Below are 43,228 nucleotides of genomic sequence, written 5' to 3'. Positions count from 1 at the left end.
CGGAGCCGAGCACGGGCACGATCAGCGCGCCCCGGGGAATGACTCGTCCGCCGAGCTCGAGTGACTCGCTGGCGAAGCGCTGGGAGCGCTGCGTCGGCGGGTCGAAGCGCAGCGCCTCTTCGACCGCCGAGGGCAGGAGCTCCGGGCGCGCGCGCAGCGCTGCCCATGCGCCGGGAGTCCGGGCCAGCGCAGAGACGGAATGCGAACACTTGGAGAAAGTTGCCGTGACTGTGATGCTCGCACGTTGACCCGGCTGCTCCGGCAGACGTAGCGTGGAGCCAACAGGAGGGAGTCCCATGCGCGTGTTCCTCGCCGCCTTCGCCGTGGCTTCGCTGCTCGCCGCCGCCGGCGCTTCGGCCAAGACCTTCACCGTCCACTCCGGTGACTCGATCCAGGCCGCCGTCGACCAGGCCAACCCGGGGGACACGATCAAGGTCTTCCCCGGCACCTACCACGAAGCCGGCGCGCCCTGTCCCGGCGACCCGAGTCACATGTGCGCCGTGTCCGTGACCAAGCCGGGCATCTCGCTGGTGGGCATGAGCAAGCCCAAGCGCTTCGACCCGCAGGACGACCCGGGCGACGACAACGACCCGGGCGATGACGGACCCGGCAAGGGCAAGCACAAGGGCAAGGCCAAGGGTCACCACGGCAAGCCGGACTCCGGCGCGGTGATCCTCGAGAACGCGGGCGGCCAGGAGCGCGGCATCAGCTTCGGCGCCGTCGACGCCGATCCGACCACCTGCGCGAACTCCGATGGCGTGCGCCTGGCCGGCGCTTCGGTCACCGGCTTCACCGTGAACGGCTTCGACGGCCAGGGCATCTTCCTGCTCTGCGTCGACGACTTCAGCGTGCGCTTCAACCAGACCAACGACAACGGCGAGTACGGAATCTTCCCGAGTCACTCGAGCAACGGCGTGGTGCAGTTCAACCTGGCCACCGGCTCGAACGACACGGGCGTCTACATCGGGCAGTCGCAGAACGTGCAGGTCGACCACAACCTGGCGCGCGGCAACGTGAGTGGCTTCGAGATCGAGAACTGTCACGACGTGCGCCTCGACCACAACGTCTCGACCGGCAACACCGGCGGCATCCTGAGCTTCACCCTGCCCTTCCTCGACGTGAAGCAGAACGCGGGCAACCGCATCGACCACAACTGGGTGCAGGCCAACAACAAGGCCAACACCTGCATCGATCCCGAGGACGCGGTGTGCGGCGTTCCGCCGGGCACGGGCATCCTCGTGCTGGCCGCCGACGACAACCGGGTCGACCACAACCTGGTGCTGAACAACGACTCGTACGGCATCGCGGTGGCGAACTTCTGCGTGGCGCAGCAGCTGCCCGACGACGCCTGCTCGGCGCTCGACATCGAGCCCAATTCCGACGACGCCCAGGTCGATCACAACGCCGTGTTCGGCAACGGCGCCAACCCGTCGCCGCTGATCCAGCCGGTGTTCGCCGTGGACCTGGCCTGGGACGGCACGGGCACGGGCAACTGCTGGTCGAAGAACGCGCACAAGACGCAGTTCCCCGACCAGCTCCCGTCGTGTCAGTGACTCACTGATTCAGCCGTCGTAGAAGAAGGGCGAGTGCAGGCCGAGCAGCGTGCGCTCGCGCGGCGAGCCGATGCGCTCGATCGCCTCGGGCGAGAGCTGGTTCACGTCGGCGGTCGTGCGGATGCGCTGCGCCAGGTCGCGGCGAGCGTAGTGCACCTGCAGGAACAGGCGGCCGGTGCCGCCGGGGCGCGCCGGCATGCCGCGGTGCCAGGCATCGGACACGAACAGCGCCACGTCGCCGGCGCGCGCGACCAGCGCCACGGGCTTGCGGCCCTCGTACTCGAGGTTCTCGTCGCTCATGCGGTCGAACGGCGGCAGGCGGCCCGAGCGGTGACTCCCGGGAATCACCGCGGTGGGGCCGCACTCGAGCGGACAATCGCGCAGATACAGGTGCGCGCCGATCGCGAACACGGGATAGGGAATGCGCTCGTCCCAGGGCACGCCCTCGGGCCGCGGCACGTGCGGGCCGGCGTCGCAGTGCCAGGGCCCGCCGCCGAACTCCGGCGGGTTCCACCAGGCGGTGTTGGCGATCACGTGGCAGTCCTCGCCGAGCAACGGCTCGATCACTGCCAGGATGCCCGGATGCCCGACCGCTGCCTGACAGACCGCCGAGCGGTTGAGCATCTCGTAGCGGAACTCGGAGCGGTCGCCGCGCCCGCGCTCGGCCGGGTAGGTCGCGAACACCGAGCCGATCTCCTCGGCAAGACGCGCCACGAGCTCGGGCTCGAGCACGCTCTGCACGACCGCGTAGCCGTCGCGCTCGAGCTGCGCGCTCTCCGCGGGCGCCTCGCCCCTGCGCACGGTCAGGTTGCCGCCGACTCGCTTGATCATGCGCCGATGCCACCAGAGCCGGGGCGCGAAATCAAGTGGCTCCCGAGAACGTGAGCGAGCCCATCAGCTCGTTCATGCGCTCGCGCGCGTACTCGCCCTGGCGCGCCTTCGGCACGTCGGGCGGCATGCGCACGATCAGCGCGATCTCGATCAGCACGTCGCCGCGCGCCAGATAGCGACTCACGCCGACCGTCGACGCGGGGGCGTCGGGCGGCAGCACGCGGTAATCCGAGGTGGGGAAACAGGGCGTGCCCTCGCGGTTCGCGACCAGCACCTCGATCAGCGGGCCCCAGGGGCCGTCGAGGTCGCGCACCACCATCTGGCCGGGCGGCACGGCGCCGGAGAGCGCGTCGATCTGGCGCAGCACCGCGTCGCGCACGAGCTCGGGGCGACCCTGCAGGGTCTTGGGCAGCTCACTGCGGACCACCGCCGCGAACACGGGGCGGAGCGGCCCGTCGGAGAAGCTGAGATAGTCGTCGCGTACGCCGCGCGCGGTGTCGCCGAGCTGCACCCGCACGTCGAGCTTGGCGATCGACGGCAGCTCCGGAAAGGCCACGCGCAGATCGCCGCTCGGGAACGCGTACGCGCGCGCCTTGCGCACTGAGTCGGCGTCGGGGTAGGGCAAGAAGCTGTCCGCCGCCAGGCCGTCGCGGCAGTGAGTCGCGCTGGTCCAGATGGAGCCGACTTCCTTCGCGGGCCGCCGGGGGCCGATCGCGTACGAGCTCCCGAGCTTCTCGAGCGGCCCTCCGGGCACGGGCGGCGCCTTGCCGAAACCACGCGCGCGGTAGTCGCGGATCCGGCCCATGAGGAAGTCCGAGCGCATGCCGAGCTCGTAGGCGCGCTGGAAGTCGGCGTACGCCTCGGCCTGCTTGCCCTGGCGCTCGTACTCGATCCCGCGCTCGAGATGGGCCTGATCGTAGTCGGGGTGCACGTCGAGCGCGCGCTGGTAATCGGCCAGCGCCTTGTCCGAGTCACCCGCGTCGGACCAGGTGTTCGCGCGGTTCACGTAGTCCTCCCACGGCTTTTGCGGCGAGTGCGCGAGCGCCTGGTCGAACGCGTCGATCGCCTTCGGCCAGTCGTTCATGTGCCGGTAGGTGATGCCGATGTTGCGCCAGGTCTGCGCGAGCGCCGGCTCACCGAGGTGACCCTCCGCGATGCAGCGCTGGAAGAGTGCGAGCGCGCGCGGGTTGTCGCCCGCCTCGGTCGCCTGCCAGCCCGCGCGGCAGAACGTCAGGTCCTCCGTCGCGGGCCGGGGCGGCTGCGAGACACAGGCGACGAGGCACGCGAGCGAGAGCAAGACGGAGAACCGTACGCGCATGGAAGGCCCGATCGTACAGGACACGCGGCGTTCGGATAGGATTTTCCGCGTCGGGGAAACAGCGGAGGACCGGCGATGAAGATCGAAGGCGGATGTTACTGCGGGGCGCTGCGCTACAAGGCGGAGGGCGACCCGATGTTCAAGGGTCAGTGTCACTGCCGCGAGTGCCAGTATTTCTCGGGCGGCCACCCGAACGTGATCGTGGCCATGCCGGCGTCGGGCTTCAGCTACACCAAGGGCTCGGCCAAGGGCTTCGCGCGCAAGGACCTCGCCAAGGCGGTCACGCGCGAGTTCTGCCCCGACTGCGGCACGCACATCCTGACGCGCGCCCCCACGGTGCCGGGCGGCGTGATCCTGAAGGTCGGCACGTTCGACGACCCGAACCTGTTCGGCGGGCCGCAGATGGCCATCTTCACCAAGGACAAGCAGTCCTTCCACACGATCCCGTCGGGCATCCCGGCCTTCGAGCGCGTGCCCGGCGGTTGAGTCACTCGCTGGTCGGGCGCCCGTCGCGGTACTGGAACAGCGCCGCGATCAGCGCGCCCACGAGCGCGAGACCCATGTCCTTCTGGGCGTCCCACTCGTCGCCCTGCGTGCCCAGGTACGCGGTGCCGGCGGACGGGTCCACGAGCGCGGCGACGAGCCACTCGAGGATCTCGTACCCCATGCTCCACAGGCCGATTCCGGCCACGCTGAAGTAGAGCTTCGCGAAGCGCCCCAGGTGCGGCGCGTTGCGGAAGCCGAGCTCGCGCATGGGCCGCATGAGCAGGAGACCGAAGGAGAAGTGGACCACCCGGTCGAAGTGATTGCGCGACAGCCCGAGCCCGTCCCGGAGCCAGTCGCCGAGCGGGACCTTGGCGTACGTGTAGTGCCCGCCGACCGCGTGCAGGACCATGAAGATGGCCATCTGCACGTAAGCGCGGTCCGAGAAGCGGAAGGAGCGGAACGTCGCGAGCAGCGTCCCCACGAAGGCGAACGTGAGCAGGTTCTCGAGCAACCAGTCACTGCGGTCGAGCGGCGTGACGGCGCACGCGGCCCAGACCGCGAGCCACACGAGGAAGCAGGCCGCTGGAACGGTCATGTCTTCCTCCCCCGGTCATTCTAGTCCGGCGTCCGCGGGAGTATGCTGACTGGGTTGAGCCAAGAACCCTACGCCCCGCCCGGCGCCGCGCTCGAGTCGGAGGATGCGCGTCGTGTGCCGCTCTACACCGTGAATCAGATCTTCGCCGGGGCCATCCTCGGCTCGCCCTTCGCGGGCAGCCTGTTCATGGCCCGGAACTACCGCGCCACGGGGCGCCCGGATGCGGCCCGCAGCGCGCTGCTGCTCGGCTCGATCGCGACCGCTGCGCTGCTCAGCGTGGGCTACGTGCTGCCGCGCGTCGGCTCACTCCGCTCGTTGCCGCTCCTGGCGAGCGTGGTCACGCGGGTGATCGCCCAGAGCGAGCAGGGGCAGCAGATCGAGCAGCAGCTGGCCGAGGGCCGGAGACAGCGGTCCTGGTGGCAGGCGCTCGGGCTCTCGCTGGGCATCGCGCTCGCGCTGATCCTGGCCCTGTTCGGCCTGGCGCTGCTGACGCCCGACCGATGACACAATTGGCACTACGTGTGCCATAATATTCACGCGGGCCGATGCCCGCATCGGAGGGGCCATGGCGCGCGTCCTGGGTTGGCTGGCGGGCTTGGTGGCTGCGCTCGCGCTCGCGTTCGCGATCGCCGAGCGCATTCCCGCGGTGCAGGATGCCGTGATGCGCGCGGCGATCGGGCACTTGGTGGCTTCCGACAACGACTCACTCTACGGCGATGACGGCTTGCGCGTGCTCGTGTGCGGCACGGCCTCGCCCCTGCCCCATCCGTCGCGCGCGAAGGCGTGCGTGGCGGTGTTCGCGGGCGGCCGCTACTGGGTGGTCGACACGGGCCCCGGCTCCGCGAACCGGCTGGGGCTCCTGCGGGTCGACCCGACGCGGATCGCGGGCGTGCTCCTGACTCACTTCCACTCCGACCACATCGGCGACCTGGGCGAGCTCAACCTGAACACCTGGGCCGGGGGCCGGCCCGAGGCGCTGCGCGTGTACGGCCCGCCCGGCGTGGAACGGGTGACTGCCGGCTTCAACGAGGCCTACGCGCTCGACACCAGCTACCGGGTGCTGCACCACGGCGCCGATTTCATGATCCCCGAACGCGAAGCGCTGGTGCCGCAGCCGATCCCCGGCCCGGCCGAGACCGGCGCGCCCGTGGTGGTGCTCGAGGAGAACGGGCTGCGGATCACCGCCTTCCGCGTGAAGCACGACCCCGTGAAGCCCGCCTACGGCTATCGCTTCGACTACAAGGGCCGCTCGGTGGTGGTGAGTGGAGACACCGCAAAGAGCGACTCACTCATCGCCGCGGCCAAGGGCGCCGACGTGCTGCTGCACGAGGCCCAGGCCAATCACCTGGTGGCGATGATCGGCGAGGCGGCCGCGGCCCACGGCCGGCCGCGCGTCGCGAAGATCATGCACGACATCCCCTCGTACCACACCTCGCCCGTCGAAGCCGCGGAGAGCGCGAACGAGGCAGGGGTGAAGCTGCTCGTGCTCTACCACCTGACGCCCTCCCCGCGCTTCGGCGTGATGGAGCGGGTGTTCGTGCGCGGCGTGGCCGACGTGCGCAAGGGCGACTGGACGCTGGCCGACGACGGCCTCTTGATCGAGCTGCCGGCAGGCTCCGCCGAGGTGCGGACGAGTCAGCTGGAGTGAGCGAACAGCGTTTCGAGGCCCGTCCCGGCGAGTGACTCGTCGGCGGCGCGCCGGTCCGCGGGCGAGAGCGCCGCGCGCTCCTCGCGCAGCCAGCCGAGACACTTGCCCTGGTACGGGAACGGCCGCTGCACCCAGGGCCGGCCGTCGATCTCGCACTCGACCCGCTCGGCGCCGCGCGCCAGCGCCGCCGCGTTGGCGAGCAGGAACGGCGCGTAGACGCGGCCCGCCTCGGCCAGCAGCGCGCGAAACGAGGCCGGCACGGCGTCGCGCCGGATCCAGCCGTCGTCGCGCGGCTCGACGCCCGACAGGTCTTCCACGAAATCGACCCAGGCGACCACGCGCGGCGCCTCGGCGAGCGCGATCGCCGCGGGCGTGGGGTCGAAGCCGACGAGCTGCGTGAGCTGGCCGTAGATCGCGAAGTCACTCGCGCCGGGGCGCGCGCCCATCACGAAGCGCGACTCGCCGAGCCGCGCGTCGAGCAGCGCCAACAGCCGGTGATAGCTGGCCTCGATCAGCGCGCCGGTGCTCTCGTTCGAGCCCACGACCCAGAGCCGGTCGATCTGGCGCTTGGCGAACACGTCGCCGAGCTCGCGGGCCTGTGACTCGGGCTGGGCGGTCTGGCCCCAGCGCGGCAGGATGGCCGAGGCGCGGGCGATGTCGGCCGGATAGGCCCAGCGGTAGTGGAACATGGCCTTGGTGAGCCACTCGTCGGCGTAGTCCTCGAGCAGCGAGTCGAGGAAGGCGACGACGGGATCGGGCGGCACGAGCGAGCGGCCGGGGTACTCGCGCTCGAGCGCGCGCAGGAGCGGCGTCGAGTCGGTGCGCGCCTCGAGCGCGCCGCCCGGGCCCGTGGGACCGACCAGCTGCGGCAGGAGCTGCACCTTGGGCTGCGGCAGTCCGCGGCCTTCGAGCGAGCGCTGCAGCAGCCACAGATGGGGGATGCGCCGGTAGCGCAACGCCGCGCGCAGCTTGCGGCTGTAGGGCGAGCCCGGCATGCCGACGATGCGCAGCGGCTCGGCGCTCACTTCGGGCGCCTGCGCCGGCGAGTCACTTCCAGATCCGCCAGCAGCGCGAGCGCCACGGCCCGGAACGCCTCGGTCGCGCGCTCGCGCGACAGGCGCTGGTCGCGGCGCATGCGCTCCCAGACTTCGAACGAGAGCACGGCCTCGAGCGCGTCGAGCAGCGCGTCGGGCGCAGCGGCGAGCTCAGGCAGACCGCGCAGCAGCCGCTCGCGCAGCTCGCGCACCACGGCCGCGTGCTGGCGCTGCAGGAACACCGATCGGTGTCGCACGATCTCGCCCGCGCGCTTGTACGGCGACAGCGCCTCGAAGAAGGCGCTGCGGTGGCGCACGATCGCGAGCGCGCGCTCCTCGAGCGCGCCGGTCGCGGGCGGGTCCCGCAGCAGCGGCAGCGCGGCCGCCTGCACGCGGTCGTTCAGCTCCGCGTAGAGCGACTCCATGTCCTCGAAGTGGCGGAACACGCTGCGCAGCCCCACGCCCGCTTGCGCCGCGACCTGCTGGGCGGTGGGCTGCGGGTTGCCCGCCCCGATCAGCTCGAAGAAGGCGGTCACGATCGCGTGACGGCTGCGCTCGCTGCGCAGCGCGCGGCCGTCGATGGTCGCGCTGACACGCGCGGAGATACGCACGGGCATGCCCGATTCTGACATGGCCGGCGCCGGGGGAGCAAGACGCTTTCGCTTCAATTCTGACATTACAAATGTCACAATTTGGCCATGACGACGCTGGCGATCTGGCTCGGGGCGGCTCTGCTCTACGGCGCGTTCTGGACCTGGTACGTCGGCTTCCGGCCGCGACTCACTCCGGCGGAGGTCGAGCGCTACATGGCGAGGCTCCCGGCCGAGACGGCCGAGCCCGAGCGGCGCGAGCGCATGCGCGGCTTCCTCGCGGCCGACGACGGGCGCGAGTTCTTCATGGTGAACCTGATCCGGCTGCAGCCCGAGCCGGTGAGGCCGCCGGGCGGCGGCGAGCCGGCGTCCGCTGCCGAGGTGCTCGCGGGCTACACCGGCCCCTTCCTGCGCGCGCTGTTCCGGCGCGGCGGCCATCCGGCGCTGGGCGGGCGCGCCGCGGCCGGGTATCTCGAGGAGTGGGGTGTCGAGAAGAACCCCGGCTGGACCATGTCGGGCATCATCCGCTACCGCAGCCGGCGCGACCTGATCGAGCTCGCGAGCGCCCCCCAGTTCGCGCCGATCCACGTGTTCAAACGGGCGGGCATCGCCAACACGTTGGCGTTTCCGATTGCGCCGGCGCGGCTGTTCTTCTCGCCGCGCGTGGTGGCCGCGCTCGCGCTCGCGCTCGCGGCCTCGCTCCTGACCCTCGCCGTGAGAGGCTGACTCATGCGCCGCTTTCTCGCGGGCGCAGCGCTCGTGTTGCTGGGGCTCGGCGCCGCCGCCTGGGCGTCCCGCGAGTATCTCATTTTGCACGGTCCGGGCTGGCTCGCGCGGCTGCGCGACCCGGTCGGCCCGTTCCACCCGGTGACCTGGGCCGCCGGGCCGTCCGCGCCCGCGCCCGGCGCGCGCCCGCCGAACATCGTGGTGATCGTGGCCGACGACCTCGGCTACAACGACCTCACTTTCGCGGGCGGCGGCGTGGCCGGCGGCGCCGTGCCCACGCCGCACATCGACTCACTCGCCAGGGACGGCGTGGAGTTCACGCGCGGCTACGCGGGCAACGCCACCTGCGCGCCCTCGCGCGCGGCGCTCATGACCGGCCGTTTCGCGACCCGCTTCGGCTTCGAGTTTACGCCCGCGCCCAAGGCATTCATGCGGCTCGTGGCTCACTTCAACGACAAGTCACCGCGCCCGTTCCACTACTACGACGAGCGCGAGAAAGACGTGCCGCCGCTCGCCGACGAAGGCATCCCCCCGGGCGAGATCACGCTCGCGGAGCTCCTGCACGGCCATGGCTACCACACCATGGGCCTGGGCAAGTGGCACCTGGGCGAAGCGCCCGCCATGCGTCCCGAGAAGCGCGGCTTCGACGAGTATCTCGGCTTCCTGGCGGGCGCCTCGATGTTCCTCGACCCCGACGACCCGAACGGCGTCGGCTCACAGCAGGACTTCGATCCGATCGACAAGTTCCTGTGGGCCAACCTGCGCTTCGGCGTGCGCTGGAACGGCAGCCCGCAGTTCGCGCCCGACCTGTACATGACCGACTACCTGTCGCGCGAGGCCTCGCGCGCGATCGAGGCCAACAAGAACCGTCCGTTCTTCCTGTATCTGGCCTACAACGCGCCGCACACGCCGCTCCAGGCCACGCGCGCCGACTACGACGCCCTGCCGCCGATCCAGCCGCACCGGCTGCGTGTGTACGCCGCCATGATCCGCGCGCTCGACCGCGGCGTGGGCCAGGTGCTCGACGCGCTGCGCGCCAACGGCCTGGAAGAGAACACGCTGGTGCTGTTCGTGAGTGACAACGGCGGCGCGAACTACATCGGCCTGCCCGACATCAACAAGCCCTACCGCGGCTGGAAGCTCACGTTCTTCGAGGGCGGCGTACACACGCCGTTCTTCGCCCGCTGGCCCGCGCGCCTGCCGCGCGGGGTGAAGTACGACGAGCCCGCGGCGCACGTCGACGTGTTCGCCACCGCGGCGGCCGCCGCCGGCGCGCCGCTGCCGGCGGATCGCGTGATCGACGGCGTGGACCTGGTGAAGCGCGTGCGCGGCGAGCCCGACTCACGCCAGCGCGACGCCATCTACTGGCGTTCGGGTCACTACCGCTCGATCCTGTCGCACGGCTGGAAGCTGCAGAGCTCCGAGCGGCCCGAGAAGATCTGGCTGTTCGACCTCTCGAACGATCCGACCGAGCAGAAGAACCTGGCCGACGCGCAGCCCGAGAAGGTCGCCGAGCTCATGGCCAAGCTGGGCGAGCTCGACTCACAGATGGCGAAGCCCATCTGGCCGGCGCTGATCGAGGGCCCGACCGCCATCGACCACAGCCTGGCCGAGCCGTGGCAGGACGACGACGAGTACGTGAACTGGGCAAACTAGGGCCATGATCGGCGCAGGCGAGACCTTCGACGGCACCTGGCCCTTCCGCCCGCACTTCTACGACGGCGCGGGCTTCCGCATGCACTACGTCGACGAGGGCGCGGGCGACCCGATCGTGTGTCTCCACGGCGAGCCGACCTGGGGCTACCTGTACCGGCGCTTCATCCCGCGGCTGGCGAAGCTCGGGCGCGTGATCGTCCCGGACCACATGGGCTTCGGCAAGAGCGCGACGCCGCAGGAGCGCGAGTACTCGATCCGCGCGCACATCGACAATCTCGACTCACTCCTGGGTCACCTGAAGCTCGAACGGATCACGCTCGTGGGTCAGGACTGGGGCGGCCCGATCATGAGCGGCTGGGCGCTGCGCCATCCCGAGCGCGTGCAGCGGCTCTGCTACATGAACACCGGCGTGCCCGGCCGCGCGCCCGCGGGCACGCGCCGCGTGCAAGACCTGCCGTGGTACCAGTGGGCGCACGGCCCGGCGAGTGAGCCGGTGCTGTCGAACCTGGGCTCGACGATCCTGTCCGTGATGAAGCGCATCGGCTTCGAGCGCGCCGATCACGTCGACGAGACCTGGGTGCGCGCGTACGCGTCGGCCTTCCCGACCCCCGCCGACTGCAAGGGCGCGCTCCAGTTCCCCAAGAACATCGGCACGCCCGAGACGGTGGCGGCGATCCTGGAGCACGTCGCGAACCTGCCGCAGCTCGCGGCGAAGCCCGCCATGTACGTGCACGGCGAAGCCGACCGCGCGATCCCCACCGAGCTGTCGGTCGGCGCCTTCCGCTCGATCTGGCCCAAGGGGCCGGTGGTCACGCTGCCGGGCGTGGGTCACTTCATCCAGGAAGACGCGCCCGAGACCGCCTGCGCGCTGATCGAGCAGTTCATCCAGATGACGGCGTGAGTCAGGGCTTCACGAAGCGCAGCATGAAGCGGTCGCTCGTGCCGCGCTTCTCGCCCGCCACACGCGGTGACGTGCTCCAGCTGTGGTCGTCGGCGGGATTGCGCAGGGCGGCCGAGGCGCCGGCGAGCTTGAAGCCGGCCTTCTCCACCTCGGCGATCAGGAAGTCCTCGTTGATGCGGTGGAGCTGCAGTGACTCGTCGCCGGCGCCCGGCTTGGCGGCGTGGTCCACGATGCCGTAGACGCCGCCGGGGCGCAGCGCGCGCAGCACGATGGCGTTGATCTTTTCGCGGTCGAGCTTCTGCAGCACCCAGTCGTGGTAGTTCATGTTGACCACGACCGCGTCGAGCGACCCGTCGGGCGCGAGCTGGAAGTCGGCGTCGCTGGTGTTCTGGTGCACCGGAATCACCACGTGCACGAGCGCGGGCGAGGCCACGCGCCGGGTCCAGGCGTCTTCGATCTGCTTCAGCTCGGGCGGAAAGATCGGCTCCTGCGAGTAGACCTTGCCGCCCGCGCCCACCACGCGGGCCAGGAGCTCCGTCGTGTAGCCGCCGCCGGCCCACAGGTCGGCGACCTTCATGTTCGGGCTGATGCCGAAGAAGGCGAGCATCTGCGCAGGCTGGCGCCCGGCGTCGAGCGCCTTGTCGGCGTCGGGCCGGTCGGAGGCGGCGACCGCGTCGCGGATCGGCCCGGGAATCTCGGCCGGCTTGAACGCGGCTGACTCGCTGATCGCCATCGCCGCGAGAAACACGGCCGCCAGGAAGCCCTTCATGCGCGCACCCTCTCCTTCAAGCCGTGCTGCCGGAGGCGCCAGACCAGGAGCTCGATTCGATCCTGGCCGAAGAAGGGCTCGCCCCGGAAGGCCATCGTGGGCACGCCCCAGTGACCCGCCGCCTGGAGCGCGTTCTGGTTCTCTGCGATCACGGCGTCGAGCCGCTCCGCCTCGCGCGCGGCCACGGGATCCATCTCGGCCAGGTCGCAGCCGGCGCGCTTGGCGGCCTCGGCCAGGTGACTGCCTTCGTTCCAGCCGGCGGTGCCGCCGAAGATCACGCGCGAGACCTCGCTGATGAACGGCAGGCCGCGCCCGCGCTCGGCCGCGAGCGCCCCCAGCCGCGTGAGCCGGTAGATGTAGGGCTGCTCGGCCGCCACCTTGCGCGAGGGGAACTCCTGAACGATCGGGTCGGGCCGCGGCCAGGCGTACGGCATGCCCAGTGACTCGGCGATGCGCACCGTGTCGCGCAGCAGGTACATCGGGAAGAGCGGGTTCACCCGGTCGAAGAAGCCCTCGACCCGCACCGCGAGCGGCAGCACCGGGCGCACGTGGATCGCGAGGTCGTAGGTCTTCTCGAGCTCCACCAGGCGCGGCGTGGCGAGGTACGAATAGGGGCTGCGGAACGACCAGAAGACGTCGAGCTCGAGCGTCATGGGACCCATGGTCTCAGACCCCGCGCGCAATGTCAGAATGCGGCGATGGAACCACGAAGCTTCGTCCTCGCCGTGGGCGCCGCCGCGGCGCTGTCTTGCAGCGCCATGCAGCCCAAGCCGTACGCGTCGGACTCCGAGTTCAAGAGCTACATCGCCGGGCTGGGATTGGCGGGAGTCACCGCGCAGGCAGCCACCGCGCGCCTCGAGGGCGAGGGCTTCGCGTGCAACACCTCCGACAAGGTGATCGCGGGCGCGCCGCAGGAGATCGTGTTCCTGTGCCGGCGGACGGCGTCGGAGGTCGGCTGCAGTCAGACCCAGACCGTGGTCATGCAGCTCGACTGGGTCGGCACGCCGCGCGTCGAGCTCGCACCGGGCATGCGCATCAAGAGCCTGGGCAACGTGCTCGACAAGACCTGCAAGTAGAGTGAGAGGCCCAGAGACCACCGCCCGGAGGAGGGTGAGTCCTCCGGGCGGTCTCGGTGCTAGTTGCCGTCGAAGAGCGCGAAGAACGGGCGAGCCGGGACGACTTCCCAGGTGTAGTTGTCGCCGTGCTGCTGCGTGTAGAACACGCGCCAGCCCGCGACGAACGGGATCGGGAGCTTCGCGCCCAGGATGCCGTTCACGCCGGGGTCGCCGTCCGAGACGTGGAAGCCCGTGATCTCGTTGTCGTCCTCGTTCTGGAAGCCGTGGCCCGCGTCGGCGAGCGAGGCGTCCAGCGTCGACGAGGCGTCGCGGCCCTGCGCCAGGATGCGCGTCGGCAGCGCGCCCTGCGAGAAGTCGGTGCGCACGTCGAACAGATAGGCGGAGTCGAGCCCGTTGCGCGCCTGGTGCACGCCGGCGCCCGCGTCCTCGACGAACACGATGCCGTTGGGAGTCAGGAAGTTGCAGTTGTCGAGGCCCGTGTGAGCCACGTCGCCGTTGTAGAAGATCGACAGCGTGCCCGTGTCGGCGTTGGGGCGGGTCAGCGAAAGCCGGAAGATCCCGCCGAAGCCGCCGAAGTCGGAGCCGGCCTCGGTCTGCACGTTCGTGTCACCGGTCTCCGAGAAGAAGAACTGCGTGAACTTCGAGCCCGGGCGGAAGACGCCGTTCTCGGGGCGCTTGAACGGAGTGCCGCCCGCCGCCTTGGCCAGATCGTTGGCGTTGAAGTCACCCGTGCCGTCGGTCGCGTTGTCGTGGATCGTGATGAACTTGGTGCGGAACACCTTCCCGTAGGTGTGTTCGTCCTTGACGTCCTGAGACAGGATGTCGGCGTCGGCCTGGCCCGGGTGGAACACGATCGGCTGGCCGGGGTTGGCGAGTGACTGCAGCTGCAGCACCTGCAGCTTGCCACCCTTGGTGAGGTCGCGCGGGTCCTTGGGCACGAAGCGGTACACGAAGCTGTTGGGCTGCTTGGCGTGCTTGTTCAGCGCGCCCGCGGCGCCGCTCTGGTCCTCGACGAGCCACACGTTTCCGTTCGCGTCGTTCTGGATGCCCTCGTAGCCCGCGTGACCGAAGGCGAAGGTCAGGTTCACCACGCTGGAGGGCACGCCGAGCGTGGCCTGGTAGACGCTGGGCGCGCCGGCGTCCTCGGTCGTGAACAGCAGCCGCTGCGCGAACGGGTTCCAGGTCGAGCCGTCGATGGTCGAGATGGGGTTGCCGTCGGTGTCGTGGTCGGCGAGCAGCGTGACCCGGTGCGCGCCGTCGGCGTCGAGATTGATGCGCGAGATGAAGCTCAGTGCGCGGTCGGCGCTGTCCGTGACCGAGAGCTCGTGACCCTGGAACAGGAAGTGGTGCCCGTAGTCGTAGTTCGGGTCCGCACCCTGCACGTGGTCCAGCACGAGATAGGTGTTCTTGTCGGGCTCGGTCTTGGTGGCCTCGACGTTGTGCGTGTCGGACTGCACGTCCCCGGCCAGCGGCAGCATGGGGCCGTCGCCGTCGTAGCCGTAGAACGGGTTGTTCGAGGTCGGGTTCTCGAGCGCATTCGAGCCCTGAGCCGCGATGGTCTCGGTCAGCTCGACGGACAGCACGTTCGGCCGCGCCTCACCGTTGACGCGCGTGTTTGCGCTGGGAACGGGAGTGAGTCCGTTCGCCGACGCGCCCAATGAGAGCGCGCTCACCGAGCCGACGACGAGCGCAGCTCGAACCCATGGATTCGTTCGCATGTGACATGTCTCCTTTGCGCCGTCCGGCATGGACGGCCCCGCTAGGACGACTCGGGCCATGTCGAATCGCGCACGCAGGCGTCGGAGTGCGCGGCGATTCGATGGTGAGATCGTGTCGGCCGGTGAGCGCGATCACTCACCGGCGCTGCGGGTCAGCGCGCGAGTCTCTTCCGCGCGCCGGCGAGCGCGGCCAGCCCGAGTCCGACCAGCCCCGCGAGCGCGGGCTCGGGAGCCAGTGACTGTACCTGGATCACGCTCGTGAGCTCTCCGGAGTCGGAGACCAGCCGGAACGCGATCTCGGGCGTGCTCCACGCGCCGAGCGCGAACGGCACGTCCGTGAGCGCGGGCGAGGAGAGCGCGCTGCGATTGCTGTCGGCGAGCACGAGGCCGAACCCCGCTTGCGGGTTCGCGCCTACCACGCCGGAGACTGCGTTCAGCACGGTCAGCGCCTGGAACACGTCGTTGTAGGGCGCGTCGGCGGGCGCCCAGTCGGCGGTGAGGATCTCGATACCCGCGAGTGACGAAAACGAGTAGCTGCCCGCGTCGATGTGCATGGCGGCGAGCGGCGCCGCGAGCTCCCAGGTCCCGAACTGCGCATCGAGCGAGCTGGGGGGCGCCGTGCGCTCGAAAGTCAGCGTGCCGGAGACCGCGGTCCCCGGGTGAACCGAGCCGTCGGAGATTCCGTCGGGGTCATCGGCCTCGAGCACCACCCCCGCGAAGCTCACGGTGACTGGCGCGGCGTGCGCCGGCGCGGCCCACGCGGCCGCCCACGCACCCAGGACCCCCGCGATTGCCCACCGGAGACGCATCTCGCGCGATGATCTCGCGGGCTGAGGGCAAAACACAACTTGGATTTTCGGGATAAGCTCTGCTCATGACGGTGCGCATCGTCGACGGCACCAAGGACCACGCGGCGTTCGTCGCCTGGGTCTGTCTCGCGGCCGCGCGCTCCCAGCTTCCGCGCGGCTTCTGGGACTTCTACTTGGACTATCCCGAGCGCAACTGCCTGCGCTATCTCGAGCTGCTCGCCGCGACGGCCCAGCCGCACATGTTCCACCATTCCTGCTTCGTGGTCGCCGAGGTCGACGGCAGGCCTGCGGCGGCGCTGTGCGGCTACTTCGAAGACGAGCTGACCTACGCGATCCTGGGCCAGGCCATGGCCGAGGTCGACGAGAGACTCGGCCGCACGCCCGAAGAGGGCCAGGCCGGAATGGCGCGCAACGCGACCTTCTTCACGGTCACCCCCGAGCACCCACCGCGCACGTGGATCGTGGAGAACGTGGCCACGCTACCCGAGTTCCGCCGCCGCGGCCTGGTCGACGAGCTGCTCGGAGTCATTCTCGAACGCGGGCGTGCGCGCGGCGCGGCGCTCACGGACATCGGCCTGTTCATCGGCAACGACCCCGCGCAGGCCGCCTACGAGAAGGTCGGCTTCCGCATGGTGAGCGAGAAGCGAAGCCCCGAGCTCGAGCGCACCTGGGGCTCACCGGGCCTGCGGCTCCTGCGCCGGGCGCTCTAGGCGGGCAGCGAGATACTGCTCAGACCAGCTTCGCCGCCGCCTCCGGCGCATCGAAGTCCAGCGCATGCCCCGCTCCGGCCACGATTTGCAGGTCGGTCGCGCTCGGGAGTCTCTGGGCCCAGCGTTTGGCGTAGCTCGCGGGCAGGAGCCGGTCTTCGGCGCCCCACACCAGCTTCACCGGACAGGTGACCCGGTGCAGCCGCTTGGACAGGCCGAGCTGGCCCAAGGGCCAGAGCAGGCGCGCGGCGGCTTCGACCGCGCGGGTCTGTACGATCGTCCACTCGATCTGGTCTTCGGACGACAGGCCGGCGGGCGGAGTGAGTCGCGCCTTCGCGTACTCGGCGGGCTTGGCCGAGAGCAGGGGCGCGATCTCGGGCGCGCGGCGCGCCCAGGGGTCGGCCGGCGGCTCGGTCTCGTCGTAGAGGCCGAAGGGCGCGATCAGCACCAGGCTCTTCACGCTCTGGCGCGAGAATGCGGCCAGCTCGGCGGCCAGCATGCCGCCGATCGAGTGAGCCACGAGGTCCTTGCCCTCGAGGCCCGAGGCCTCGAGCAGGTCGAGCATGCAGATCACCCAGTCGGGGAGTGTGTCGAGCTGCTTGTGCAAAAGGCCGCCGCCCGGGAAGCCGGGCAGCGAGGGCACGATCACGCGCCGGCGCTCGGCCAGGCCGTCGAGGAACGGGCTCCACTCGACCAGCCCGCCCAGGCCGGCGAGATAGCCCAAAGGCTCGCCCTTGCCCTTCTCCCAGATCCGGATCGACTCACCGCCGAGCTTGATCGTGCGCTCGATGACTCCACCGGTGGTCATCGCACCACCACGGCGCGCGGATCGGAGCGGTCCTCGCGCGCCAGGGGCTTGGGCCACCAGTGGTCTTCCCACTGGTCCTCGAACAGGCCCCGAAGCTGCGGCGCGACGCGCTTGGCGAAGAGCTCGGTGTTGTAGAACGCCAGGTCCTTCTTCATGTTGCCGTACTGCAAGAGCAGCATGAGCTGGCCGACGTTCATGTTGACCGCCACTTCGCGCAGCTTCTCCGCGACCTCGTCGGGGCTGCCGATGATCACGTAGCCCTTCTCGACGATCTCCTCGAACGAGGGCTGTCCGAAGGCTTGTGCGTCGGTGGCCTTGTTCGCCGCGGCCACGACCTGTGACTGCACGCGCGCGCGGATCGTGGCCTCGCTCGAGTAACCCGCGGGGTTCGCGTAGCGCGCGTCGACGTGCAGGCAGCGGTTGAAGAAGTACTCGGCGGACTCGCGGTACAGCTCGAGCGCCTCCTTGTGCGTCTCGGCCACGCCCACGAACTGCAGGAAGCCGGCGCGGAAGGGGTTCTTGTCCTTGCCGAGCCGCGCCATCTCGTCCCAGAAGCCCTGCATGGTGGCCAGGCCGAGCTTGTACCCGAAGTAACTCAGGTAGGCGTACACGTAGTCCATCTCGGCGCACCAGCGCCAGGTCTCGATCGAGCCGCCGCCCGGGATCCAGACCGGAGGGTGCGGCTTCTGCACCGGCTTGGGCCAGGTGTTCACGTAGCGCAGCTGCTGGTAGCGGCCGTTCCAGGCGAACGTGCCGGGATCGGTCCAGGCCTTGATCACCAGGTCGTGCGCCTCGAGATACTTCTCGCGTAGCTGACTCGGGTTCTGGCCGTAGGCGTAGCAGGTGTCCATGGGCGTGCCGACCGGGAATCCGGCCACGAGCCGGCCGCCCGAGATGCAGTCGAGCATCGCGAACTCCTCCGCGACGCGAGTGGGCGGGTTGTAGAGCGCCAGTGAGTTGCCCATGACCACGATCGCGGCGTCGCGCGTGCGGCGCGCGAGGGAGGCGGCGATGAGGTTGGGCGAGGGCATGAGCCCGTAGGCGTTCTGGTGGTGCTCGTTCACGCACACGCCGTCGAAGCCGATCTCGGCCGCGAACTCGAGCTCGTCCATGAAGTCGTTGTACATGCCGTGCGCCTTGGCCGGGTCGAACAGCTTCGAGTCGATGTCGACCCACACCGACGCGTGCTTCTTGGTGAAGTCGTCGGGCAGATCGGTGTAAGGCATGAGATGAAACCAGAGCAGCTTCATGGGAGTGCCTTTCCGGGGACCGCACGTCCCGCCAGGGTGTAGAGTGACTCGCGCAGGAGCGCCCGCGCGCGCGGCAAGCCGAGACGCTCGTCGAAGAACGACGAGGTCGAGAGCCCGACGATCATCGCGTAGGCCGACTCCGCGGCGTCCTCGGGCGTCGCGCCCGCGCGGCAGCCGCAGGCCGCGAACAGGTGCGCGAGCCAGCCCTTCACGATCCGGTCGAACTGCGCCTTGGTGGCGTGCAGATCCTTGTCGTGCACGGCCAGGCCGAAGAACTCGAGCGTGATGCCCAGGTCGTTCTTCTCCAGGAGCTTCCCGCCGAAGAAGTAGTGGGCCACGCCGTCGAGCCGGTCCGGGGGCGGCAGCCGGTCCAGCCCGGCCAGGCCCTCCATGATCTGCGCGGTCACGGTCTCGAAGCAGGCGTTGAGCACCTCTTCCTTGTCCTTGAAGTAGTAGAGCAAGTGACTCGGGGTCATGTGCGCCGCGCGCGCAACTTCGGCCAGGCTGGTCGCCGCGAAGCCGCGCGCGAGCATGCGTTCGCACAGCGCCGCGACGATGCGCTCGCGCCGGCTCTTCTGAGTCACTTGCCTTTCCAATTGGGCTTCCTCTTCTCCGCGAACGCCTTCGGCCCCTCGACGAAGTCGTCGCTGTAGGTCATCTCGTGGATCGCCTCGTACTGCGAGTTGTCCATCGCGTGTCGGAGGTCCGCGATGTCGAGGCTCTGCATGACCGTCTCCTTGCTGGCGCGCACCGACAGCGGCGAGCACTCCAGGATCTGGTCCGCCCAGGCGCGCGCGCGCTTCATGAGCTCGTCGTGCGGCGAGACGTCGGTCACGAAGCCGAGCTCCTTGCCTTCCTGCGCGCTCACGCGCCGGCCGGTGAGAATCATGCCCATGGCCTGCTTCAGCGGCACCATGCGCGGCAGCCGCTGCAAGCCGCCCGCCAGCGCCGCCAGACCCACGCGCGGCTCGGGCAGCGCGAACACCGCCTTGTCCGACGCGATGATCAGGTCGCACGCCAGCGCGATCTCGAAGCCGCCGCCCATCGCCACGCCGTTCACCGCCGCGATGATCGGCTTGTTCAGCGTGTAGCGCGCAGTGAGTCCGCCGAAGCCCGTGCGCGGCTGGTGCCCCATGTCTCCGCCGCCCGCCTGGTACTTCAGGTCGTTACCCGCCGAGAACGCGCGGTCGCCGGCGCCGGTCATGATGCCGATCCAGAGCTTCGGGTCGTGCTCGAACTCGTCCCACGCCGCCGCCAGCTCGCGGTTCGCCGGCGGGTGGAGCGCGTTCATCACGTCGGGCCGGTTCATCGTGACGATGAAGATGTGTCCGTCGCGCTCGGTCTTGCAGAATTCCGGCATCCCTTCCTCCAGGTTTTCGCAGCGGATTTGAAGGGCATTCTACATCCGCGTTCGGGTAGGATGCCGGGCCCCAGGGAGACGCGAATGAAGCTCGACGAGCTGTTTTCGGTGAAAGGCAAGGTCGCCCTCGTGACGGGCGGCACGCGCGGAATCGGCCGGATGATCGCGCGCGGCTTCGTCGAGAACGGCGCGCGCACCTACGTGTGCTCGCGCAAGAAGGACGCATGTGAGGAGGCCGAGCGCGAGCTCGGAAAGCTCGGCGAGTGCAAGGCGTTCGCGGTCGACCTCGCCACAACGGAAGGCATTGCGCAGATCGTGCGCGAGCTCTCGGCGCGCGAGAGCGCGCTGCACGTCCTGGTGAACAACGCCGGCGCGAACTGGGGCGCGGAGCTCGACGTGTTTCCCGAATCGGGCTGGGACAAGGTCATGGACCTGAACCTGAAGTCGATCTTCTTCCTGACTCGCGACCTGTTGCCGCTCCTGCGCAAGGCAGGTACTCACTCCGATCCGGCGCGCGTGATCAACATCGGCTCGATCGACGGCCTGCACGTGCCCATCCTGGAGACCTACGCGTATTCGGCCGCGAAGGCGGCGCTGCACCACATGACCCGCGTGCTGGCGCGCAAGCTGGCGCCGCAGCACATCACGGTGAACGCGATCGCGCCGGGACCGTTCGAGAGCCAGATGATGAAGGCCACGCTCGACCGCTTTGGCGAGATGATCAAGAAGCAGAACCCGCGCGGCCGCATCGGCGAGCCGGAAGACATGGCCGGCGCGGCGATCTACCTGGCCTCGCGCGCGGGCTCGTACGTGACCGGCGCGGTGATTCCCGTCGACGGCGGGAGCGTGACCACGATTTGACCCCGCTCACCGACGCGGGCCTGCCCGCGTGGCTCGAGGCCCTGGGCGTGCTGCGCGCCGCGGGCGCGCGCGTGGCAGCCGCGGGCGACGGCAACATCAATTGGGTCCGGCGAGTCACCGCGGCCGACGGCACGCGCGTGGTGGTGAAGCAGGCCCGGCCCGCGCTCGAGCGCTTCCCGCAGTACCGGGTCGACACGCAGCGCATCGTGTACGAGGCGCGCTACGGCGAGGTGCTGCGGCGGCTGGTGCCCGGCCAGGCGCGGCTCCTGCCGCGCGTGCTCCGCTTCGTGGAAGAGGACCGCGCGCTGGTCATGGAAGACGTGAGTCCCGCCGAGAGACTCGACGCGCTGTTCGATTCGGGCCGCGCCTCGCCCGACACGCTGTTCGCGCTGGGCGAGTTTCTCGGCGCCGTGCACCGCACCACCGCGGCCGAGGCGCCGCTGCTCGCGCCGCGCTTCCAGAACGACGAGATGCGGCGGCTCCACGGCGAACACGTGTTCGCCCTGCCCTTCGCGCCCAACGACTTCCCGATCGAGCCGCGCCTGCGCGTGCTGGCCGACGCCGCGCTGGCCCGGCCCGGCGTGCGCGAGCGCATCGCCGAGCTGCGCACGAGATACTACGACTCGCGCGAGTCACTCTGTCACGGCGACGTGCAGGCCGGCAACGTGCTGGTCCAGAACGGCCGCCCCCGGCTGCTCGACGCCGAGATCGCCCACGTGGGCGACCCGGCCTTCGACCTGGGCACGGCCTTCGCCCACGTGCACGTGCAGCGGGTCCGGGCCCGCGACACAGATCTGTGTGAAGCCTGCGAGAAGGCCCTGGTCGACGGCTACGCGCCCGAGCGGGCGGTCCTGGCGCGGGCCCGGCGCTATGCCGGCGTGGAGGTCCTGCGCCGGGCGATCGGCGCCGCGCGCCTGCTCGTGCTCGGAACCACGGCGCGGGCCGAGCGCGCGCTCGAATTGGGTGCCGCTCTCGTCGCAGGCGAGTAACATCATGGCATGCCGCGGGACCTCCCCCCGACCGCGTCGCTCCGCGCTTTTTCGCGCTCTGCCCACGGGCTGTCCTTCAAGCGCGCCGCCGCCGAGCTGCACCTCTCGCCCTCGGCGCTTTCGCGTCAGATCCAGGGCCTGGAGGCGCACCTGGGGGTGAAGCTGTTCCGCCGGCTGAACCCCGGCCTCGAGCTCACCGACGAGGGCCAGCGCTATCTGGCCGTGGTCGATGCGGTGCTCGAGCAGCTGTTCGCGGCCCAGGACGCGCTCGCGCCCGAGGCGCGGCCGCTGCGCGTCTCGACGCTGCAGTCATTCAGCGAGAGCTGGCTGGTGCCGAACCTCGCCGACTTCGAGCGCGCCAGCCCCGGCACGCGCGTCGAGATCGAGGCCACGCTGCGCTACGCCGACTTCGCGCGCGAGCCGGTCGACGTGGCGATCCGCTTCGGCCGCGGCCCCTGGCACGGCCTGCACAGCGAGCCGCTGGTCGAATTGCGCTTCTTCCCGGTCGCGAGCCCCGCGCTCGCGGCCGGCGAGCCCGGTCTGCGCGAGCCCGCCGACCTGGCGCGGCACACGCTGATCCACAGCCAGCAGACGCCCGGCGCATGGCGCGCCTGGCTGCGCGCGGCGGGCGTGCCCGAGCTCGAGCCGCGGCGCAACGTGACTTACGACCACGTGGCGCTCGCGCTCGCGGCGGCCGAGTCGAGTCAGGGCGTGGCGCTCTCCACGCCGATCCTGTGCGGCCGGCGCATCGCCGAGGGCAAGCTCGTGCGCCCGTTCGCGATCTCGCTGCTCTCCGACGAGACCTATCACTTCGTGTGCCGGCCCGGCGACCTTCACGACCCGCGCATCGGCGCCTTCCGGCGCTGGCTCTTCGACCGGCTTGCAGCAGACGCAACCGCCTTTCCGCAATGAGCGTTTGCGGGGACTTGGAGTGAGTGCCAGGGTCGGGGCATGCGACAGCTCACCTGCCTTGCGGCCGGCGTTCTCGAGTGGCGTGACGTTCCGGAGCCCCGGCTCCAGGCCGACTGCGAGGCGCTGGTGCGACCGCTCGCCGTCGCGCGCTGCGACATCGACCGCTTCCTGGTCTCGGGCACGTTCCCGATCCGCGAGCCGTTCGCGCTGGGCCACGAGTGCGTGGCCGAGATCGTGGCACTGGGCGACGCGGTGCGGGGGCTCTCGCTCGGGCAGCGTGCCGTCCTCTCCTTCCAGGTGAGCTGCGGGCGCTGCGGCCGCTGCCGCGCCGGCCAGAGCGCGCTGTGCGAGCGCATGCCCGTCCTGTCGGACTACGGCATGCAGCCGCTCTCGGGCGTGGAGTACGGCGGCGTGCTCTCGGACCTGGTCCGCGTGCCGTTCGCCGAAGCCATGCTGTGTCCGATCTCGCCGCACATCGACCCGGTGGCGCTGGCCAGCGTGGCCGACAACGTGCCGGACGGCTGGCGCGCCGTGGCTCCGCACCTGCGCGCGCGCCCCGGCGCCGAGGTGCTCGTGGTGAGTCACGGCACTCCGAGCATCCCGCTCTACGCGGCGCAGGCGGCGCTCGTGCTGGGCGCGGGCGCGGTGCACTTCGCTTGCGCCGAGCGCGAGTCACTCGAGCTCGCGGCCAAGCTCGGCGCGCGGCCGATCGAGACCGACTTCGCCGACAAGCCGGGGCGTTTCCCGATCGTGGTCGACGCGGGACTCACGCAGCCGGGCCTCGCGTACGCGCTGCGCGCGACCGAGCCCGAAGGCACCTACCAGTCCGTCTCGTTCTACCCGGGGCCGCCGGTGCCGCTGCCGCTCGGGCGCATGTACACGCTGGGCATCCGCTGCGCGATCGGCCGCTGTCACGCCGCGGCGCTGCTGCCGGAGGTGGTGGCGGCGATCGAATCCGGGCGGCTGCGCCCGCAGGAGGTCACCACGCGCGTGGTCGGCTGGAGCGACGTGCGCGAGGCCTGGCCGGAGCCGGCCATCAAGCTCGTCGCGCGGCGCGACTGACCTGCTAAGCTGCGCCTCCCGATGGTGGAGGCGAGCGAGGCGGTCCCTGCAGTTTCCGACGAGGCGCCGCCGGCCGCAGCCTCGCTCGAGGCCGCCTTCGAGGCCGAGGTGCGGCGCAACCTGCGCCGCAACTATCTGGCGCACCTGTGCCACGGGCTGTTCGGCCAGACCGGCTTCCGCCTGGTGACTGCGCCGACCTTCATTCCCGACTACATCTACGCCATCTCGGGCGGGTCGGCGGTGTGGGTGGGCGTCGCGCGCTCCGCGCAGTCACTCGGCCAGTGTCTCTCGCCGCTGTTCTCCGCCACCGTCATCGAGCACCGCCGCAAGGTGCTGCCCATGGCCCTGCGCGTGGGCAACCTGGTGCGCGCGCAGGTGCTGGGCATGGCGCTCGCGGGCTTCTTCCTCGGCTCGGGCCAGAACCTGATCGCGGTGTGCATCTTCCTGGGCCTGTTCGGCTTCTTCATGGGCGTGCAGGGCGTCACCTTCAACTTCCTGATGGCCAAGGTGATCCCGGTCGACGTGCGCGGCCGGCTCTCGGGTCTGCGCAACGCGCTGGCGGGGATCACGTCCTCGGCCGTCGGGTATCTCGCGGGCGCCTACTTCGTGCAGAACAACGTGCTCGGGAACGGCTACGCCACGACCTTCCTGGTGGCCTTCGGGCTGACCGAGCTCGGGCTGTTGATGATGATGTTCATCCGCGAGCCCGAGTCACCCGCGGTGCGCGAGCGCACCGGCGTGATCGCGCGCCTGCGCGACCTGCCGGAGCTCTTGCGCGCCGACCCGAACTTCGGCGCGTATCTCCTGGCCTGCGTGCTCGGCAGCCTGGGACGCGTCGCCATGCCCTACTACGTGCTGTCGGCGGGTCACCGGCTGCACATCGGCGGCACCGAGCTCGGCGAGCTCACGGCCGCGTTCCTGCTCTCCTCGACCGTGCTCAACCTGTTCTGGGGCACGGTCGCCGACCGCATGGGCTTCCGCGCCGTGTTCCTGGGCGCGCTCGGGCTCTGGATCCTGGGCACGCTCGCGCTCTTCGGCACCTCGAGCTACGCGGGTCTCATGGGCGCGATGGTGGCCGTGGGCACGGGCTCGGGCGGCTTCGTGATGGGCCAGCAGAACCTGGTGCTCGAGTTCGGCCGGCGCGAAGACCTGCCGCTGCGCATCGGCGCGGCCAACTCCACGACCGAAGCCATGGGCGTGATCGCGCCGCTGGCCGGAGGAGTCATCGCGACCGCGCTCTCGTTCGAGGCGGTGTTCGCCTGCGCGATCGCCTTCAAGCTGGCGGCCGCCGCGGTGGTGCTCCTGCGGCTGCGCGAGCCGCGCACGGCGCGGCCCTGACGTTAGACTCCGGGGTGTGTCGATCGCGCGGGCGCTGACCCGATTCGCCGCCGCCGCCTGGCTCACCACCTGGCTCGGCGGAGCCGCGCTGTCCGCGCGGGCCGACGTGGTCCCGCCCCCGCCCTCGCCCGCGCCGCTGCCGGGCGAAGCCGCCGCCCCCGCCCCGCCGGCCGAGGTGATTCCCGCGCCCGAGATCGTGAGTCGCGCCGAGGACGCCAAGAACCTGGTGCGGCGCATCCACGACCAGAACACCGAGGGCCCGCTGCAGCAGGAGATCGCGGAGCGGCTGCCCGAGACCTCGGCGCGGCTGCGCGAGCGCACGGCGCGCGCCGACGCGCTGCTCGAAGCCTCGCCCACGCTCGACGCGCTGAACGACCTCGACAACGAGTGGCGCTCGCGCCTCGACCGGCTGCGGACCTGGCGCCTGGGACTGACCCGCATCGCGCAGCAGATCGAGGCCGACCTGCGCGTGCTGCAGGGCGAGCGCGAGCTGTGGGAGCGCACGCGCGACGCGCCCGAGGCCGCGGGGCTGCCGCCGGCCACGCGCGAGCGCATCTCCGACACACTCTCCATGGTGAGCGGCGCGGAGCGCCGGCTGAAGGACCAGCGCAGCCAGGCGCTCACGCTGCAGGACGAGGTCGCGAGCGAAGAGCTCGTGGTGAGCTCGATGGTCGACCGCATCGCGCGGCAGCGCGGCGACCAGAGCAAGCACCTGTTCGAGCGCGACGCGCCGCCACTGTGGAGCTCCGAGGCGTGGGCGCCGTCCGGCGACCCCGCGTTCGTACCCGAGAGAGTGCGCGCCGCGGTCGAGCGCAAGCTCGACCTGTTGCGCGAGTTCCTCACGCTCTCGGTCGCGCGCGTGCAGGTCGAGCTCACGATCTTCGCGGTGGCACTCACGCTGCTGTTGCTGGCGCGCCGGCGAGTCACCCGCTCGCCCGCGGCCGCGGACCCGGCCCTGCAAATGCCCACGCGCATCTTCGAGCGCCCGATCTCGGCCGCGCTGGTGGTGGCGATCAGCTCGACCTTCTGGCTCATGCCGCGCTCGCCCGGGGTGCTGTCCGAGGTCGAGGCGCTCACCCTGCTGATCCCCGTGCTGCGCCTGCTTCCGCCCGAGCTGGTCGGCGGCCTGCGCGCGGGGCTGATCGGGCTGGCCACGCTGTTCTTCCTGGGCTCGATCCGCGGGCTGCTCTCGGCCTCGCCCACCGTCGAGCGCTTCCTCATGCTGCCGGAGACGATCGGCACGATCTGGCTGCTCGCCTGGGTGCTGCGCAAGGACCACGCGGACCGGCTGCGCGGGGTCGGGCTGTTCGGCCCGGTGGCCGTGCCGGTGTCTCGCGTGGCCCTGGCCGTGTGTCTCGGGGCGGCCGCCGCCAACCTGTTCGGCCAGATCCAGCTCTCGCGCGTGCTCTTGCGCGGCGTGCTCGTGACCATCTACGCCGGCATCGCGATCTACGCGCTGGTGCGCTTCGCGACCGGCGTGGTGACGGCCGCGCTGCGCAGTGACTTTGCGCGCAAGCTGCAGTCGGTGCGCGATCACGGCGAGCTGATGCGCCACCGAATCAACGGCCTGCAGCGCTGGGTCGGGCTCTTGTTGTGGGTCGGCACCTCGCTGCGCGCGATGGGGCTCGAGCCCAGCGTGCGCAGCGCGCTGGTCGTCATGTTCCAGGCGCGGCTCGAGGTCGGCACGGTGTCGGTCAGCCTCGGCAACGTGGTGGCGTTCTTCCTCGCGATCTGGCTCTCGGCGCAGATCTCGCGCTTCCTGCGCTTCTTCCTCGACGAGGACGTGCTGCCGCACGTGTCACTGCCGCGCGGCGTGCCGGCGGCCATCTCGACCGGCGTCCACTACACGATCCTGGCGGGCGGCTTCGTGATCGCGATCGGGGCGGCGGGCATCGACCTGTCGAAGTTCGGCCTGATCGCCGGCGCGCTGGGCGTGGGTATCGGCTTCGGCCTGCAGAACGTGGTCAACAACTTCGTGTCGGGTCTGATCCTGCTGTTCGAGAGACCCGTGCAGACCGGCGACCAGATCGACATCGGGCCGATCTCGGGCGAGGTGAAGCGTATCGGCATCCGCTCCAGCACGGTGCGCACCGGCGAAGGCGCCGACGTGATCGTGCCCAACGCCACGCTGATCTCCGAGAGACTGGTGAACTGGACTTTCTCGGACCGCACGCGGCGCTTCGACCTCGAGCTCACCGTGGGCGCCGGCTCCGACGCCAACAAGGTGATTGCGATCCTGCTCGAGACCTCCCGCGGCCGCTCCGAGGTGCTGTCACTGCCCGAGCCGGTGGCGCTGTTCACGCGCTTCGCGGACGGAGGCGGGCTCGTGTTCCAGCTCCAGATCTGGTGCCGCGTGGAGATCGGCTCGCGGGTGCGCAGCGAGCTCCTGGTGGCGCTGCTCGAGGCGCTGCGCGGGGCGGGCATCGAGATCCCGTTTCCGCAGCGCGAAGTGCACCTGCGCGTGGAGTCCCGCAGCGAGTAACTCGCCCGGTCCGGCCGGTCAGGGTTTCTTGAAACTCCCTGCGGCGGCGTGGTAATGAGAACTCGTTCTACGCTCCGCATACGTTCCACACAGGAAGGAAACATGCAGCCGAACGCCGCCGAGAGACCCCCGCGCCGCTCCCGTGCCGAATCCAAGGAAGCCACCAAGCAGTCGCTCTTGTACGCGGGGCTGATCGAGCTCGTGGAGCGCGGCCTCGACGCGCCGAGCCTCGACGCGATCTGCGCGCGGGCAGGCTACACGCGGGGCGCGTTCTACGTGCACTTCAAGGACCGCGAAGACTTCTTCGTCGCGGTCATGGACTGGGCGTTGACCGGCATTCTGACCAGCGTGGTCGGCGCCAACGGAGACACCGACCTGAGGACGGCCGTCGACCGCTTCACGGGCTACATGGTGCACCGCGAGTGGCCGGTGGTGGGCAAGTACCCGATCGCCACGCACCGCCTGTCGGAGGCGATCTGCCGCTCGGAGCAGCTGAAGGAGCGCTGGGGCGAGGTGTTTCGGAAGATCACCGAGGGCCTCGCGCAGCTGGTCGTGCGCGCGCAGGAAAAGGGCGAGGTGAAGAAGAGCCTCGATCCGGTGCGCGCCGCGGAGAGCATCGTGACGCTCGGTGTCGGCGCGATGCACCTGCAGGACACGGGTGTCGTCTTCCCGCAGGCGCAGATGACCGCATCCGTCCTGGCACTCCTGGAAGCCTGATTCCGCGCCTCTAACCTGCTCTGGCGGCGGCCGCGAAATTCGGCTGCAATCGGCGCGGCATGCGGCTCGGGGGGATCGTCGCTCTGCTCGTCGGCTCGCTCGCGTGGGCGCCCTCGCCGGCCGCCCGCGCCGAGCCGCTCCAGGTCCTGGGGCAGACGATCGCGCGCGGCGAGGTGCGGCGGCTGGCGCTGCCGGTCGGTGAGTCGGTCGGCGGCGACAGCTCGACGCCGGTGATCGTGGTCGCGGGCGCGAAGCCCGGGCGCGTGGTGTGTCTCACCGGCGGCATCCACGGCGACGAGCTGAACGGGGTCGAGGTGGTGCGGCGCTCGCTCGAGCGCACCCAGGCCGCGGAGCTGCGGGGAACACTGATCGGTGTACCGATCGTGAACCTGGCCGCGTTCCGGCGCGGCTCGCGCTACCTGCCCGACCGCCGCGACCTGAACCGCTTCTTCCCCGGTCACTCGAAGGGCAGCTCGGCCGCGCGGCTGGCGCGGCGCCTGTTCGACGACGTGGTGAGACACTGCGAGCTGCTGGTCGACGTGCACTCCGGCTCGTTCCATCGCACCAACCTGCCGCAGGTGCGCGGCGACCTGCGGCGCGCCGACGTGCTGGCGCTGGCCAAGGCCTTCGGCAGCCCGCTCGCCATCCACAACGAGGGCCGGCCCGGCACGCTGCGCCGCGCCGCGACCGACGCGGGCATTCCCGCGATCGCCTACGAGGCCGGCGAGCCCATGCGCTTCCAGGAAGACGCCATCGGGCGCGGGCTCGCGGGTGTGCGCCAGCTCCTGGGCGCGCTCGACATGCTGCCCCCCGCCGCCGACGCGCTGCCGGCGCCCGCGATCTACTTCCGCTCCCGCTGGGTGCGCGCCGAGGAGGGCGGGATCCTGGCCGCGCGCGCGCAGCTCGGCGACATGGTGCAGGCGAAGCAGCTGCTCGGCACCGTGTTCGATCCGATCTCGAACCAGAAGACCAAGATCCGCGCGCCCGAGCGCGGGCGCATCATCGGCGTGGCGATCGACCAGCTTGTCATGCCCGGCTACGCGGCCTTCCACATCGCGACCGAGGGCGGAGTGCAGCGCACGAGCCTGCCCGCCGCGCTGCCCAGCGTCGATCAGGGCGAGGACGCCGCGCGCGCCGGGCTCGAGGAGCGGCCCGATTAGCGCGCGGACGCCGACGTGAATCGCGCGGCGGTCTTGACCGGGAGTCTCCTGGTCGCGATCGGGCTGGCGATCTTCGCCTGGAAGACGCTGGTGCTGCACCTGCCGGTGTGGCCGTCCGGCGTCGAGAACCTGTGGCGCGTGGAGCTCGAGATCGACGCGCGCGGCTCGGGTCAGCGCGGCAGCGTGCGCTCGGCATTGCCCGACTCCGACAACCAGCAGGAGATCTTCGACGAGCGCCAGACGAGTGATCGGCTGGTGTTCACGATCCGCACCGAGAAGACCGGCCAGCGCATCGGCATCTGGAGCGGCAAGTTCGACGGCGTCCACAACCTGACCCACGCCTTCCGCGTGCAGCTCTCCGAAGAGCCGCTGCCGCTGCCCAGCGACGTGGGCCTGGCCCCGCCCAAGGAGATCGCCGAGCAGTATCTGCGCTCGAGCACTCACTTCCCGTCCGACGCGCCCGAGCTGCACGACCTCTTGGGCAACATCGCGCCCGCGAACCCCAACGACCCCCTGGGCCAGATGCGCCTGTTGCTCGGCTACGTCGCCGACGAGATCCTGACCGCCAACACCGGCAGCGACGATGCGCTGCTCACCCTGGCGGCCGGCGAAGGCAGCCAGGTCGGGAAGGCACGGCTCCTGGTCGCGCTGCTGCGCGCTGCGGGCTACCCCGCGCGCATCGCCGCCGGGCTGCGGCTGGGCGCGCAGAAGGAGGGCCGCGAGGCCGTGTGGGCCGAGGCCTGGATCGGCGGCGAGTGGATCTCGCTCTCGCCCTCGCTGGGCTTCTTCGGCGCGCGCCCGCCGGACCTCCTGCTCTTGCGCAAGGGCAGCTCGACGCTGGTGGAGGAGACCGGGCTCGAGGCGCTGTCCTCGCGCTACCGCGTGCTGCGCGAGTCACTTCGCGCCGACGAGGTGGCGTCGTTCATGGTGCCGTCGAACCCGATCCTGGCGGCGATCTCGCTGTACCGCCTGCCGGTGGGCTCGCAGCAGGCGCTGCGCATTCTCCTGGTGTTCCCGATCGGCGCGCTGATCATCGCGGTGATCCGCAACCTGGTCGGGCTGCGCACGTTCGGCACGTTCATGCCGCTTTTGATCTCGCTCGCGCTGCGCGAGCTGCCGCTCGGGCTGGGGCTCGGGCTGGTGGGCTCGGTGATCGCGCTCGGCATCGTGTCACGGCTCCTGCTCGAGAGACTCCAGCTCTTGCTCGTGCCGCGGCTCGGCGTGCTCTTGTGCGTGGTGGTGCTGGCGATCACCGCCCAGTCACTCTTCGGGCGCACCTACGAGGTCAAGGACCTGTACGCGAGCGTGCTGTTTCCGGTGGTGATCATGACCATGCTGATCGAGCGCTTCTCGATCACCACGGCCGAGGAGGGCATGCCCTCGGCCGTGCGGCGGCTCACTACCTCGACCTTCGCGGCGATCTGCGTGTATCCGATCTTCCGCATCGCGGCGCTCGAGCACCTGATGTTCGGCTTCCCGGAGCTCGTGATCTCGGTCATGGGCATCCTGGTCTGGATCGGTGGTTACAACGGCTACCGCGCCTCGGAGCTGTGGCGCTTCCGCAGCCTGGCGCGCGGTCTCGAGGACGAGTCACCATGAGTCTCGCGTCGCGGCTGCGCGCGATGGGCGTGCTCGGCATCAACCGCCGCAACGGCGAGTACACTTCGCGCTGGAACCGGCGCGCGCACTACCCCAGCGTGGACGACAAGCTCCAGACCAAGCGCCTGCTGCGCGACGCGGGCATCGCCACCGCGCCCGTGCTCGCGGTCGCGCGCACGAACTCCGAGGTGCGCGGCATGCTGCGCGAGCTCGACGCCTACGCGTCGTTCGTGATCAAGCCCGCGCACGGCGCGATGGGCAACGGCATCCTGGTGGTGCTGGAGCGCGACGGCGACTGGTTCCTGCGGCCCGGCGGGCAGTGGCTCGACCGCCGTGCGCTGTCGTATCACTCGGCCAGCATCATCTCGGGCGCGTACGCGCTCGGCGGCCAGCCCGACGTGGCGTTCGCCGAGGAGCGGCTGTCGGTGCACCGCGACCTGCGCGCGATCTCGGCGGAGGGCGTGCCCGACGTGCGCGTGGTCGTGTATCGCGGCGTGCCGGTCATGTCGATGACTCGCCTGCCCACGCACCGCTCGCGCGGCCGCGCCAACCTGCACCAGGGGGCGGTCGGCGCGGGCGTGGACCTCGATTCGGGAGTCACGAGCTTCGCGGTCTGCGACGGGCGCGCGGTCGACGTGCACCCCGACACACAGGAGGCCGTGCTCGCGCGCATGATTCCCGAGTTCGAGCGCGTGCTCGAGATCGCCGTACGCGCCAGCGACCAGACGCGGCTGGGCTACGTGGGAGCCGACGTGGTGGTCGACGAGGACCACGGCCCGCTGGTGCTCGAGCTGAACGCGCGGCCGGGCCTGGCGATCCAGGTCGCGAACCGCGCGGGGCTCGTGCCGCGGCTCGCCGAGGTCGACCGGCGCGTGCGGCCCGAGATGCACTGGCCCGAGCGCATCGCGCTGGGGCGCGAGATCGCGCGCCGCGCGCGCGCCGGAGCGCTGCCTTGAAGCCTCACGCCGCCCTGTACCTTCTGCTCGTGGCCGCGCTCGCGCTGACCGGCGATCTCGGCGCGCAGGAGCCCTCCGCGCCCCCCGCGACGGCCAGGCTTCGCTACGACTTCCACGTCGAGGCCCAGATCGTGCCCACGGAGCGCGCTGCGCACGTGACCCTCGAGCTCGGCAAGGGCGCCGAGAACGTCGACTGGCTGCGCTTTCGCATCGATCCGCAGCGTCACCTCCTGTTCCGAGGCGACGGCCAGGTGCACGTCGAGGGCGCGCACGTCACGTGGACCCCGCCGCGCACGGGCGGGAAGCTGACCTACGTGTTCCGCATCGACCACCTGCGCGACGCGCGCCGCTACGACGCCCGCTGCGCGAAGACCTGGGCGATCTTCCGCGGCGAGGACCTCGTGCCGCCGGCGCGCGTGAAGGCCGCCGACGGCGCGCGCTCGCACACGCGCTTTCGCGTGCGCGTGCCCGACAGCTGGTCGATCGTGACTCCCTTCGGGAAGCTGCGCAGCGGCGAGTTCAAGGTCGAGAAACGCCACCACGCCTTCGCGCGCCCCACGGGCTGGATGATCGCGGGCGACCTGGGCGTGCTGCGCGAAGAGGTCGCGGGCGTGAAGGTCGCGATCGCGGGGCCGCGCACCATGGGCGTGCGCCGCCAGGACATGCTGGCGCTCCTGCACTGGACCCTGCCCGTGCTGCGCCAGGTGCTCGGCACGCTGCCCGAGAGGCTCCTGGTCGTGAGCGCGGCCGACCCGATGTGGCACGGCGGTCTCTCGGGCCCCGACTCACTCTTCCTGCACGCGCACCGGCCGCTGATCACCGAGGACGGCCCGAGCCCGCTGCTGCACGAGGTCATGCACACGGCCCTGGGCCTGCGGCCCGGAAACGACGGCGACTGGGCGATCGAAGGGCTCGCGCAGTACTACTCGCTGCAGCTCCTCGGGCGCTCGCACACGATCTCGCCCGAGCGGCTGGCGAAGGCCTTCGAGCTCCAGGCCGAGAAGGGCAAGGAGGCCGCGCACCTGCGCAGCCGGAGTGTCTCGGGCGCCGGCACCGCGCGCTCGCTCACGGTGCTGCGCGCGCTCGACCAGCGCATCGCCGAGCACACCCACGGCCAGAAGACGCTCGACGACGTGGTGCGCATCCTGGTCGGCGAGGGCGGCACGGTGACCACGGATCGGGTCGAGAAGGCCGCGGAGAAGGTGTCGGGTCTCGATCTCTCGGCGTTCTTCAAGTCGGAAGTGCCGTAGACGGCACAGTCAGACAGTCACTCCTGCAGGCGCTTGATCAGCTTCAGCAGCCGCGCGCGCTCCACCACGACCGTCATCATGATGAAGCCCGCGAGCATGGTGAGCGTGCCGGTGAAGATGCGCACGAGCAGCACCATCATGCCGGCCGAGAACTGCATGTTGCGCGACAGACCGTGGAGCAGGCGCTGCTCGGTCGGCGTCTGCGGCTCGGCGTTCTCGACCATCCACAGCCCGCGCTGGAACAGGAAGCCGAGCTGCGCGATCGGCCGGTCGAAGCCGGTGTCCTGGCGTGGATCGGCGCTGGGGTCGTAGCGCAGGATCGCCCACGCCAGGTAGGCGATGCCGCACAGCGAGATCAACGCGCCGGCGACCGCCAGCGGGCGCTGGTGGTTCTTGACCCGCGAGAGGAAGCTCGCGTCCTGGCCTTCGAGCACACTCACCGCGCGCGCTTCCCCGACCACTGGAAGCGCGCCAGATCGACCCGCTCGCGCGCGTCGAAGCGCACGCCTTCGCGCTCGAGCAGGCGCCGCTGCACCAGGTCGCCGCCGGAGTAGCGCCGCGCCGAGATCCGCCCCTGTGAGTTGATCACGCGCTGCCACGGGACCGGGCGGCCCTGGTCGGGCAGGGCATGCAGGGCGTAACCCACCAGCCGCGCCGCGCCTCCAAGACCTGCGATGCGCGCGACTTGCCCGTAAGTTGCCACCCGGCCAGCGGGAATGCGGCGCACGACCTTCCAGACGCGTTCGTACGAGCTCGGCAGCTTCATCCGCACCCCAGACCGAGATTTCGGCACGAGGCTATGCTTCCATAAGCGCCGGCGCCGGACACCCCCCGGGTTTCCGGCCGACGACAGGAGGGCTCGATGAGCCAGGTCACCGAGCGCGACGTCCTCGACGCGCTCCGCCCCATCCAAGACCCCGACTTCAAGCGCTCGATCGTCGATCTGGGCTTCGTGAAGAACCTCCGGATCGACGGCGGAAAGGTCGCGTTCGCGATCGAGCTCACCACCCCGGCCTGCCCGGTCAAGGAGCGCTTCGAGGGCGAGGCGCGCGCGGCGGTCGCAAAGCTCGCCGGAGTGACTGCCGTCGACGTGACCATGACGGCTCAGACGCGCGGCTCGACCCATGCTTCGAAGCCCGAAGGGCTCGAAGGCGTGAAGAACGTGGTCGCGGTGGCGAGCGGCAAGGGCGGCGTGGGCAAGTCGACCGTGGCGGTGAACCTGGCGCTCGCGCTCGCGGAGACCGGCGCGAAGGTCGGTCTGCTCGACTGCGACGTGTACGGTCCGTCGATTCCGCTCATGCTCCACATCTCGGGCCGCCCGCAAGTGACCCCCGACAAGAAGATCCACCCGCTCATGAGCTACGGGCTCAAGCTCATGTCGATCGGCTTCCTCGCGGGCGAGAACGCGCCGGTGATCTGGCGCGGCCCGATGGTGCACGGGATCATCCGCCAGTTCCTGTCCGACGTGAAGTGGGGCGAGCTCGACTATCTCGTGCTCGACCTGCCCCCGGGCACCGGCGACGCCGCGCTCACCATCTGCCAGACCGCCCCGCTCGCGGGCGCGGTGATCGTGACCACGCCGCAGGAGGTCGCGCTGATCGACGCGCGCAAGGGCCTGCAGATGTTCCAGCGCGTGAACGTGCCCGTGCTCGGCATCGTCGAGAACATGAGCTGGTTCGAGTGCGACGGCTGCGGCAAGCGACACACCTTGTTCGGCTCGGGCGGCGCGGAGCGCGCGGCGCGCGAGCTCGGCACCGACGTGCTGGGTCACGTGCCGCTGCAGCCCGACGTGGTGACTTCGGGCGACGAGGGCCGGCCGACGGTGATCGCGGCCCCGGACTCGGCGGCCGCGCGCGAGATCCGCACCGTGGCGGGCCTGGTCGCGCGCAAGCTCTCGCTGCTCAACGCCGAGACGCCGCCGGTCGTCGGCACGAACATCGAGTGGGTGAACACGCCCTGATGAAGCTCGTGCGCTGGGACTCCTCGGCCTGGGCGTTCTCGGCCGAAAAGATGAAGAAGGTCGGGCTGTTCGAGACCGAGCGCTTCTTCCTCGACCTGTACTGTCTCGAGCCCGGCCAGTCACAGAAGCCGCACGCCCACGCCGGCTGCGACAAGGTATATCTCGTGGTCGAGGGCCGCGGCCGCTTCCGCGTGGGCGACGACCTGCGCGAGCTCGGACCCGGCGAAGGCGTGCTCGCGGGCTCGGGCGAGGTGCACGGGGTGGAGAATCACTCCGGCGGCCGACTCGTGGTGCTCACGTGGATGTCCCCTCCTCCTGCCCGGTGAGCTTCGCTCGCCTGCGGCTCGCTGCGCGCGCCTGCGGCGCTTGCCGGCTCGGCTCAGGGCGGCCTTCGCCTCGCCGAACGGTTCGTAGATGAGCGACTCACCTTTGGCCGCGGCGCTCTCGATCGCGGGCTCGGACCCGAGCGGCGGGGCCGGGCTGCAGCTCGACCTGCAGGTGTTCGCGCTGCACGGCGTGCACGGCATGGCCGTGCCCACGGCGCTCACCGTGCAGACCACCCAGGGCGTGAGGCGGCTCTCTCCGGTGTTTCCCAGCGTGGTCGCGGAGCAGATCACCGCCGTGCTCGCCGACCTGCGGCCGCGCGCGCTGAAGCTCGGCATGCTGGCCACCGACGACATCGTGCTCGCGGTCGCAAACGCGCTGGCGCGCTGGGAGGTGCCGCGCGTGGTGGACCCGGTGTTCCGCGCCAGCGACGGCACGTTCCTGCTCGAGCAGCGCGCGCTCGGGAACCTGGTCGAGCGGCTGATCTACGGCGCCGCCCTCGTGACTCCCAACCTTCCCGAGGCCGAGGCGCTCGTGGGCGAGACCGATCCCGAGCGCGCGGCGCCGCTCTTTCTCGAGCTGGGTGCCGAGGCGGTGCTGGTGAAGGGCGGGCACGCCGACGGCCCGCCCGACGACTATCTCGCCACGCGCGCCGGCGCGCGCCTGTGGCTGCGCGGCGAGCGCTCGGACGTGGGCCCCGTGCACGGCACCGGCTGCGCGCTCTCGGCCGCGATCACCGCGCGGCTGGCCCGCGGCGAGTCACTCGAGAATGCTGTACGCGGCGCGAAGGCGTACGTGGCGCGGGCGATCGCCGCGAGTCGGCCGCTCGGCAAGGGGGCGCGGGTGCTGGGGCTCAGCGGCCCAGCGTGAAGCCCGCGCTCGACTGCAGCTTCTGGAAGAACGACTCGCTGTAGGCGTCTTCCGGTGACTCGCGCACCATGCGGTCGAGCACGTCGGCGTCCTTGCCCACGAGGATGCGCCAGCGCTCGTCGCGCACTCCCTGGAGGATCACCTGCGCCGCCTCGGCGGCGGTCATCGGGGCCATGTCGCGGAAGGCGTCGCCGATCATGACCAGCGCCTGACGGACCTGGTCGGTGCTCGCACCGCCCACCGGGAAGCCCGCGCGCTCCATGCGCGCGCGCGCCTCGGAGAGCTGCTCGTCGCTCATCTCCTTGGGGTCGCGGCCCAGGATCTTGCCGGAGTTGATCACGATCGAGGTGCCGATGTGACCCGGCATGACGACCGACACCTTGATGTGCGGGGCGTTCAGCTTGAAGTCGTTGACCAGCGCCTCGCTGAAGCCCTTCACCGCGAACTTCGCCGCGCTGTAGGCCGTGTGGGCGGACTGCGGGCCGAGTGACGCCCAGAAGCCGTTCACCGAGCTCGTGTTGATCAGGTGGGCCTCGCGGCTCTTCATGAGCAGCGGCAGGAACGCGCGCGAGCAGTGGTACACGCCGCCCCAGCACACGTCGAAGGTCTTGTCCCACTCCTCGCGCTCGTCGTTCACGAAGCTCCCGCCGCCGCCGATGCCCGCGTTGTTGAACAGGAGGTCGACGTGGTCGGTCTCGTGCTCCTCCGCCACGGCATCGCGGAAGGCCACGACCTGGCGCTCGAGCGACACATCGGCGAGGTGCGTGGTGACTCGCACGCGCGGCGCGTGCGAGAGACACAGCGCGCGCGTCTGCGCCATGTTCTCTTCCGAGACGTCGCACATGGCGATGTGCGCGCCGGCCTCCGCGAGCTGCCGAGCCAGCTCGCGCCCCATGCCCGTTCCGCCGCCGGTGATGACGGCGATCTTCCCTGCAAAGCTCTTCATGGGCGGAGTCTACCGCGCGCGCGGTCTCGATTTCTCGAAGGTGGTACGCTCGGCGCAACCCCAAGGGAGGACCCGCCATGGCTCAGGAACCCGCGCAGATGCCCGCCGACATGCTCCAGCGGATGATGGCGATGATGAGCACCCCGCCGTCCGACGTGCCGGGCTTGCGCAAGATGCTGGACCAGTTCGCGGAGCTGTTGAACGCGGGCGGGCCCGAGATCGGCGCGCTGCACGAGAACGTGCTGGTGCGCGAGGTCGACGGCGCGCGCGTGACTGCCGACGTGTTCGTGCCCAAGGGCAAGGGGCCGCACCCGGTGCTCGTGTATCTGCACGGCGGCGGCTGGGTCGCCGGCAGCCCGCGCACGCACCGCAAGCTGACGGCGCGCTTCGCCGAGGCCGGGTATCTCGTGACCAGCATCGACTACCGGCTGGCGCCCGAGGCGGCCTTCCCCAAGGGCTTCGAGGACTGCGTGCACGCCGTGCGCTGGGCCGCGGAGAACGCGGCGCGCTGGGGCGGCGACGCCAGGCGCATCGCGATCGGTGGTGACTCTGCGGGCGGCAATCTGTCGGCCGCGGTGTCCGCGCACCTGGCGAGTGACTCGAGCGCGCCCCGGCTGCGCGCGGCGCTCTTGATCTACGGCGCGTTCGACTTCGAGGCCATGCGCACCATGGAGACGGCGCAGCCGGGCACGGACCCGGCGGTGGCGGCCGCGCTGCGCGACTCGATGATCTACGGCTATCTCGGCCAGAACCCGCCGCTGTCGCGCCTGCGCGACCCGCGCGTCTCGCCGGTGCATGCCGCCGCGCAGCTGCCGCCGTCGTATCTCGTGTGCGGCGACGCGGATCCCCTGGTCGAGCACCAGAAGGCGCTGTCCGCAGGGATGAAGCGCGCGGGCGTCGAGCACGAGAACGTGATCGTGCCCGGCATGCCGCACGGCTTCGCGCAGATGGAGTTCCTGCCCCAGGCGCTCGAGCAGGTGCGCGGCATGGTCGCGTTCCTGGACAAGAGACTCCGCTAGGCGATCTCGTCCCCTGCGCGTCGCTCCCGGTCGTATTCGAGGAAGAACTCGTCGAGCTGCGGCGGGGCGACGCGCGTGCCCGAGAGCATGGCGTGCGCCTGGCCGCGGTGGTGGATCTGGTGCACGAACAGGTGCGCGAGCACCGCGGTCACCGGCTCGCGCGTGAGTCCTTCGTCGCCCCGGTCCAGAGTCACCTCGCGCGCGAGCGTTCCGGGCTCGAGCGCATCGCAGAAGCGGACCAGGCGCGCGTCCGCGGCGCGCTGGGCGGCGGCCAGCTCGGCCAGGCGCGGGAACGGCACGGGGTTCCGCTGTGTCTCGAGCCCCCGGCCCCCGCCCTCCAGCCCGTCCAGGTAGTACCAGTCGACCACCAGGATGTGATTCAGCGTGGCGGTGAGGCTCGGAAAGAAGCTCGTGCGCGGCGCGTCGAGCTCCTCCTGGCGGAGCTTTGCGCAGGCCGCGTGGAGGCGACGGTTGGACCAGGCGTTGTTGCGCGCCATCTCCGAGAAGTGGGCGATCAGGTTCATGGCCCCGGAAGCATGGCAGAGCCCCGCGGCACCCGCCCCCGCGCCCGTGCGAAAATGGGGCATGCGCTGGAGCCCGAGCGAAGAGCAGGACGAGCTGCGCCGCACCGTGCGCCGCTTCCTGGAAGAGACTTCCCCCACGACCGAGGTCCGGCGGCTCATGGAGACGCCCGAGGGCTACGAGCCGGGCGTCTGGAAGCGACTCAGTCAGGAGCTGGGCCTGCCGGGCGTGCACGTGCCCGAGCAGTACGGCGGCCAGGGGCTGGGCTTCGCGGAGCTCGCGATCGTGCTCGAGGAGATGGGCCGCGCGTTGCTCTGCGCGCCTTACTTCGCCTCGGTCGCGCTGGCCACCAACGCAATCCTGAACGCGGGCACGGAGTCACAGAAGGCTGCGTTATTGCCTGCGCTGGCCTCGGGTGAGTCGATCGCCACGCTCGCGCTCACCGAGCCCTCCGGCCGCTGGGACCTGGGCGGCATCGAGCTCCAGGCGCAGCGTGTGGCCGACGGCTTCACGCTGTTCGGCGAGAAGTCGTTCGTGCCCGATGGCCTGACCGCCGACCGCATCGTGGTGGCCGCGCGCCGGCCGAAGACCGACGGCCGCGAGGGCATCGGCTTGTTCCACCTGCGCGGCGACACGGCGGGCCTCGAGCGCCGGCCACTCACCACGCTCGACCCGACGCGCAAGCTCGCGCGCCTCGGCTTCCGCGGCGCGCGCGCCGAGCCGCTGGGCGAGGTCGGCAACGCCGCGGCCGCGCTCGAGAAGACGCTCGACCAGGCCGCTGCGCTGCTCGCCAACGAGATGGCCGGCGGCGCGCAGAGACTGCTCGAGATGACCGTCGAGTACGCGAAGACGCGCGTGCAGTTCGGCCGCCCGATCGGCTCTTTCCAGGCCATCAAGCACAAGTGCGCCGACATGCTGATGTCGCTCGAGCTGGCGCGCTCGTCGGCCTACTACGCCGCCGGCTGCGCCGACGAGTCGGCCAAGGAGCTGCCGGCCGTCGCGTCGCTCGCGAAGGCGCAGGGCTCCGATGCCTATCTCGAGATCGCGGCCGAGGCCATCCAGATTCACGGCGGCCTCGGCTTCACCTGGGAGCAGGACGTGCACCTGTACTTCAAGCGCGCCAAGGCGAGCGAGGTGTTTCTCGGCGACCCGACCTATCACCGCGAGCTGTTCGCACAGCGCACGGGCCTGTGATGGACGCCGAATCGGTCCGCGCCGAGGTCCGCGCCTGGCTCGAGGCGAACTGGAGCCCCGAGCTGTCACTCGTGGAGTGGCGCAACAAGCTCGCCGACTCGGGCTGGGGCTGTCCGACCTGGCCGGTCGAGTGGTACGGCCGCGGTCTCTCGCCGTCGCTGGCCGAGGTGGCGAACGAGGAGTTCGAGAAGATCGGCGCGGTGGGCACGCCGGGCGGCGGCGGCATGGGCCTCGCGGCGCCGACGATCCTGGAGCACGGCTCCGACGACCTGAAGCGGCGGCTCCTGCGCAGGATCGTGACCGGCGAAGACACCTGGTGTCAGCTGTTCAGCGAGCCCGGGTCGGGCTCCGACCTCGCGGGACTCACGACGCGCGCCGAGCTGTCTGCGGACGGCGACGAATATGTCGTGAACGGCCAGAAGCTGTGGACCACCAGCGCCCACCACGCGAAGTACGGCATGCTGCTCGCGCGCACCAACTGGGACGTGCCCAAGCACCGCGGCATCACCTACTTCGCGCTCGAGATGCACCAGCCCGGCGTGGTGGTGAAGCCGCTCAAGCAGATGAACGGCCACGCGTCGTTCAACGAGGTGTTTCTCAACGACGCGCGCGTGCCCGCCGCCAACGCGATCGGCGACGTGGGGAACGGCTGGACCGTGGCGCTGGCCACGCTGGCGCACGAGCGCCGCTCGTTCGACGTGCTGCAGCGCGCCGCGCGTTCGGCCCGCGGCCAGGGCCGCGCCTACGACGAGCAGCGCGCCGAGACGACCCAGATCATGGCGCCCTACACGTGGTACCCGCAGCGCGCGGGCCGCGCCGATCTGATCGTGGAGCGGGCGCAAGCCACGGGCAAGGCGCGCGATCCGGTGGTGAGACAGGAGATCGCCAAGCTCCTGGCCCTGGCGCGCGCGACCGAGTGGACCGCGAAGCGCGCGCGCGCCGCGCGCATGGCGGGCCGGCCGCCGGGACCCGAGGGGTCACTCGGGAAGCTCTACGCGAGCGAGATCGCGCGCGCCTGCTCGCGCGTGCACACGCTGATCACGGGGACCGACGCCCTGCTCTCGGGCGCCGACGGGCCGCTCGAGGGCGTGATCGCGGAGATTCTGGTCTCGGTGCCCGCCGTGTCGATCGCGGGCGGCACCGACGAGATCCAGCGCAACATCGTGTCGGAGCGCGTGCTCGGCCTGCCGAAGGACCCCGACATCGACACGAAGAAGCCCTTCCGCGACGTGCCCCGGAACAAGCGTTGAGCACGCTGCTCCTGACCCACGGCTACTCGGGCAGCGCGCGCGACTGGGCGAAGCTGGTGGGACCCCTCTCGGGGCAGCACGAAGCGATCGTCTGGGACATCCTCGGTCACGGCGAGCGCGAGTCACCGGACGATCCGGCCGCGTACTCGGTCGAGCGGACGCTCGGCGACATGGCCGGGCTGCTCGAGCGCGCGGGCGCCGAGCGCGCGGTGCTCGTGGGTCATTCCATGGGCGGCTTTCTCTCGCTCGCCTTCCACCTGGCACATCCGGAGCGCGTGGCCGGGCTCGTGCTGATGGACACGGGCCCGGGCTACCGCAAGGACGACGCGCGCGCCGGCTGGAACCGCAGGGTCGAGGAACGGGCGCGGAGCTTCGAAGCGAAGGGGCAGCGCGAGCTCGCCCACGCCGCGCGCGGGATCCTGGCCCAGCGCGACGGCCGGGTGATCGAGTCACTCCCGTCCATTCGCGTGCCCGTGCTCGTGATCGTGGGCGAGAAGGACGAGGTGTTCCTCGCCGGCTCGCGCTACATGGCCGAGAAGATCCCGGGCGCGAAGCTCGAGGTCATCGCCGGCGCCGGTCACTCGCCGCAGGAGACCCACGCGGCGGAGGTCCTGGCCTGTCTCACGCCCTTTCTCACGAGTGTCTGAGGGGACCGCGGAGCCCGAGTCCATGGTATTCTGGGCCGCCCATGAAGCTCCGGCTCCCCGCAAGCCTGCTTGCTGTCTGCGCGCTCGCACTCACCCCACCACGCGCGAGCGCGCAGTGGACGAATCAGCTCGTGGAGGAGGTGCGTGAGTTCTCGCTCACCGAGTCGGGGGTCCAGATCGACGCGCAGAATCGGCCGCACTTCTTCGTGGGAGGTGACCGCGTCTACCACTACTGGCAGGACGGCGGCAGCTGGCACAGCGAAGTCGTGGACTCGCACCCAAGATCCGGTGAGCATCTGCGCGCCGCCGAGGGCCCGAGCGGCGACTTTCACCTGATCTACGACCGCATCGACCTCGCGCCGGAGAGCACCGAGCACAGCCGGTCGTTCTTGATCACGAGGCAATACGCCACGGATCGCACCGGGACGTGGCAGATCGAGGAGGTCCCGCAGCCGCCGGGCGACGAGGGGAACCAGTACCGCGTCGTGACTGGCCTGGTCGTCGACGCGAGTCACGTGCCGCACCTGATGTCGTTCTCGAACAACGGCGTGACGGAGCGGCAGGACCTGTTCCTGCAGAGCCGGCCCCCGGGTGGCTGGGTGATCGAGCGCATCAACGACGATCGCCAGGCGCACACGGCGACGCGCTTCTCGGCCTCGAGCCAGCTCGCGATCGATGGCTCGGGGCGGCTCCACGCGATCTGGTTCACGGCGAGCGGTCCGGAGCAGCTCATCTACTCGTTCCGCGACGACCAGGGCTGGCACCACGAGCCGGTGACTTCCGTCGGCGACACCACCCTGCTGCCAGCCAAGGACCCGAGCGCGCTCGTGGTCGACGCCGCCGGCACCGCGCACGTGGTCTTCGTCAACCAGTCACCGGCCAGCGATGGATATTGGCATCTGGTCCACCTCGAGCGCTCACCCGCCGGCTGGCGGCTCGACGATTTGGGGCTCGGGGGCGGCAATCTCGTGGCTGCGCTCGACGCGGCCGGGCGCGCGCACGTGGTCTTCTCGTCGCAGCTGCCGAACGACCCGAACACGAACCAGGAGCGCTACGTCGGGGTCCATGCCCGCGAGACCGACGCGGGCTGGGTCCGGGAGGACATCACGCCGGCGTCGCCGATCGACTTCTGGTGGAACGTGAACCTCTCGCTCCGAGTCGATGCGCTGGGTCGTCTCTCGGTCGGGAACCTGCTCGACACGGCACAGACTCGCCGCCTCGCGTTGTTCCAGCGTGACTCGGACTGGACGAGCTCAGCGGTCGCCGAGTCGGGACCCGTCACGTTCGACGACGACTACAGCTTCGTGCCGGGTGCCTCGCGGGTCGGGTCGGACG

General features: G+C 70.7%; 46 protein-coding genes. 28 read left to right on the top strand and 18 right to left on the bottom strand.

Translation table 11 applies throughout. From position 1 onward, the window contains the following. Nucleotides 1–298 (bottom strand): hypothetical protein (locus VMR86_19220; GenBank protein ID HTO09191.1); only part of this gene is annotated, 298 nt, incomplete at its 3' end. Here VMR86_19220 and VMR86_19215 point away from each other — a divergent pair. Next, nucleotides 297–1,553 (top strand): parallel beta-helix domain-containing protein, encoded by a 1,257-nt coding sequence (locus tag VMR86_19215; GenBank protein ID HTO09190.1) that lies wholly within the window; start codon nucleotides 297–299, stop codon nucleotides 1,551–1,553. The genes VMR86_19220 and VMR86_19215 overlap by 2 nt on opposite strands. A gap of 9 nt (nucleotides 1,554–1,562) precedes the next feature. Here the strand turns inward: VMR86_19215 and VMR86_19210 are convergent, their stop codons facing one another. Together VMR86_19210 and VMR86_19205 are read right to left on the bottom strand one after the other, a co-directional pair. After that, entirely contained in the window at nucleotides 1,563–2,384 is an 822-nt protein-coding gene (locus VMR86_19210; protein HTO09189.1) for a phytanoyl-CoA dioxygenase family protein, read from the bottom strand. 31 nt (nucleotides 2,385–2,415) lie between these two features. After that, nucleotides 2,416–3,702: a tetratricopeptide repeat protein gene (locus tag VMR86_19205; GenBank protein ID HTO09188.1), complete on the bottom strand. Its 1,287-nt coding sequence runs from the start codon at nucleotides 3,700–3,702 to the stop codon at nucleotides 2,416–2,418. 75 nt (nucleotides 3,703–3,777) lie between these two features. Here VMR86_19205 and VMR86_19200 point away from each other — a divergent pair, with 75 nt between their 5' ends. Continuing rightward, nucleotides 3,778–4,188, top strand: a complete 411-nt coding sequence (locus VMR86_19200) for a GFA family protein (GenBank protein HTO09187.1) — start codon at nucleotides 3,778–3,780, stop codon at nucleotides 4,186–4,188. A gap of 1 nt (nucleotide 4,189) precedes the next feature. Here the strand turns inward: VMR86_19200 and VMR86_19195 are convergent, their stop codons facing one another. Continuing rightward, nucleotides 4,190–4,783, bottom strand: coding sequence for a DUF2238 domain-containing protein (locus VMR86_19195; protein ID HTO09186.1), 594 nt, complete (start codon nucleotides 4,781–4,783; stop codon nucleotides 4,190–4,192). Nucleotides 4,784–4,837: 54 nt separating this feature from the next. Here VMR86_19195 and VMR86_19190 point away from each other — a divergent pair, with 54 nt between their 5' ends. Both VMR86_19190 and VMR86_19185 read left to right on the top strand, forming a co-directional pair. Beyond that, complete coding sequence (locus tag VMR86_19190) at nucleotides 4,838–5,287, top strand: hypothetical protein (GenBank protein ID HTO09185.1); 450 nt, start codon at nucleotides 4,838–4,840, stop codon at nucleotides 5,285–5,287. A gap of 61 nt (nucleotides 5,288–5,348) precedes the next feature. After that, nucleotides 5,349–6,431, top strand: a complete 1,083-nt coding sequence (locus VMR86_19185; GenBank protein HTO09184.1) for an MBL fold metallo-hydrolase — start codon at nucleotides 5,349–5,351, stop codon at nucleotides 6,429–6,431. Here the strand turns inward: VMR86_19185 and VMR86_19180 are convergent. Together VMR86_19180 and VMR86_19175 are read right to left on the bottom strand one after the other, a co-directional pair. Beyond that, nucleotides 6,419–7,456 (bottom strand): glutathione S-transferase C-terminal domain-containing protein, encoded by a 1,038-nt coding sequence (locus tag VMR86_19180; protein HTO09183.1) that lies wholly within the window; start codon nucleotides 7,454–7,456, stop codon nucleotides 6,419–6,421. The two genes, VMR86_19185 and VMR86_19180, sit on opposite strands and share 13 nt — an antisense overlap. Then, nucleotides 7,453–8,082, bottom strand: coding sequence for a TetR/AcrR family transcriptional regulator (locus VMR86_19175; protein HTO09182.1), 630 nt, complete (start codon nucleotides 8,080–8,082; stop codon nucleotides 7,453–7,455). Before VMR86_19175 ends, VMR86_19180 begins: the two co-directional genes overlap by 4 nt. A gap of 81 nt (nucleotides 8,083–8,163) precedes the next feature. Here VMR86_19175 and VMR86_19170 point away from each other — a divergent pair, with 81 nt between their 5' ends. From VMR86_19170 to VMR86_19160, 3 genes are read left to right on the top strand one after another with little or no spacing between them, the layout of a single operon-like run. Then, complete coding sequence (locus VMR86_19170; GenBank protein ID HTO09181.1) at nucleotides 8,164–8,781, top strand: hypothetical protein; 618 nt, start codon at nucleotides 8,164–8,166, stop codon at nucleotides 8,779–8,781. A gap of 3 nt (nucleotides 8,782–8,784) precedes the next feature. Beyond that, entirely contained in the window at nucleotides 8,785–10,437 is a 1,653-nt protein-coding gene (locus tag VMR86_19165) for a sulfatase-like hydrolase/transferase (GenBank protein ID HTO09180.1), read from the top strand. 4 nt (nucleotides 10,438–10,441) lie between these two features. Next, a complete protein-coding gene (locus VMR86_19160; GenBank protein ID HTO09179.1) occupies nucleotides 10,442–11,338 on the top strand; it encodes an alpha/beta fold hydrolase in 897 nt (298 codons plus the stop codon). Nucleotide 11,339: 1 nt separating this feature from the next. Here VMR86_19160 and VMR86_19155 read toward each other — a convergent pair whose 3' ends face one another. Further along, entirely contained in the window at nucleotides 11,340–12,107 is a 768-nt protein-coding gene (locus VMR86_19155; GenBank protein ID HTO09178.1) for an SAM-dependent methyltransferase, read from the bottom strand. Beyond that, nucleotides 12,104–12,760, bottom strand: a complete 657-nt coding sequence (locus VMR86_19150) for a DsbA family protein (GenBank protein ID HTO09177.1) — start codon at nucleotides 12,758–12,760, stop codon at nucleotides 12,104–12,106. Before VMR86_19150 ends, VMR86_19155 begins: the two co-directional genes overlap by 4 nt. A 45-nt stretch (nucleotides 12,761–12,805) precedes the next feature. On the opposite strand from VMR86_19150, the gene VMR86_19145 reads away from it, so the two are divergent. Then, the gene (locus VMR86_19145; GenBank protein ID HTO09176.1) at nucleotides 12,806–13,183 is read left to right on the top strand and encodes a hypothetical protein; all 378 of its coding nucleotides are present in this window, start codon (nucleotides 12,806–12,808) and stop codon (nucleotides 13,181–13,183) included. A gap of 59 nt (nucleotides 13,184–13,242) precedes the next feature. Here VMR86_19145 and VMR86_19140 read toward each other — a convergent pair whose 3' ends face one another. Together VMR86_19140 and VMR86_19135 are read right to left on the bottom strand one after the other, a co-directional pair. Continuing rightward, on the bottom strand, nucleotides 13,243–14,901 hold the full coding sequence (locus VMR86_19140) for an alkaline phosphatase PhoX (GenBank protein ID HTO09175.1): 1,659 nt from the start codon (nucleotides 14,899–14,901) through the stop codon (nucleotides 13,243–13,245). 152 nt (nucleotides 14,902–15,053) lie between these two features. Beyond that, entirely contained in the window at nucleotides 15,054–15,626 is a 573-nt protein-coding gene (locus tag VMR86_19135; GenBank protein HTO09174.1) for a hypothetical protein, read from the bottom strand. 149 nt (nucleotides 15,627–15,775) lie between these two features. On the opposite strand from VMR86_19135, the gene VMR86_19130 reads away from it, so the two are divergent. Continuing rightward, entirely contained in the window at nucleotides 15,776–16,420 is a 645-nt protein-coding gene (locus VMR86_19130; GenBank protein ID HTO09173.1) for a GNAT family N-acetyltransferase, read from the top strand. A 19-nt stretch (nucleotides 16,421–16,439) separates the two neighbouring features. Here the strand turns inward: VMR86_19130 and VMR86_19125 are convergent, their stop codons facing one another. The 4 genes from VMR86_19125 to VMR86_19110 are packed head-to-tail and all read right to left on the bottom strand — an operon-like array spanning nucleotide 16,440 to nucleotide 19,835. Then, complete coding sequence (locus VMR86_19125; protein HTO09172.1) at nucleotides 16,440–17,225, bottom strand: alpha/beta hydrolase; 786 nt, start codon at nucleotides 17,223–17,225, stop codon at nucleotides 16,440–16,442. Continuing rightward, a complete protein-coding gene (locus tag VMR86_19120; protein HTO09171.1) occupies nucleotides 17,222–18,475 on the bottom strand; it encodes an LLM class flavin-dependent oxidoreductase in 1,254 nt (417 codons plus the stop codon). The genes VMR86_19125 and VMR86_19120 overlap by 4 nt, the downstream gene beginning before the upstream one ends. Then, nucleotides 18,472–19,059, bottom strand: coding sequence for a TetR/AcrR family transcriptional regulator (locus VMR86_19115; protein ID HTO09170.1), 588 nt, complete (start codon nucleotides 19,057–19,059; stop codon nucleotides 18,472–18,474). The genes VMR86_19120 and VMR86_19115 overlap by 4 nt, the downstream gene beginning before the upstream one ends. Further along, entirely contained in the window at nucleotides 19,056–19,835 is a 780-nt protein-coding gene (locus VMR86_19110; protein ID HTO09169.1) for an enoyl-CoA hydratase-related protein, read from the bottom strand. Before VMR86_19110 ends, VMR86_19115 begins: the two co-directional genes overlap by 4 nt. An 84-nt stretch (nucleotides 19,836–19,919) precedes the next feature. Here VMR86_19110 and VMR86_19105 point away from each other — a divergent pair, with 84 nt between their 5' ends. The 11 genes from VMR86_19105 (at nucleotide 19,920) to VMR86_19055 (ending at nucleotide 33,161) form a co-directional block, all read left to right on the top strand. Then, complete coding sequence (locus VMR86_19105) at nucleotides 19,920–20,696, top strand: SDR family oxidoreductase (protein HTO09168.1); 777 nt, start codon at nucleotides 19,920–19,922, stop codon at nucleotides 20,694–20,696. After that, on the top strand, nucleotides 20,693–21,685 hold the full coding sequence (locus tag VMR86_19100; protein HTO09167.1) for a phosphotransferase: 993 nt from the start codon (nucleotides 20,693–20,695) through the stop codon (nucleotides 21,683–21,685). The genes VMR86_19105 and VMR86_19100 overlap by 4 nt, the downstream gene beginning before the upstream one ends. A 9-nt stretch (nucleotides 21,686–21,694) precedes the next feature. Beyond that, nucleotides 21,695–22,597: a transcriptional regulator GcvA gene (gene gcvA / locus VMR86_19095; GenBank protein ID HTO09166.1), complete on the top strand. Its 903-nt coding sequence runs from the start codon at nucleotides 21,695–21,697 to the stop codon at nucleotides 22,595–22,597. 39 nt (nucleotides 22,598–22,636) lie between these two features. After that, a complete protein-coding gene (locus VMR86_19090; protein HTO09165.1) occupies nucleotides 22,637–23,659 on the top strand; it encodes an alcohol dehydrogenase catalytic domain-containing protein in 1,023 nt (340 codons plus the stop codon). A gap of 21 nt (nucleotides 23,660–23,680) precedes the next feature. Further along, the gene (locus VMR86_19085; protein ID HTO09164.1) at nucleotides 23,681–24,997 is read left to right on the top strand and encodes an MFS transporter; all 1,317 of its coding nucleotides are present in this window, start codon (nucleotides 23,681–23,683) and stop codon (nucleotides 24,995–24,997) included. Nucleotides 24,998–25,013: 16 nt separating this feature from the next. Further along, nucleotides 25,014–27,479 carry a mechanosensitive ion channel domain-containing protein gene (locus VMR86_19080; protein ID HTO09163.1) on the top strand — a complete coding sequence of 822 codons (2,466 nt, stop codon included), beginning with the start codon at nucleotides 25,014–25,016 and terminating at the stop codon, nucleotides 27,477–27,479. Between the two features lie 102 nt (nucleotides 27,480–27,581). Beyond that, nucleotides 27,582–28,196, top strand: a complete 615-nt coding sequence (locus VMR86_19075; GenBank protein ID HTO09162.1) for a TetR/AcrR family transcriptional regulator — start codon at nucleotides 27,582–27,584, stop codon at nucleotides 28,194–28,196. Between the two features lie 59 nt (nucleotides 28,197–28,255). Further along, nucleotides 28,256–29,356 carry a succinylglutamate desuccinylase/aspartoacylase family protein gene (locus VMR86_19070; GenBank protein HTO09161.1) on the top strand — a complete coding sequence of 367 codons (1,101 nt, stop codon included), beginning with the start codon at nucleotides 28,256–28,258 and terminating at the stop codon, nucleotides 29,354–29,356. Between the two features lie 15 nt (nucleotides 29,357–29,371). Continuing rightward, on the top strand, nucleotides 29,372–30,955 hold the full coding sequence (locus tag VMR86_19065; protein ID HTO09160.1) for a UUP1 family membrane protein: 1,584 nt from the start codon (nucleotides 29,372–29,374) through the stop codon (nucleotides 30,953–30,955). Further along, nucleotides 30,952–31,911 (top strand): alpha-L-glutamate ligase-like protein, encoded by a 960-nt coding sequence (locus VMR86_19060; GenBank protein HTO09159.1) that lies wholly within the window; start codon nucleotides 30,952–30,954, stop codon nucleotides 31,909–31,911. The genes VMR86_19065 and VMR86_19060 overlap by 4 nt, the downstream gene beginning before the upstream one ends. After that, nucleotides 31,908–33,161, top strand: coding sequence for a hypothetical protein (locus tag VMR86_19055; GenBank protein HTO09158.1), 1,254 nt, complete (start codon nucleotides 31,908–31,910; stop codon nucleotides 33,159–33,161). Before VMR86_19060 ends, VMR86_19055 begins: the two co-directional genes overlap by 4 nt. 17 nt (nucleotides 33,162–33,178) lie before the next feature. Here the strand turns inward: VMR86_19055 and VMR86_19050 are convergent, their stop codons facing one another. Next, complete coding sequence (locus VMR86_19050; GenBank protein HTO09157.1) at nucleotides 33,179–33,601, bottom strand: hypothetical protein; 423 nt, start codon at nucleotides 33,599–33,601, stop codon at nucleotides 33,179–33,181. Next, a complete protein-coding gene (locus tag VMR86_19045; protein HTO09156.1) occupies nucleotides 33,598–33,927 on the bottom strand; it encodes an MGMT family protein in 330 nt (109 codons plus the stop codon). The genes VMR86_19050 and VMR86_19045 overlap by 4 nt, the downstream gene beginning before the upstream one ends. Nucleotides 33,928–34,023: 96 nt before the next feature. Between VMR86_19045 and VMR86_19040 the strand changes: the two genes are divergently transcribed. The 3 genes from VMR86_19040 (at nucleotide 34,024) to thiD (ending at nucleotide 36,315) form a co-directional block, all read left to right on the top strand. Beyond that, nucleotides 34,024–35,121 (top strand): Mrp/NBP35 family ATP-binding protein, encoded by a 1,098-nt coding sequence (locus VMR86_19040; GenBank protein ID HTO09155.1) that lies wholly within the window; start codon nucleotides 34,024–34,026, stop codon nucleotides 35,119–35,121. Then, a complete protein-coding gene (locus VMR86_19035) occupies nucleotides 35,121–35,447 on the top strand; it encodes a cupin domain-containing protein (GenBank protein ID HTO09154.1) in 327 nt (108 codons plus the stop codon). The genes VMR86_19040 and VMR86_19035 overlap by 1 nt, the downstream gene beginning before the upstream one ends. An 88-nt stretch (nucleotides 35,448–35,535) precedes the next feature. Continuing rightward, nucleotides 35,536–36,315, top strand: a complete 780-nt coding sequence (gene thiD, locus VMR86_19030; protein ID HTO09153.1) for a bifunctional hydroxymethylpyrimidine kinase/phosphomethylpyrimidine kinase — start codon at nucleotides 35,536–35,538, stop codon at nucleotides 36,313–36,315. On the opposite strand, the gene VMR86_19025 is transcribed toward thiD, so the two are convergent. Continuing rightward, nucleotides 36,299–37,261 (bottom strand): SDR family NAD(P)-dependent oxidoreductase, encoded by a 963-nt coding sequence (locus VMR86_19025; protein ID HTO09152.1) that lies wholly within the window; start codon nucleotides 37,259–37,261, stop codon nucleotides 36,299–36,301. The two genes, thiD and VMR86_19025, sit on opposite strands and share 17 nt — an antisense overlap. 77 nt (nucleotides 37,262–37,338) lie before the next feature. Here VMR86_19025 and VMR86_19020 point away from each other — a divergent pair, with 77 nt between their 5' ends. Further along, on the top strand, nucleotides 37,339–38,280 hold the full coding sequence (locus VMR86_19020) for an alpha/beta hydrolase (protein ID HTO09151.1): 942 nt from the start codon (nucleotides 37,339–37,341) through the stop codon (nucleotides 38,278–38,280). Here VMR86_19020 and VMR86_19015 read toward each other — a convergent pair. Continuing rightward, nucleotides 38,277–38,804, bottom strand: a complete 528-nt coding sequence (locus tag VMR86_19015) for a DinB family protein (protein ID HTO09150.1) — start codon at nucleotides 38,802–38,804, stop codon at nucleotides 38,277–38,279. The two genes, VMR86_19020 and VMR86_19015, sit on opposite strands and share 4 nt — an antisense overlap. 61 nt (nucleotides 38,805–38,865) lie before the next feature. Here VMR86_19015 and VMR86_19010 point away from each other — a divergent pair, with 61 nt between their 5' ends. From VMR86_19010 to VMR86_18995, 4 genes are all read left to right on the top strand, one after another. Beyond that, nucleotides 38,866–39,996 carry an acyl-CoA dehydrogenase family protein gene (locus VMR86_19010; GenBank protein HTO09149.1) on the top strand — a complete coding sequence of 377 codons (1,131 nt, stop codon included), beginning with the start codon at nucleotides 38,866–38,868 and terminating at the stop codon, nucleotides 39,994–39,996. Next, nucleotides 39,996–41,246: an acyl-CoA dehydrogenase family protein gene (locus VMR86_19005; protein ID HTO09148.1), complete on the top strand. Its 1,251-nt coding sequence runs from the start codon at nucleotides 39,996–39,998 to the stop codon at nucleotides 41,244–41,246. The genes VMR86_19010 and VMR86_19005 overlap by 1 nt, the downstream gene beginning before the upstream one ends. Then, nucleotides 41,243–41,893, top strand: a complete 651-nt coding sequence (locus tag VMR86_19000) for an alpha/beta fold hydrolase (GenBank protein ID HTO09147.1) — start codon at nucleotides 41,243–41,245, stop codon at nucleotides 41,891–41,893. Before VMR86_19005 ends, VMR86_19000 begins: the two co-directional genes overlap by 4 nt. Nucleotides 41,894–42,024: 131 nt before the next feature. Beyond that, the coding region (locus VMR86_18995) for a hypothetical protein (GenBank protein HTO09146.1) at nucleotides 42,025–43,228 on the top strand (1,204 nt) is incomplete at its 3' end.

The organism is Myxococcota bacterium, assembly GCA_035498015.1.
In the GTDB taxonomy this organism is placed as follows: domain Bacteria; phylum Myxococcota_A; class UBA9160; order SZUA-336; family SZUA-336; genus VGRW01.
This window is presented reverse-complemented; position numbering and strand designations above follow the sequence as displayed.

Excerpts from the sequence above, each read along its gene's own strand:
- VMR86_19165 (HTO09180.1), top strand. The coding sequence starts at position 8,785 with ATGCGCCGCTTTCTCGCGGGCGCAGCGCTCGTGTTGCTGGGGCTCGGC.
- VMR86_19130 (HTO09173.1), top strand. The coding sequence starts at position 15,776 with ATGACGGTGCGCATCGTCGACGGCACCAAGGACCACGCGGCGTTCGTC.
- VMR86_19105 (HTO09168.1), top strand. The coding sequence starts at position 19,920 with ATGAAGCTCGACGAGCTGTTTTCGGTGAAAGGCAAGGTCGCCCTCGTG.
- VMR86_19170 (HTO09181.1), top strand. The coding sequence starts at position 8,164 with ATGACGACGCTGGCGATCTGGCTCGGGGCGGCTCTGCTCTACGGCGCG.
- VMR86_19075 (HTO09162.1), top strand. The coding sequence starts at position 27,582 with ATGCAGCCGAACGCCGCCGAGAGACCCCCGCGCCGCTCCCGTGCCGAA.
- VMR86_19040 (HTO09155.1), top strand. The coding sequence starts at position 34,024 with ATGAGCCAGGTCACCGAGCGCGACGTCCTCGACGCGCTCCGCCCCATC.
- VMR86_19010 (HTO09149.1), top strand. The coding sequence starts at position 38,866 with ATGCGCTGGAGCCCGAGCGAAGAGCAGGACGAGCTGCGCCGCACCGTG.
- VMR86_19140 (HTO09175.1), bottom strand. The coding sequence starts at position 14,901 with ATGCGAACGAATCCATGGGTTCGAGCTGCGCTCGTCGTCGGCTCGGTG.
- VMR86_19025 (HTO09152.1), bottom strand. The coding sequence starts at position 37,261 with ATGAAGAGCTTTGCAGGGAAGATCGCCGTCATCACCGGCGGCGGAACG.
- VMR86_19160 (HTO09179.1), top strand. The coding sequence starts at position 10,442 with ATGATCGGCGCAGGCGAGACCTTCGACGGCACCTGGCCCTTCCGCCCG.
- VMR86_19005 (HTO09148.1), top strand. The coding sequence starts at position 39,996 with ATGGACGCCGAATCGGTCCGCGCCGAGGTCCGCGCCTGGCTCGAGGCG.
- VMR86_19150 (HTO09177.1), bottom strand. The coding sequence starts at position 12,760 with ATGACGCTCGAGCTCGACGTCTTCTGGTCGTTCCGCAGCCCCTATTCG.
- VMR86_19175 (HTO09182.1), bottom strand. The coding sequence starts at position 8,082 with ATGCCCGTGCGTATCTCCGCGCGTGTCAGCGCGACCATCGACGGCCGC.
- VMR86_19120 (HTO09171.1), bottom strand. The coding sequence starts at position 18,475 with ATGAAGCTGCTCTGGTTTCATCTCATGCCTTACACCGATCTGCCCGAC.
- VMR86_19145 (HTO09176.1), top strand. The coding sequence starts at position 12,806 with ATGGAACCACGAAGCTTCGTCCTCGCCGTGGGCGCCGCCGCGGCGCTG.
- VMR86_19045 (HTO09156.1), bottom strand. The coding sequence starts at position 33,927 with ATGAAGCTGCCGAGCTCGTACGAACGCGTCTGGAAGGTCGTGCGCCGC.
- VMR86_19085 (HTO09164.1), top strand. The coding sequence starts at position 23,681 with ATGGTGGAGGCGAGCGAGGCGGTCCCTGCAGTTTCCGACGAGGCGCCG.
- thiD (HTO09153.1), top strand. The coding sequence starts at position 35,536 with ATGAGCGACTCACCTTTGGCCGCGGCGCTCTCGATCGCGGGCTCGGAC.
- VMR86_19090 (HTO09165.1), top strand. The coding sequence starts at position 22,637 with ATGCGACAGCTCACCTGCCTTGCGGCCGGCGTTCTCGAGTGGCGTGAC.
- VMR86_19060 (HTO09159.1), top strand. The coding sequence starts at position 30,952 with ATGAGTCTCGCGTCGCGGCTGCGCGCGATGGGCGTGCTCGGCATCAAC.
- gcvA (HTO09166.1), top strand. The coding sequence starts at position 21,695 with ATGCCGCGGGACCTCCCCCCGACCGCGTCGCTCCGCGCTTTTTCGCGC.
- VMR86_19215 (HTO09190.1), top strand. The coding sequence starts at position 297 with ATGCGCGTGTTCCTCGCCGCCTTCGCCGTGGCTTCGCTGCTCGCCGCC.
- VMR86_19125 (HTO09172.1), bottom strand. The coding sequence starts at position 17,225 with ATGACCACCGGTGGAGTCATCGAGCGCACGATCAAGCTCGGCGGTGAG.
- VMR86_19020 (HTO09151.1), top strand. The coding sequence starts at position 37,339 with ATGGCTCAGGAACCCGCGCAGATGCCCGCCGACATGCTCCAGCGGATG.
- VMR86_19210 (HTO09189.1), bottom strand. The coding sequence starts at position 2,384 with ATGATCAAGCGAGTCGGCGGCAACCTGACCGTGCGCAGGGGCGAGGCG.
- VMR86_19110 (HTO09169.1), bottom strand. The coding sequence starts at position 19,835 with ATGCCGGAATTCTGCAAGACCGAGCGCGACGGACACATCTTCATCGTC.
- VMR86_19205 (HTO09188.1), bottom strand. The coding sequence starts at position 3,702 with ATGCGCGTACGGTTCTCCGTCTTGCTCTCGCTCGCGTGCCTCGTCGCC.
- VMR86_19015 (HTO09150.1), bottom strand. The coding sequence starts at position 38,804 with ATGAACCTGATCGCCCACTTCTCGGAGATGGCGCGCAACAACGCCTGG.
- VMR86_19200 (HTO09187.1), top strand. The coding sequence starts at position 3,778 with ATGAAGATCGAAGGCGGATGTTACTGCGGGGCGCTGCGCTACAAGGCG.
- VMR86_19155 (HTO09178.1), bottom strand. The coding sequence starts at position 12,107 with ATGAAGGGCTTCCTGGCGGCCGTGTTTCTCGCGGCGATGGCGATCAGC.
- VMR86_19195 (HTO09186.1), bottom strand. The coding sequence starts at position 4,783 with ATGACCGTTCCAGCGGCCTGCTTCCTCGTGTGGCTCGCGGTCTGGGCC.
- VMR86_19185 (HTO09184.1), top strand. The coding sequence starts at position 5,349 with ATGGCGCGCGTCCTGGGTTGGCTGGCGGGCTTGGTGGCTGCGCTCGCG.
- VMR86_19070 (HTO09161.1), top strand. The coding sequence starts at position 28,256 with ATGCGGCTCGGGGGGATCGTCGCTCTGCTCGTCGGCTCGCTCGCGTGG.
- VMR86_19035 (HTO09154.1), top strand. The coding sequence starts at position 35,121 with ATGAAGCTCGTGCGCTGGGACTCCTCGGCCTGGGCGTTCTCGGCCGAA.